This window comes from Yersinia sp. 2541 StPb PI (assembly GCF_052217145.1).
GTDB classification, from domain to species: Bacteria; Pseudomonadota; Gammaproteobacteria; order Enterobacterales; family Enterobacteriaceae; genus Yersinia; species Yersinia enterocolitica_E.
The window spans coordinates 3401503-3459173 of the sequence record NZ_JAZGQB010000001.1; the positions used below are offsets into that span (position 1 = coordinate 3401503).

The window sequence follows — 57671 nt, forward strand, 5'->3', positions numbered from 1 at the left end:
CAATAGTTATCCCGCATCCCAGAGATATATAGCGATCCTAAATCCCCCATATTCTGAGACAAACGTAACTGGTAACTATTGCGCTTACGGTCTTGTGACCAGGGCAACTGATCGTCGCGTAATTGGTAGCCATTGTTGTTAACATCGGAAAAACTGTAATAATTTCGGGTCGAGTAGCGCATAGTCGCGACATCAATTGATGTGCCGGTACTGGCAATATTTTTGGCATAGCGCAACCGATATGACTCCCCTTTTTGCCGGTCATCCACATCCTTCAGCTTAGCGTTCGACTGAGTGACATCCGCAGACAATGCGCCAAAGTTCCCTAAAGACAGCCCGCTCCCCACCACGCTTGAGAAGTAATCATCCGCGACCAGTCCACCACCATACAGCGTGAGATTATAGGGCAAGCCATAAACCAAAGTGCCGAGTCCAAAGGTTGACTCCTGAGAACCAACAGTGGTGCTGCCATTATATTTCCCACTGGTCAGTTCATACTTAAATGCACCAGGACGTAACATTACCGGCAGTGTTGAATAGGCGACAGTCTGGGTGCGAACGGAGCCATCAGCTTCAGTTATCGTTACCGTCAAATCACCTGAAGAACCACTCTGCCCCAAGTCATTTAGCGTAAACGGGCCTGGTGCAACATAGGTTTGATACACAATGTTGCCATTCTGCCTCACGGTTACCCTCGCATTACTTTGCGCAACACCAGAGATAACCGGAGCAAAGCCACGCAGATTGTTGGGCAACATCTCTTCGGTTGAGTTAAGTTTGACGCCACGGAACGGAATGCTGTCAAAAACATCCCCGCCACTGCTGCTTTCACCTGCCAATATTTCAGAATGCCAAGGCTGGATATCCCGCTGCAGGTAGCTATTGATAAACTGGGTGTCCTGCGTACTTTCACCCGCACGATTATCACCATTCGTCGTATTCCGGCTATGGGTAATCAGGCTGCGTAAACGCCATGCATCAAAGTTCAACCCCGCCCGTAAGTTGGCAAAGAGGCTTGTTTGCTCTGATGTTCCCAAGTCTGATTGGGAAGAACGTCGGCTGCGGCTGCCGTTCAAGTTATAATTCAGCAAAAATGCCGGAATACCTTGATTCCACAATGAGGGATCAACCTGACTGCTACTATTTGGCTGCATTGCGACTTGGGGGATACTGATATCCAGCCGCAACTTGGCCAATGAAAATTGCACCTGCGCATGAGGGATCAGGGCAGGTAAATCCTCCACTGGCTTATCCAGTGGTAAACTTGAGAATGTCGGCAGTGCACTAGTATTCACGCCTAACTCATTCAGTAACGCTGGCGTGAGGAGTGGCTCAACCTTATTCCGCGAGCCTTTTTGGAAAGTGATTGTTTGCTCGCCGCGCTCAATCTGATTAACAAATACCGTCACCAGATAGGCCCCTTCAGGCACCTGATCGGTAGTCTCAAACTGAGTCAAATCCACTTTTTCAGACTGCTCTTGATCAAGCATTAGTAGCCCGGCATCAAAATAATCCCGGCCCCAAGCGGGCAGAACAGACGTAAGTAATATCGCACCCGTAAATATAGGTGATATTTTTATCCCATTAACGTGTCGTTTCATGATATTTAGCTCAACCTGGTTTATCTGTTTTGCCAATACACAAAATTGGAATTAAAAACATATGATTAACCAGCAGTTAAAATAAGTTTGTCGGTAAACTGGATATCAATATCGAGATGAGCCAGTAAGTGATTTTTGTTGTTCTAATGGCGTATTCCACGCTGTCTCATCAAGCAATTGCCACTCAACTGGCCCCTTTGTACCCGCAGGCAAGTTATAGCGTTGCTGCCCTTTTGGTGGAACCATCAGGCGCATAGCCGCATTATCAAACAAATAGTTACCAACTTTTAACCGAGAAAATGTCAACCAAAACGGCGTTGGGTTTTCAGCAACCAGCGTATTACCTTCCAGATGGAAGCGTAATTGTGAGGCAGCACCTGCCACCCCACTGTCCGGCAGGCTGGACGGGCGGTAAAATAGTTTAAGATTACTGACAACAGCTAACGTTAATTGACCGCCGTTTTGCGCCATATTCGCAGGTGTAGATGGGATAGCCTTGGTAGCAATATAAAATACTGACTCCCGATCCTGTGCTAACTCCCCTCCGGTACGCCGAACACGCAAGGTCAAATCACTATTAGGCTCCAGTCGTTGCAGCGGCGGAGTGACAATAAAGGGCATCGGAGTAACGATTTTGCCCTGCGGTGCAACGCCGCCAGTTTGAGGATCCATACTCCGAATCCAAGATTGCATTAAAAAAGGCTGATCACTTTTGTTATAGACGGTTAATGCAACACCCTGACTGGCTTTTTCCGGGTAAATAACCCGCATCACATAAAAGGAAATACCTTTAAGTTCAGCCTGATTTGCGCTCACCGATAAACTGTTCAGCATCAGTAAGCTCCCAATCATTATTAATGACAGGCGAGTCCAGAAACTTTTCATTTACTCTCCAGAAATTATGGCGGTGAATATTCGCATTTCGGCGAGAGGATCCCGTAATCGGTAATCACTCGCCAGTCAGCCATTGCCAACGGTGAAATAGCTGGATAAATTTGATTACTGTGAGGGGCAATCATTGCCGGGTACTGCTCGAAACTAACGGCGCGATGATTAATATTCAATTGCCCCAGCGTTAAAAAATAGGGTGTAGGATTTTCTACACGGATACCCTCAGCGACTTGGGTAAATTGTAATTTGCAGTAAGCGTCTTCCGGGGTCATATTCAACCCATCGGGGCGATAGAACAGCTTAATCAAAAAACGAATTCCCATTGATAACTGGGCCTGCTCTGTCAGCTCGGAGGCTTGAGCAGGAATCGCCAGAACAGATAAATAAAACACCGATTCATGTTGCTGCGATAATGTTCCTTCATTCTGACGTATAATACGCAGCAAATTACGACTATTAGGCTCCAGCCGAAATAAGGGTGGTGTCACGATAAATGGTGTTGCTTGCTTATTATCTGGGCCCAGTTGAACCAGAGACTGAATTAAATAAGTTTTATCGCCATCATTCTTAACCAGAACAGTGCGCGCCCGATCAGTTTCATTAAATACGACCCGCGTTTGTCCAAGGCTTATTCCGCCATCAGCAGCAAAAACGCTATTTCCCCAGAGGCTAAGGAGTAAGCCACTGATAAGTTGCAAGTCTCGGAAACGAAGGGCTCGAATCATAATGTGCTCTTAATCGTAAAGAAAATTGAAGGTAACTCGAGCAATGAGTTTACCGGTGGTTGGATTACAGCCCCCCGAATCAATACAGGATACCCCTGCGGAAAATGCCATAGCGGCACCAGTGGCTGGCGGGACTATTCCTTGAAATTGCAGCTTGTCAGCATGGCGAACGGTATTCATGTTTTGAGTTAGCAGCACACCAACCCCTTGAGCGTCTGAGTCAGCGTCACGAAACAGCCATTTGCTGCCACTGCCATCACCATTGCCAGTGACCTGGATGACAGGTTTTTGGCTACCAGGTGCCGTCCCGCTACAATTTTGTACTTTCAGAGAGAAAGTATTGGATGCAGCCACGGCTCCCGATAACAACGAGCTTGTTTGGACGCTCCCCAAATCCAAAAACTCTTGATCTAGCTTAATTTCGCAAGTTCCAGGAACAATGGTGGCACGGAAATCCACTATTTCAGCAGCTTGTACCGGCAGAGCGACTACACAGATGAAAAAGCTCGCAGAACCCGCATTACGGCACCACTTTAGTAAAGGCATCGATACCTCCAAGATCGTTGATCACCCGCCAGCGGATCTCCCCTTGTTTAACTTTGGTCGGGAAGATATGGCTGCTGAAAGGGGCAATCATACTGGCTTCGGCGCGCGCCAAAGATAGCGCCTCTCCGGCAAAACTGATGCCAGAAAAGTTAATAAAATAGGGTGAGGCGTTATTAACCTGTAATCCCTCTTTCACTAGGGTAAATTGTAGATTCTTATGGGCATTGGCGACAGTCGGGGCTAATCCAGCAGGGCGATAAAATAACTTGATGACGTTCGCAACGCCCAGTTTTACTTCACCACCCACGCTTTGTTGCTGATCTTCTCCTGTTCCTGCAACACTACTGGGTATAGCCCGAGCATTAATATAGAAAACCGATTCACGATCACTGGGCAAAGCCACACCATTAGCAGAAATCCGAATTTGGTTGCTACTATTTGGTTCGAGGCGAAATAACGGAGGAGTGACCAAAAAAGGGGCGACTCCTTTCCCATCAATAGAAGCGCTGACTGTGGTCTGTACCAAATAAGGAGCATCTGGTTGCGTATTGCGCAAAGTCAGTGAAACACTCGACGCTCCCTGTGGGTAAATCAGCCGAGTGGCACTAATACCAAATCCGCCAGCCTGAACGGTTTGAGTGGCAGTCAAACCAACAAATATCAAAGACAGCGTGCGAAATAAAAATTTCATTACTCAAACTCCTCTTGCCTGATGGCAGGGAGTTATCATCACCTGCCATCAGAAATGGTTAGTTATAAACAAAACTAAATGTAATTGGCGCACTAATCGTTGTATTTTCGATGGCTGATATATTAGTGGTAGCTAACGCGGCACTTAAAGAAATCGATTTTTCAAAATCTCCAGGTGCTGGCGTGCTACCCGCAGTCCCAACAAGAATAGAGTCTCCACTTTGTAGGATGGTGCCTTCATGTTTGACCATGACACCAACACTAGAGCTATTATCGCTGTTAAAGATATTGTTACTGCCACCGCTCAGTGTTGAACCCGAAATACGCAAGCTCGCCTTATCATCCTCCGCCGACGGTTTTCCACAATTCATAAGTCTCACATCAAAATTTTGTGCCGTCGTATCAATAAAAGTATTAGCGGCAGTGAAAACGGCTGCTGTGTGGTTATTCAAATTCAATCGGTCAGTGACCGATACATCACAGGTGGCAGTTACGATGCTAGCCTCTATCGTTATCATAGCATTACGCCCAGATTCTGCTGCAAAGGCCGTTCCAGCCGAAGCCAACAATAACAAAGCGGCAGGTGATAAAGTTAAAAGTGTTGAACGCATGTATTTATTCCTCTAATGACACGTTGATTAAGGATTTGAGTGTGTCCTAGAGAGAGCTAAAAATTTAATGATTTAGTCTAATTAAGGTGGAGTTAAGACTCTTCAGGTTTACTTTTAATAAAAATAAATATCTAACCAATTGATTTTAAATACATTTAACTTTACTCTTAAATGTATTGTTCAACACCGACAATACAGAATATCAGTCCGAATATGTTTGAAACATGACAGCTAAATCCACCAATTGGGATTATGTGTTGAAGTCAGTTACCTGAGATAGCCCAGCTTTGCTGGCCGACATCTTTTCAGGTTCCCTAACCCCAATAGACTGCATAAAGACAATTAACAGATAATGGAGCTTGCACATGGCTGTCTCCTCCAGGGGACATAATCAGTATGCCGGAATGAGTGGTTCGCGTTGACGGGTTACTTACAGGAGGCTGACCAGCAATGATATCCTCAGTATGCTAATAGACCACTATTTCTAAAAAGCTAAACTCTAGCGATCTCTTAAAACCTTAGAGCAGTACACATAGGGCATTGTTTTAGTCGAAATATAATAACTTCCGTTACGATTTTTAGTGAAGAAAGCAGCCATGGGATGATCATCAACTAAATAAAACCTCGATAGCATCAGATCTGAAAATAAAGATTCATCCACATTATTAGTTTCAGTCACCCAGTTTCTCTTCGATGTTAATAACAAATCATCATTAATCGCTGTTACATCAAAAAAGGTTCTACGACTTATCGTGCCTACTTTCTCATTATTTTTATAAACAACGCCATCAATATAGACAATTCCATTTTTATTATTCATAGAAAATTCGACCATAAGTTTTGTCATTAGTCCCAACTCTTCTCTATGAATGGTCAGATTCGCATTACAATTAATAACATCATTTTTATCATATCTAAATTTTAGCAGTAAAAATGAAACGGAATAGACGAACACGATAGACAGTATTATTTTCAATATGAAATAAATTTTATTCACAAGAGCAACATCGTTCATCAAAGCAAAACCTTATTATTTTAAATTAATTTATTTTCACGTCTATTTAAAAATAGTGATTCTTATTCTTTTCAATCCAGAGATATAGCCCTTGATTATTAATAACATTTATCTTCCTCATAACATTTCGTTTGTGAGTGCTAATGGTTTTCTCACTTAAATTCAGCAAAAGAGAAGCAGTCTTAGTGGTAATCCCATCATAAAAAAATTTGCAAATTTTTATTTGAGTTGACGTTAATTTAATTACCCCACGATCATTATAGATAACATCATGCCCGTGACCATGCTTTAACATATTGGTGATTATACATTCAACTTTACGGCTTAATTGATTAATGCTGTCATTCCTAAAAATGACAACTTCCGAAGCCAGTTCTTTTGCCATATGTTTTTTGTCTCTAATTTTAAGAGTAACGCTGACATTCTCACAAAAGGATATAGCGATAAAGCCATCATCAGTTTCATTGTCAAGACTCGTAGTCTTAACCAATAAACAAACTTTAAGGTGGCTCTTAAATAAATGATACAACCCATACGAAAAAAAATTATTGTGGTCAGATATAGTTATCATGCAGCGCATAAAAATGTACTCTTTACTTGAATTAAAAAATTAGAGCAGCAATTAAAACATAAGCTAAAAAATAATATAAATCATAAGGTCTTAATAAAAATTAATTAATGAAATTATGCGAAGAAGCCCATATCAAAGTGTCACGTATGCACCATAACATATTGAAATAAAGAATAATTATGTGATTTTCTTGCATGGGAATTTCACTACAACTGCGGGAGGAAGATGGGCTTTAGTTGAGCGGAATTTAGCCAAGTTAAGACTTGGTTAATATTCAGAATAATGAATATAACCTTAAAAAGAAATAATAAAGATATAGGGTATGATAAAAAACTGCTTAAATATCTCTATTTAAAATAGTCAAAACCATGCCGACCTTTAAGCAGAACACCCAATAAACTAATCCTTATTACACAGAAAACTTGCCACACCATTAGACTCAATAATATAATTATTATTGTTAATTCTATAAATAGAAATTAAGAGATTACTACCTACTTGAGACATAAAACTAGGTAGCATTTGCTCAAGATCAGTTCGGCTCACTTCGTCTGAAAGACTAATCTCAACGCCAGTAAAAGTCAGAATCGTTTTATTATCAATATCAGAGATATTAAATAGTGTCTTCCTAGTCAATTGATAGGGTATGTTATTATTAGTAACAATTCCATTTATTATCATATAACCATTTTTGCTATATAGATTTATTTCAACATTGGACTTGATGTTAAAATTTTTACTATACGTATAATGCACACCATGGCAATTTAGTTTTTTATTGTTGTTATCCGCTAAAAAATAAGCATAAGCAATAGCGGAAACAATCATGATGACTGAGATGAAAATCAGCAGTATGTATTTAGTATTTGATTTCATTAAAACCACCATGATTGACGAATATTTCAGTTCTACAATTATTCTTCTTACTATAATTAACTTCAAACTCACAAGAAATAACTGATATTGTAGGGTGTCTTATTGTATAGTTTAAGTAAATATAAGGGTAATTATTACACTCTAATGATTGGCCACTTAGAAACGTATTAACTTTCTCCTGACTTTCCAAGTTATGTAATTCAGTGCTGGTGAATATACTGCACCCATCAATTTTTGATAAAAATGTGAAGTTTTTAGGATAATCGATTATACGCTTAGGAATACTTTTATGGATAAAATAAAACACAGCGCCAAAGAAAATCAACACAGATGCGAATAGTAATACTATATTATATATTTTATATTTATTTTTGGTTACTAATTTCTCATCTTGCTGCTGAGGGACAATATTCTCGATAATAATTTCATCAACTTCATCTTCAGGGTCAATATCGACTTCGCATTCTGCAACTTTAGTGACCGTAAAGATAAACCCTTTTCCTCTTACAGTCGTGATGGCTTCACCAGACAACCCGATATCTTGCAATGCTTTACGTAATAATGAAATGTTTTGATACAGAGTGTTCGGTGTGACATTCACACCATTATCACCCCAAGCAATTGAATACAAATCACTTTGCGATATTATCAAACCAACTCTATTAACAAACGCCTCTAGTAATTGTGCTGTTGGCACGTTGATCTTAATGCGAGCGCCACCCAAAGAGGATGAGAGGATACCACTTTCAGGGTAAAATGTAATATTATCATTTATAGTATAACATTTACTCATGCCAATTATTTCCAATGATACGTATCAAAAATTTATTATAGATAGTCAGCAATAATAATCAATAAAAGAGAACATTGCGATGGCAAATCTACCAAGGATTAGCAGTTCGTCACAAAGGTTAATCTGACTCGGATTGACAATATCAGATTAAGTAAGATACGACCCATTGAGAGTATTGTGCAGTACTTCTCTGCTAAGACTACTTTTTTTCACAGTAAACTGAATGAGTAGCGACAGATGAATGCAACTTGAACTTACATTTCGTTTCTAGGGTTGAAGAACGACGAGCCAGGATCCTCACCACAATTTTAAATATTATATACCATAACGACTGGAGCAATATAGCAGTTAAATGACATGTGCTATCTAAAGTAAGGACTGTTTGTAAAAATTAAAACCATCAACAATTGTACTCATCAGCAAGTCTACCGTGGCGAGCAATATATAAATGGAATGCTTTTTGTAGATATCCCATAATAGCCCTCCTCTTTTTTCGAGAACGTAATTTGCATTTTTCTATTTGGTGTGGTGTAGAACTCATGGATCATGACTTCATTAATCAAAGTATCATCAATACTATTTACCTCGCTAGCCCAATTGTTTACTGATCTTAATAAGAGTATATCATTAATCGAGTAGACGTAAAAAATAATCCTGCGACTAATCACCCCTATACTCTTATGATCCTTATAAAGCTTACCATCAATAGAAACAATACCATTAGTAGAATTGACTGAAAAATCAATGTTAACATTGGCAACCATACCAGGTACATTACTGTGAATGATGACTTCAGCATTACATTTTATTACATTTAATCCTCTCTCTTTTTCATCATTACTGCCTCTTAAAAAGAGAAACAAACAAATAGAGATCATGATAAAAATCAAAATAGAAATCTTCAAATTTTTTTTAATGCAGATGGAGAGTATATTTTTCATAAACATTCTATTTTCATCTCGTAAAGATGATCCTAAATTCCATTATAATTAAGTAGGTACAATTTGTTCGGCTTTTATAACAGCCTTATTATACCGAATCATCTCCATCATGTTATATCACCTTTAAAACTCAGCATCGGTAGAAAGAATTGGATAAATAGATCCTATTGTTAAATTACAGGCTGCAAAGTAATGGCAGCCTGTTGTTAGTATTATCTCGATAGACCTAGTCTAGGCTATCGTTTGGACGAATCCGTTGGCACTGATATTGTCGGGTGTTTGATCCAACCTGACGATGTACCATCATCTTTAGGTAAACTACCGACAAAACTACCATCCTGTTTCGAGCCTGGGTAACTTGGGCTCATATGATTTGGATTGCTTTCTGCAGGCGGCTTACCCGAAGAAACTGGCGCTTTAGACGGCGGTGTAGACTGCCGAATCTCGGATGGCTTAGGGTATGATACTGGCTCATCTCCTGTGGCAGTTTTTTTGATCCACCGAGAAGAGTTTTTATCATCTTTTGGTAAATGACCTTTGAAATCACCACCTAGTTTAGAACCTGGATAACTAGGGCTCATATGATTTGGCTTCTCCTCTCCTTTCACTGGTTTTGATGGTCGATTCTTTGGTGGTGTCGGTTTGTCAGTTTCCACCGGAGCGGGTTTCGGTGGTGTCGGTTTGTCAGTTTCCACCGGAGTGGGTTTCGGTGGGGTCGGTTTGTCAGTTTCCACCGGAGTGGGTTTCGGTGGTGTCGGTTTGTCAGTCTCCACCGGAGTGGGTTTCGGTGGTGTCGGTTTGTCAGTTTCCACCGGAGTGGGTTTCGGTGGTGTCGGTTTGTCAGTTTCCACCGGAGTAGGTTTCGGTGGTGTCGGTTTGTCAGTTTCCACCGGAGTAGGTTTCGGTGGCGTCGGTTTGTCAGTTTCCACCGGAGTAGGTTTCGGTGGTGTCGGTTTGTCAGTTTCCACCGGAGTAGGTTTCGGTGGTGTCGGTTTGTCAGTTTTCACCGGCGCGGTTTTCGGTGGTTTTGATGTATTGCCATTTTTTGCCGGTTTATTTGAACTCGATAAACCGCCAGCAGTAAATGAAATACTATTTGATGCTGTAACTTTATCAACATTTACTTGAGAAAGTGTTTCACCATCGGTATTCAGTTCACCTTGTACATTTCCTTTAATATTACCAACATCGATGGTCGCTTTTTGATCTTCCTGATATTCAACTTTTTCCACAGTGTTGTAATAGCCATTGACTGTCGGTAAGCCTGTTTTAGAAATACCACCACCACCACCACCGTAAGCACCATCTTGATCAATAGTATCTGATAGCTCGACTGCGTTAATATTGCCCGCAACATCTACAGTACCGGTTTTGGAATCAGAAACAATGTGCGCGCCAGTAAGATTGAGGTCCCCTCCTGTAGAGATATTCAGCTCACCGGTGGTATTAATACCGGTCTGGGTCCCTGTAGTCTTCGAATCATAATGTTCGCCACCTTGGCCGTAGTTCCCAGCCAATGTTGGGATAAGTCCTCCATTGGTTGAAACAGCAACCCCGACTGATCCACCCCACTCATTACTATTAGTCTGGTTATTGACTGTATCTTGCACACTCTGCACATTCAGATCGCCAGTAATATTAAGGTTGGCGGTTTCTGACTGAATATTACCGCCAGCTAAAGTCATATCTCCCCCTGTGTTAATGCTAATATCACTGCTATTAAGGTTGGAGTTAGTATATGTGTGGCTTGAGCCAGTTGAGGTTGAAGTGCTGCCATGGTAATCAACAGAAACTCCCGCGCCAGCCCCTGTAGGAGCGGCGGAGGCCCCGGCACTGACGCCTGCAGAGTGGGTATCTTTTTGCGACCAACTCTCAGTTGAGGACTCGGCGGCTAAAATATTCAAATCACCGCCAGTAGTGATCTCTACACTGTCTGCCGATAATTCGACACCTTTTAACGTGGTATCGCCATTACTAGTAATTGATACATTACCAGCATTTATATTAGTGATGTTTTCACTTTTAGTCGTCGATGAACTACTGGTCGTCGTGGTATCGAATCCAACTGAGACTGAGCCTCCAAGCAAATCATTAAACATAAGGTTAGAAGCACTACCTGCCACTTCTGCCGCCGTTAAACCGGCATCAATTTCTTGCCCGTCATTGCCCTTTTCAACCAAATTACCGACTTTATCAGCAGCATCAGCCACTGAACTATGAGCTTCACCCTTTACGCCATAAAACGAAACGGTTTCCTCACTCGTGGTTATCACTTCATCTTCATACTTTGTAGACTTGACTTCATCGGCAACAATAGTCAACGCACCTTCAGTGTTAAAATTACCACCGCCAATATCAACCGTGTTTCCCGCTTCTAATGTCATAGAATCGGTAAAGTTAAGTGAAGCATTATTATTTGTCGTCGTTTGCTGAGTATCAACCGTCGTGACGGTTTCTAACCCGGCTTGGAAATTACCCGAGGAAGATGTTGGAGCACGACCAGGCTTAGACCCGGCATTGGTGATATCCGACCCAAGATTATTATGCTCACCGGTGCTGGTACTACTACTTTCCCCATCCAGACCGCTAATATCATAACCTGCCGATTGCCCAAAACCACTCGCGCCTGCACCAAATTTTAGATCAGTGCGTTCAACCGTGGTTTCAGAATAGCTGTAATCTTGTGATGTTTGGATGTCTACATCGCCAGCAGCCTTCAATTCACCCGATTGGGCATTATATTCACCACCTTTGAGAACAATATCATTCGCGGAATTAACGGTAAACTTGCCGCCGGCGTTGACCGAACTATCAACACTCGTAGCACTTGAGCTGACAGTTTCTGTCGATTCGTGACTTAGTATCCCCGTAGATTTATGGCTGTATTCATAATTCCCCTCAACCTCATACATATTATTGAAGGTGACATCACCTTCAGTTGAAGTCAGGCTGATATCTTTTTCCGCAGCAATATCAACAGCATTAACCGTAATATCTTTGGCACTCATGTCAATGCTACCACCGGCGGTGACACCATCATTATAATAATGAAGTTCTTGATTACCGGAAACATTAGCGCCTTGGCTGGCAGTAAGCTCAATTGAACCATTATCTGCCTGCAAAGTGAGATCATTACCGGCACTAAGAGCAGCGCCACTGTTGGTTATAGAACCACCACTGGAGACCAATGATAAATCTCCACCTGAAGTGATACCACCATTCATGCCCACACTACTATTATTAATATTACCTTCTGATTGAATATTAATATTGCCACCGGCACTGATCTGGCCATTAACATTATTAAAGGAGGATGCATCAACATCCATATTACCGCCAGCGTGGACTATGGCGGAACCATCATAGCGGCCACTTTCTAATTGTTCTAACGTCGTTGTTGCGAAATAAATTTTAGGTGTGAGTACATCATGACCATCGATATTTTCCGTTACAAACCAAACAATATCTTTATCCAGTCCGGCAATCTGCTCATCAGTTAAAGCTTTACCGACGGTAAAATCTTCTACTCCATTCACAGTTGCAGCATTGGACATTAATTTCTCAACCAACTCGGTGCCATCAACACCATCGCGCACACTGAAGAATGTCCCAACAGACTCGTTTAATTGGCGGCGAATAACTTCACTAATAAAATAATTATCGCCCACAACCAAAACAGGTGTTTCTGGTATATAGCCAATTTGGTCAAAGAAATATTGCGAACCAAAGAAAAGGCTCTGATCAATCATCTCAGTTCGAGTTTCATAAAACGGATAAATAGGGTTACTGGCACCATCCCCGACCTTGGCAGTGAAATCAACATCTTTCCATTTCTGGTTAGAAACAAATAACCCCTGAATTTTAGCGAGTTCGGTATAGGTTTTTGTGGTACTTAATCCTTTCGTCAGTTCGGCAATTGTTTTCAACCCAATATTAATTTCATAAGGATTTTGAGTTACCACAACCTCCTTATCACCGATGGCAACTGTTATTTTTTCACCTTCAAGTTTCGCACCGAATAATCCATTGTTAAATGCTCCACCATTGTGAGTCAGATTACCGCCTGCGATAATCCCACCGTTATTATCCGACAAACCATAATCTTTTAAATCTTTCAAAGAAGCATTATTGGAGCCAGTTACCCTGGCCCAATCTTGTGATAGTTTTTCTTGGCTTTCAGATAACCATGCATCGCCGAACAATCTTTTCATAACACTGTTTAATTGTTCACTCTGTTTGGCCATTTCTTTTAAGCTATTAAAGCTGTTGGACTTAGAATCATATATATATGACCCCTGCCCTGAGACAGACTCCGGACTTCCATCACCGAAATAAAAGTCCAGCAATTGATATAGCGTATTAAACTGAGCATAACCAGAATCGCTACCTATCACTTTTCTATATACCTCCAGCTCAATCGGGGTACTCAGCGTCTCCGTCAAATAATAGAAAAATGACATTTCATTATATTCAGGTGCATTATTAACAGTTCCAGATATTATCATATCCTTACTTGATTGAATAATACCACCTGTATTATTTAACGTTTTAGTACTATAAATATTCTTTTGATTAATATTTAAATTACCGCCGGATGAAATTTCGGCCATTTTAGTTAATTTAAAATCACCAATCCACGTTGGAATTGAACCTGAGAGTTTTGCGTTATAATATACCAGGCTAATAAACCCTTGCTTCCATTCATGTGAACCTTCAGCATTTTGTGCAGGGCCTGTAACCCATCCAGGATTATCATACTTACTAATATTATCAATAATTTTAGCATCTAATGCCATATCGCCTTGAGAACGAATATTACCACCATCATTCTTTATATTCTCTGCAACAATATCAATTTTACCCATACTAAGAACATTAGCATTTTCTTCATTTAGAAACTTACCTTTCTCTGCATCAATAATAATATCTTGCGAGGAGAAAATCAAAGCCCCGCTACTATTAGTAATATTAATTGCCTTAAGAATGACATCCTTAAGACTCAAAATAGATTGATTACTTGAAATTTTAATGTTCTCATCTGCATTAAGTAGTATGCTTGCAGCACTTTCCAGAATACGGTCAATAATGATAGAACCCGTAGTCTTAATAGAGAACTCACCTCTAGCATTAATATCACCACTATCATCATTGTAGCGATAATCTTTAGAGAGAATTAAAGAGAGATTATTATCACTAAAAATGTCACCAGATAAATTATTCAAAGATTCAGCTAGCTTAATTAATAAATTTTTAGCCGAATAAATATAACCGACACTGTTATTTAAGTTATCAGATTGAATATCAACATTATTACCACTGATATTAGAGCCACTGTTATTTACATTTTTTGATCTAATAGAAATATCAGCATCAGAAAATAAGGTCGCTCCATTCAGGTTAGAAATAGAGTCTGACTCCACTGTAAGCCCACCAACACCAATAATGATAGCGTCACCAGCTGATGACCCTTTATCACTACTGTTTACAATAGTATTAGCCTCTACGGACAATATCCCTGATGCCTGAATTATCGCATTAATATTATCTAGTTTATTGATGTTTTTGAAGGTGGCGTCACCATCAGAATTAATAATTGCCGCAATGGAATTAATAAAACTACTGACATAACTGACGTATAAATTTCTACCCGCATTAATAACACCGATATTTCCCGTCCCATCACCTATATTGGATAAAGACCCAATATTAGCTAGAGACATATCAGCACCAGAGTATATAACGCCTTTGTTATTTAGATTATCTATATTAGATATCATTAGGCCATTATCTGATGTTATAACACCACTCTTATCATTTATAATACTATTAATAAGTTCTAGTTTTAACCATTCTCCCAATGCTGAAATATAACTTCCACCGGAATTTTCCACATTGGCAACAGAATGAATATCAATATTATTCGCGATTATCCCTGAACCAGAATATTGGGTGGTTCCAGTTCCTGTGTTAAACAGATTAGTACTATTATTTATGCTTACAGTTCCATCTGCATTAATAAATCCATCTACATTCTTTATCGTTTCTATATTACTCAAATGAATATCACCAGAGGCGAGTATAGATGAGTTCTGATTAATTAATTCTGACGAATGGCTAATTGACAACTGGTCAGCCGCGAGTATTTTTGCTTCATCAGTATTTTTAATGCTATCAATATTCGTTAATATAATCTCGTTCGCTTGAATGAGTGACGAACTACCTTTGTTATTTAACTCTTTAATGTCATCAAGCTTAAGTGAGCCTTCTGAAATTAGTTTTGCATTATTACTATTTGTAATAGTGTTAGCGTTACTAATTTCAATAGCACCACCTTGAATTAAACTGTTGTTATTATTTATATTAACTGCATGAACCCCACTGCTATTTATTTTCAGATTGGCACCTGAGAGTATACTACCCCCATTTTGATTATTAACTTCCTTACTGATATTTAGTGATAAATCTTTAGCTGCTGTGATATCACCACTATTGAAAACACTTTCTGTTGTTATATCAATAGATTCTTCTGAGTTAATTACCCCGGTATTTTCCAATAAACCGCCATCACTAACTTGGCGAATAGCAACATTTTTACCGGACAATACACCACTATTAATGGCACTTCCATTGACAATGGAAATATCTAACATTGAGGCGGCTGAGACAATTCGCCCACTATTATTAATACTATTTGACTTAATGGTATTTTTTTTATCAGCTTGCAGTAATCCTTTATTAATTAGAGATCCGAGAATAAGATTTGCGTCTTGCTCAGTATATAAAACACCTTTATTATGTAAATCATTAGCGACAATGCTCAGCGGACCACTCGCATTGACAACACCATCATTGTCAAATAGTTCGTTAATAGTGAAGCTTAACGTCCCTTTCTGGCTATTAACTCCCGCACCTTGATTTAAAAATGAATTAGCCTTAACTATAACATTGCCTGACTGACTGCTAATAGCAGCATCAGAACTTATAGTTGCGGAATCAATAGTTTCGCCGTTAATCGATACAATATAATTACCATCCACAAGGGATATAATTGCATTCTCTATTTTTTTACCTGAAGCATCAAGAGCGAAAAGTGTCCCTGTTATTTTATATTCACCCTTAACATCAATGAAAATTGATGTTACATCTATTTTGTCACTATCACCGCTCATTGCAAAAATACGTGCTGCATTTTGCAACAATGAGTCAGCAGTAATTCTAATATTGCCATTTTTTGATACTGCATCAGCACTGAGTTTAGCTTGAGATAAAGCTCTAATAATTAGGTCACCATTACTGATAACACCACCAAAGCCTGTATTTTCATTAACTGAAATATCGATATTGTTGCCAGATAAATTAACATCACCTGACTTGCTGCTAATTGCTGTCAGTGCTAAATCACCATCGGCCGATATCTCAACAGTCTGATTACCGACTAAGCTACCTTTATGTCTAACCCCAACACCGCTTTCGGTACTGATTAGCTGTATTCTTCCCCCATACATGGAACCCAATGAACTGCCATCAATAGCAACTTTAGGGGTATCTGCAGCCGATAAGTTACGAATCTGGTGCTGTCGTGTTTGTGTGTCGTAAGTATTTAGCCCCGCAACAACTTTAATATCGGCACTCCCAGAGACTTCACCATCGAGTTTTACCGTACGGCTGATCATATCAAAGTGGGTTAATCCTTCAGTAGATAGTCCCTGTCCTTCTACTGCAATCATACCCTTATTAACATTTAATTGAATATTACCATTCTCACCATATTCCACTCGACCTGTACTGAGAGTTAAGTTATTCGCATTAATGGTTGATACGCCATTCACAGATATGCCATTTTCATTTGCAATGATAAGGTCAGCTTTTTTCCCAAACACTTCCATTGTGCCATTTAAATACGATCCCTTGGCACCCGTAACTTCACTAATGATAGCGCTAGCTTCTTGTTGTAGCTGACCGTTTTTAATTATATAACCACCTATGCTACTGACACCATCCTGCATGCTGTTATTAAAAATCAAACCATCTGGGCCAACATTAAAGTCGTCAAACTTATTGTGAGAAATCCCATTACCGTTTGGATTAATAATATTTACTGTCGGTGTTCCATTGGCTGACTCTGAAATCGTTGGCGCATTTGAACTTGTATCGGGAACTAAGTTTGCATAAGACAAACTGGGCAATACTGCAACCAATGCCAAATAAATAGGGCACAACTTTTTATGTAGATTTTCTTGAGTTAGTTTCCCAATAAAAGATGATGTAGAATTATTGGTCTTACCTTTATTTTTTCTCATGCGTAAAGCTCCTGCGGTTTGCTGGATATAACTTTATTAAGATAGAATTTATTATTTATTTAGAATCGTAAATCAAACCTGTAACTTAGTGTTCTAGAATCAATATCAGAATTCCTTAATGTTGATGGTTTGGTTAGAGGATAACCCAATGTTAATGAAGTGGAGAAATGGCTACCTACAGCCTTAAGGCCAAGAGCAGCTCCAGTTAAATACTCTGCAGGGCACGAGCCCATATCATCAGTACAGTTGTTTTTAATAAAACCAAGATCATAGCCAGCAAAAGGCGACACCTGCCATATCCCCAATTTATTGATAGCAATGGGCAGCTGAACTGTATTGGAAATGTAACCACCGTTATGTCCCGATACTGAACTTTCTTTGTAACCACGAACGGTATATTCATCACCAATTGATTGTTTACCATCACTCACTAATATATCTTTTGTAAATTGAAATCCTGAATTAACTTCATATGATAAACTCACTGGACCATATTGGGCCAATGACTTAGACCAGCTAATTATGCCATTATATTTTATGTAGTTTAGATCAAACCCTTTTAAGTCAGGTTCATTTTTCCATGCTGCACCAAACCAGGGAACACCCGCAGTCGAACTCAGATCCCAAAATAAACCGCCCCCCCAAAGTGTGCCAACCCGAGTTACCCCAAGGGCAATACTGCTGTATTTTTTACTACTAACCCCTATTTTTATATCTTCTATTTTATTAGTATTATCGCGGCCTTCGACTTTTGTATAAGCACTAAACTTCCCCACTGCGTCTCGAAAAATAACTCGGCTTAATTTAGTAGAAGCTCGCTGGGAAGAACCTTCACTATGATAGCCACCAAAGTATCCACCAATAACCTTCTCATATTCAGAACGATATAAGGAAGCATCTAGCAACCAATAGCCAAGTGGTAAACTGTAATTCATAGACCAAGAACTTTGACTATCGGTTTTGGCATACAAATCATTGTAAGCATAATAGAAAGATAAAGAGTCATTAAATCCGGAAAAATTATTTACTGTCAAAGTCGAATTGTATTGATGCCAACCATCAGCCTCACGGCCTGAGTTATTCATCCCTACAGAGAGTGAGATAGGGAAATACGCTGAATTACTGAGATCTAAAGTTGAGTAGCCAAAGTCATCCGATGGAACAATTTGTAATTTATCAGTCCTCGAAACTCGAAGTAAGTTATCCAACCCTTGGTCAATATCTGACATTTTAAGCTTATTCCCTTGGGCAAAAGGAATTGCACTAAACAGTCTGGTTTTTTCAAAGAATGTGGGTGGATTCCCCTCGACACTAAATCCTGAAATCTTCCCCCATAATACCTCTAATTTAAGTACCCCCTCACGTAAACTACCTGGTTGAACAGTCACCAGCGTTGTCGCATAACCCTTGCCAACATAGAAATTGGTCAAATCCTTAACCAATTCCATTATCTCCTTTTGTCCCATCTCAGTATCTAAGAATTGCATAATAATCTTCTGCCTTTGTGGTGAATTGGCATAGATATCATCGTTTTCAATACTAATATGATGAATAAAAAACGTATATTTTGACTTCAAAAGACTATCCTCATGCTGCTCATTGAGAATATTATTCTGACGTCTTATTTCGCTCTCTCTACGTTTTTCATCTTGAATCATTGAGCGTGTACGGCTACGTTCCAGTCTATCTAATTCTCTGGATGCGTTTGATGCTTGAGTATTTAATTGTGGTGGCTGTATTTGAGCATTAACCTGTGCGCACATAAATGCGAATGGCGCGACAATGCAGCCTGTTAAATACATCCTATTAATAATAACCATTCTGACGATACCAAACATGATATTACTCTATCGTTAAATTGAAATAAACTTGGCCAGCAACATTTCCTGATGTGATGTTTTTCCTATCTGAATCCACTATGTATATTTGAGCAAAATAGTTCAGATCTTTATGTTCATCTACGTTAAATATAATTTCGGATGATTTTGTACCATCCACCTGTTGAGCAATAATCCCATTCCCAGTTAACATCCTTGTCCCTATTCCTTTCGCACCACCATTTTCAACGGGAATAGTATTTCGGATAACCCCTCTAGAGGAGCCTACAGGTTGTTGTTCAACAGTGGTAAATGCTATTTTTACAGAAGACGCCTGTGGACAATATACTGAGATTGAAAATGGAACTTGAGTTCCATGTTTATTACCTGTATTGAAATCAGAAAGAGGATAGCTGCCCAAATCAATATTTAAATTTGAATTTGCGATCATGCAGGAACGTACAACAACTGAAGTATTGGCTGTTAACACTATAGATAATAATGTTACACTATTGCTTGTCTCCTCAGCTGCAGTAAGGACAACCTTTGCAATTTCACCCTGGGGGATATCCCCCGCTGTTATTTTTCCGATTTGAATAAATTCGATTAATAAACCGTCATTATTTATGGTGCAAGGCGATTGACAATCTTGAATCGTTGGAAAATAAGCAGCGTCACGGCTAACGGGCCATTTTATTCTGATTCCTACACCACCAATTTCAGTACTGTATACATCAGGAAGAGCTGATAAAGAATTACCGCGCGTATAAGTAGACGTTAGGCGGGTTTTTACCCCCACCCCACAGGTATAATTTAATGTATTAACGGGAATAAGCCGCGATCCAAGAACAGTACCTATTGCTCCATTTTCTGCTGGGTTAAGAACCAATTGAGGCATAGCAACCGTTGCTACATTTCCCGAACAGGTTGCAGCTATTACACTCGAACTCATCCAACCTAACGACAAAGCAATAAGGGTTAACATCCTAATAATTAACATATAACATTCACCTCAATTAGGTTGGCTACTTTCATTACGACAAATAGTGTTGACGATTTTTATGTTTTCATAGTCAGAATAGAGTTCAGGTATATAGTTGATAAAACATTTCTGTATACCTTCTTTACTGTTCCAAACAATAGTAATACTCTGCGATTTCTCACTCGAGAGAATGATATTCCCACCTTGACCAACCACACCTAGTGAATCACCAGCAGCATTATAGGCGTTGGCCCCAAAGGGGATATAGTGTCCTTCTTCATTCTTAATCTTAAGAATTTGGTTATTAATATTTTTAGTATCAAACTTAACCAATACAGAAGCACCTGCTGTTGGCACTATTTTAATTCTATCCTCTTCAATCTCTATATTAGTTGGCATATCTTTTACATTAAGAGAGATATCATTATATTGAAATGGTGACAAATACGGTAAAATAGCATATCCATTTTTAGCTACCCGCGCATTTGTATAAGGATAAATACTGGCTCCAGTCGCACCTTTGGCTTCAATAATACCCAGGGTATCGCTAATAGAATGCGATAGGTTCACTCCGCCGGCATGCACGACAATACCACTACTTAAATTTACTGAAGCCATAGAGTTCGATCTACCTTGGCTATAACCAAGATTTATTAATGATGTGTTACCACTATATCCACCGTTAACGCCGAAATTGCGATCACTATTGCTTGTTCCATCGATCCAAGATCCATAGCTATATTCTTGATGTTCGCCCACAGTACCACTAATCGCTGTTTTTAATCGGGACTCGCGATCATTATGACTTATTGTCGACGTTAATCTTGGCCTATTACGATAACTTGAAGCCGTATCTAATGGAATGCTGAGTGATAAACGTAAGGTATTCTCACCATTACCATAGCGATTATTTAACCGATTAAAACCTAAGCTATAATTGACTGACCCTACCGAGTTTGCATAGCCAACTTGGTAGTTTAACGTATTCTTCTCATTAACATCTTTATGCCAGTATCGACCATAGTAGGTTGTTAAAAAGAGGCTTCCCCAACCAGGGGATAGATTTTGATTTATATTTGCTTCAAGTACTTCGCGATAATTTTCAGTCCGAATACCTTTGCCACTCTTTTGGGCCTCAACGGTATTAAGCGCATCCATTAATGTAAAATAATTACTACTTGAATAGCGATATGCCATTAAGCTAAAATTAGTTTTTGTTGGTTCAACGACCTTCGCCAGGCTTACTTTAAAACTCATATTGCAAAATGTAGAGTCACATTGCGATTCATCATCTGCTTTAACTGAAGTTGAAGAACGTGTCGCATCAAAACTTAACGCACCGATTGGTGTATTAAATGCAACCCCACCAAGCAATGCAAAATAATCAGTTGATATAGTTTTCTGTATACCACCATAGCCAGTAATATAATTATTAAATCCATATTGATAGCTCCCCTCAAATAACATAGGTGGATCACTAAGGTTTGAGCTTCTTATTTCACCTACTGTGGCCGTGTATCTTGAGTATCCTTCACGTAAAAGTTGAGGAATACTAGAATAAGGCACAACTTGTACTCTTATATTCCCGCTTGCTTCTCTGATAGTTACTTCAAGATTCCCACCATAACCGGCTGTATTTAAATCATTTATAATAAACTCGCCAGGGGGAACATTTGTTTCATGGATAACATTGCCATTTTGTCGGATGGTGACCAAGGCATTACTATCGGCGACCCCTCTGATTACTGGTGCATATCCCCGCATAGAATTTGGCAGCATGCGATCATCAGTATATAGACTGGCCCCCCGAAGTGGCGTGGTATTAAACATAGCCCCAGTAGTATTCACATCTCCAAGGATAAATTGTGACTGATTGGCCGCGAATGATCTCTGTATATAAGCAGATTGGTTATTCCACGTTACACTTTCATCACTACTACTATTTGCCATACCATTAGTATAAAATCGCCATGGTCCTAGCTTTGCTGATGTATTCAAGCTGCCATAATAAAATTGTTTGTTTTTTTTATTATCATTATATTCAGATGAGTTTTTATAATTAGATGCATTAAAACTATAAGCTAAGGTTAATGCTGGTACACCCTCATCCCATAACTCTGGTCTAATATATCCATTAGGCGTACTCTCCACATAGACCTGTGGTATCGTCAGATATAGCTTCTGATCGCTATCGTCAAAAGTTATTGTTGCATCTGGGATAATATCGTTAATTAAGATGCAACCATTGCCTTGCCAGTCCTGAGGGAGCATGCTCAGTCTTACACCAAAAGCCAGTATATCTTTCGGAGTGAAACAAGGTTGAACACCTTGTTCTTTATCTGTTTCAATAAAGTTAACATTTAAACTTTCAATATTTTTTGAGTTTAAATTCATTTCTACATAATACTTTCCAGCTTTTACTGTATCTTCACCATCAAAATCCTCTAAATTAATCCCATGATCATAAAACTTCATAAAGCCAGACTTAAATTTAACCTGTCCCTGTGGAATAGAATTATATTTCCCCACAGCAAATGACTGTAGTGGGAAAAAACATAGGGTAATACCAAAAATGAAAAATTTCATTATAATCATAGCGCCTGTATTGTTATTTTATATTTAACTTATTATTCTAATATTATTTCCTTTTCTACAAATGCACCTAAATCAGTAATATAGCTATAAAATAATTTAATAGGCTGATTACTAAGGTCTGTAACCTTAAAATCAAATTCATAGTTCGAATAAGGAAGGATCATCCCTCCCGTTAAATCAATTTTCTTGCTGCCATCAGTTACTACAAATTTACCGATTGATATGTGATACGGTGACTTATTCTCACCTTTGATATTAATCGCCTTACCTGTCCTTTTTGCCACCCAACTAACACTTTCAGCCGCAACTCTTGGATCTGAAGATAAGCCGATTGGGCGATATAAGAACTTTAAGCGTGTACGAAATGCAAGATTTAGCTTATTTTTTGCATTATCATTTTCCACCTCTGGTGGTATATCAAGCACATTTACCCAGAGCAATGTCTCTCTATCACGGGGAAATTTTACTTTTGCTTCTTCTGTTTTAAAAACTCTAAACGACTTTCCTTTCCCTGCATTTATTCGCGAAACTGGAGGGCTAATAACAAAAGGCAAATCTTCTTTTTCCACATCACCAGAATCTATGGAATCCCTATCGGATTCTAACCACACTTGGACTAATGAGGGGAGCCCCCCAATATTATTGACTCTAATAACTTGTTCTTTACTTTTTTCATCAAAAATTATTCGCGTTGCCATAATTTGAATAGAGGCATAGGCCGAATATCCTCCACACGCAAAAAAACCTATTAGAAGTATTTTTAATAACTTCATTTCCTACATCCTAAAACCATTGAAAAAAATAATCATCGGGGACTGGCTCTTAAAGAGCAAGCCCCCAAAAATTAGTTATAAACTATAGAATAAATAAGACTTGATTCTACATTACCCGCAGTCACCACTCCGGTGGCTACATATTCTGCCCAATAATCAAATCGAGCACTGTTACCTGAAATAGTTTCTTCTTGATGTTTATCATTTGCTACCGCTAAATTTAAAGGAGTAGTATCTTTATTTAGAATACTAATTTGCACATTAGCTGCAGCGTCTACAGCAGAATTCTTCAAATTGCCAGTGCTATCGTCAATCGTGCCTCTGGCTCTTTCAAAATTCACATTTGCTTTTGCGCCATCAGTACATTCTGCTCCTGTTAGTGCTATATAAAATTTAGTTGCTTGCGCACGTTGACCAACACTTGATAATGCAGAAGTACTGACAGTTTTAAGCGGAACGGTAAAATCATTAGTCCCGGCACTCCCTGCTTCTGTTCCACCAGTAATTTTACAAGTAACAGCAGAGACTGCTCCCGTAAAAGTAATGGTGCCATCTTCAGCCGCAGCTTGAGGTGAAGTAGAGAGTACTGAAAATGCGAAACACACAATGGTGGCAATTTTTGTTCTTAAATTACCACCATCCTTAATAATATCTTTATTCCTTTTGCACATAACTAAACTTCCACTCTTCGTTTTTTAAGAGGTGGGATTATTACTTCATGTCTGCAAAAAATAAAATAAAACAGTTTTAATTAATTCTTAACTAGCACAATATATATAGTTAAGATAGATAACTTAAATTTTTCAGTTGCCTATCCTACTTAACGCCCATCCGAAATTCAAATGCAACATATTGATTAATATTAAAAATATCATTTTTACCATCCTCTTGATAACCTAAAGCCATGTATGAGTACAATACTCACACCTTGGCTCCCTTAATTAATTTATATCTATTTAAAATGTGGGGATATACTGAAAAATTAGATGAATACATTAGAAGAGGTATTGATCGCTCAAAAAACAATCTGGTTATACAGCATTATTATCTGACGTACGGTAATGCAGTATTATCTATTTAGTGAGTCAAAATCATAAAACAACTCTGTCTTACATACATTTTTACTGTTGTTTATGATTTCATTTTTACACGATGTTAGTGAAATAGTGGAGTGAAGTTCACTCAGAGATATATAAATATAGGGGTAAACTTGGCAAGATGATAGAGTGCCTTCTAAAAAAACATCTATATCGGGGATGATTGAATTCATATCATTACTATTATCATAATATATGAAACATTTTTCATTTATATGACTAAAGGAAAATCCATCAGACTTTCTTGCAACAAAATAACCAGGTTGTGATTTTATAAAAAAGTACAGTAAAATTAGTATAAAACAAACCCCCATCATTATTGAATATACAGTAATCATCTTTTTTTTTGTTTTGTTATCGCTACACTCTAAACTGATGTTTTTCACAATCTCGTTATCAGTCATATTCTCTATAACTGTTGCCATAGTAAAAATAAAACCTTTCCCTCTAACAGTTGTTACAGACTCACCGATAACACCAACATCTTTGAGTGCTTTTCGTAATAAAGAGATATTTTGATACAACGTGTTAGGAGTGACACTCGAACCTTTTTCACCCCAGGCAATATTATAAAGTTCACTTTGTGAAATTGTTATTCCCACACGGGAGACAAAAGCCTCTAATAATTGTGCCGTAGGGGCATTAAGTTTAACTGTATTACCTGTTAATAGTGAAGATACTATACCGCTGCCAGGATAGAATATGACATTCCCATTGATAATATAGCTTTTATCCATTCTTATCTCCATTTCCCTTGTCTACTTACTAAATTACTTCACCAAATATTTTAATTTATTTTTATGTGGCGTTAATCTGGTCAGCATAACATATCTTATAAAGGTGAATGAACTCTGACCTCTTCTTATATTGCATGGTTAATCGAGTACGATTCTAGATTAAGAATTATCTGGCAATAATATTTGCTCCTATTGAAAATTATCTTTCTATTATATCAATGGTATTCGTTCCTCCCAGTGAGCAAGCGGCAACTGGCCACCCAGTAGCGGCCAGTGAGCTACTTTCTAGAATATCGGCATAGGAATATCTCACGTTTATTACGATATCAATTTTTTGTTCCCGACTCTTCAAACAACAGTTTTAGGAATTCTTTCTTCATAGTAGAGCAACTGAATACTTGCTTGATTACTGGGTCGTAAGCATAAATCGTGCATCCAGCGAGATAACCACTGATGCCAAATAGTTTAGTTCCCTTTATCCATCAGCATTTGGTCTCCGCCTTTACGAACGTTAAGACAATTGGTGTGGGCTCTGAATGATATGTGAACAGATAGCAAGGTCATCAGGTCCGCTGTGAGCGGACAATCTATGACTACTATCAGCTGATCTGAAGGGCATTCCACTCATCGCGGGTGATTTCCCACAGGTCAGAGTCCAGCAGGCCGCTGACATACTCTTTCTTATCCGTCCTAATGAGTCGCATGCCGCTACTGGCTGAAATACGCTGGGAACGGCTATTGGCAGCTGCCTTCGGAGCACGTAACACTACCGTGGATGCAAAACCATGGGATTCAACCTGAAGCCTGGGCACCTTTTGCTGAAGGAAAAAACGGGCTATTCCAGCATCCCGTATTAACTGCGATTGGTGAGAAGTACGGCAAAAACGTGGGTCAGGTTATCCTGCGCTCGATCGTCCAACGCGGCATCGTTTCGCTGGCAAAATCAGTGCGAAAAGAGCGTATGGAAGAGAATATCAACATTCTCGATTTTGAACTCAGTTCTGAAGACATGCTACAGATAGCAGCTCTTGATACCGCAACCAGCGCGTTCTTCTCGCATCGCGACCCGGCAATGGTGGAATGGCTGACTGGCCGTAAACTTGATGTCTAAGCCGCTATAGAAGAGGAGCTTATTGATGCAAAAACGTTATCTCGGAACATTCAGGCTTGAAGTGTCTGCTCTGAGGTTGGGAGTGACAACCAGTTTTAGCGTTTCTCTGGCTCAAACCACGCAGCTAATTGCAGAATATCATTTTCTTGCAAAGTCCCTGCGTTGTAGCGTAGCTCTAGCCATGATTGGAGCCAACTGTATTTCGCTTCTGCCAAATCCCGCCGCGAGTTATACAGTTGCTGCTCAGCCAATAAGACATCCAGATTGATTCGTTCACCGCCCAATACGCTGCGCCGGGTAGCCAGCAGTACCTTTTGCGCTGAATCTACCGTCATTTGCCACGCACGTATTTTGGCGGCACCACTACTCGTGAGATTGAACTGGCGTTTGAGTTCCGCCAATACCTGTCTGGTTTCTTGATCGAGCTCCGCCTGCGACTGTTGATAATGTGCCGTTGCCTGCCGAGTCGCACTGGAAACACTCCCCCCCGCATAAATAGGCACATTCAACTGTAGACCAATGTTTTGCGTATCATATTTCTGGTTATAATTATATTCCGCTTCAGAGCGAGAATTACGGGAGGAGGCCACCAGTTGCAAGGTCGGCAGATGACCGCTACGACTGTTTTCTATTTCATAATGTTTGGCATCCAGATTCTCCCGCTGGCCGGCAAGACGGGCATTATAGCGAATAGCCAGACAGCGCCACTGCGCCAGTGTGCGGTCATCGCTGATATTCTGTGGCAGAGTGTCCAACGTTAATGGCCGTAACTCTGCCAAATTAACCGATCGACCCATCATATTTTCCAGTTCGGTTAACTGGCTATCCAACGCATCTTGTTGCTCAATAAGTTGTACCTGAGTCAACGTCAGGCGTGCAGCCGTTTCATCAATATCTGTTTGTGTGCCCTCCCCGGCAACCAATAACCGACGATTCAGTTGGATCTGTTCCTCATAAGCACGTAATTGGGCATTTAATAAGGCCGTTTTTTCCTGAGCTAATAAGGCGCTGCTATAAGCCCGATACAGCCGGACGATCAATTCCTGACTTTTATCCCGATAACGTTGATCTGCGAATAACTTACGCGCAATGCCTTGGCGATAGCGAGCATAGGCGCCGTAATCAATTAATGGTTGCCGCAAAGACAGCATGGAGACATAGCTATCGTAATCCCGTTTTACCTTACTGTTACTGCGGTTATCAGCCTGACTCACTGTGGAGTAATTGGTGTTTGCCCCATAGCTGTATTGCAAGGAGGGTAATAAACCAGATAAACCTAAAGAAACCTCCTCTTGCCCTGCATCCCGCTCATAACCCGCAGCCCGAAATTGTGGATCATTATGTACTGCCAATTCCCATGCATCGAGTAATCCCAGTGCGTTTCCCTGCTCAGGTAACACTAACAGGATGAAAAAAATGATTCGTAAAGTTAATGGCATCCAATGCTCCCTACTCTTCCGTTAATGCTATGTGCAGGCGATCCATCAATGGCTTAAATAGATAATTAATCATTGAGCGTTCACCGGTACGGACAAATCCTTGAACCGGCATACCAGGCTTGATTTCTAAGTGATCCAACGTCTGCCGCGCCGCCTCACTGATTTCTACCCGTAAACTGTAATAAGGCTCTTGCGTTCGTTCATCTAATATCCGGTCAGCAGACAACAATTTTACCGTCCCTTCTACTTTCGGCGTAGTGCTCTGATTAAACGCTGTGAACTGCAATTCCACCGCTAAGCCAGAGTGGATTTTATCCACCATTTCTACCGGTACTCGCGCATCCACAAAGAGCGGTTGGTCATCAGGCAAAATTTCCATCAAGGACTGGCCTGCAGCGATAACACCACCTTCGGTAAAGACTTTCATCTCCACCACGGTACCGGCTACCGGCGACCGCATTTGTATATTTGCCAGATCGAAATTCGCTTTTTCCAACTGGCTGAACACTTCAGTTATGGTGGACTGCACTTCCGCCATCTGGGTGTTGACCTCTTTCCGATATTCTTGTTGACGCAGTTGGATACGGAAATTTTGTTCCTGTATTTCCCGCTCGCCCCGCTTGATTTCGCCGACAATCTGCGCTATTTCGCCGTTAAGTTGCGCATAAAGCTGCTTACTTTCTAGCATTTTATTGCGCGGGACATAGTTCTCATCCGCTAACGATGTCAATCCATCCAACTGTTGGGACAATGCTTGCTTTTGGCTATTCTTACTACCAAGAACTTGCTTCTGCGCCCCCATTGCGGCCTGTAAACCGGCAATATTGGCGCGTAATCCATCACTTTCCAACTGTAATGCCTGCTGGCGGCTATCAAGTAGTAGTTGTTGTAAGGCCAGCATTTCATCCATACCAGTCTGCCGCTGCACCTGTTGTAAACGAGGCGTCTCCACCAACTGTTTATCCCCCTTTTGCTCGGCCAATAAACGAGCTTCGTTCGCCAGCAACTGATAGTACTGCGATGTTAGTCCATCACTGGCGGAGCGTGCCCTGACAGCATTTAAAGTCAGTAGCACTTCACCGGCAACGACCCTGTCGCCATCATGAACCATAATGTGGTCAACAATACCGCCTTCGGGGTGCTGAATGGCTTTTCGGTTGCCAGAAACCACCACAGTACCCGTAATCGGAACCCCTTTATCCAACGGGGCCAGTAGAGCCCAAAGGATAAAACCGCCAAAACCGGCCAATACCAACCCCCATCCCCAAGACAATGCCCGATTCTCACTGCGTTGTATTTCCTGCAAAAATACCTGTTCCGTTTTTTTATTGTGTTCGGACATATGACTTGCTTCTCTTCTTATTGCCACTCAACCCGGTATGCCTGTTGTTTGCGCAGCGCGCTTTAGTTCAGGCTGATTGGACGCATTTAGCTGCTGTAGCTCGGCCATCACTTCACCTGCCGGACCAAATCGCTGCTGTTGCCCCTGATTCAGGATCAATAACTTATGTGCACGAGCGGTCAACGCAGGACGATGAGTGATCAACACCAAGGTACAACCGCGTTTTTGTAGCGCATCCAGTGCCGTCAACAGGGCACGATCCCCGGCGGTATCCAAACTGGCATTCGGCTCATCCAGCACCAAAAAACAAGGATCACCATATACTGCTCTTGCCAGCGCTATCCGTTGGCGTTGACCGCCCGACAGACCCGCACCACTCTCACCAAGCTCCGTGTCATAACCTTGAGGCAGTGAGAGGATCAGCTCATGAACCCCGGCCAACTTTGCAGCGGCAACCACTTTCCCACTGTCAGTGGTACCGAATCGGGCAATGTTCTCCGCCAGAGTACCGCTGAATAATTGAATATCTTGTGGAAGGTAGCCGATATATGCACCCGATACTTCTTTATCTAACTGATTCATATCGGCTGAATCCAGCCGCACAGCCCCTTGACTCGGCGCTTGTACTGCAACTAACAAGCGTGCCAAAGTGGATTTTCCCGAGCCAGAAGCACCCAGAATCCCCAGCGTTTCCCCCGCATTAAGAGAAAAATGAATATTATGCAAACGCGGAGGTTGATTGGTATTGGGACGGAAAGTGATGTGTTCAACACTCAGCTCACCTGTCGGTGCTGGCAAGGACATGCTGTCTTCACGATGGGGATGATTGTGTAACAGTAAATGCAAGCGGTTCCAGGCTTGACGTGCTGCAACCCATTGCTTCCAGACCCCAATTAACTGGTCGATAGGACTAAGCACTCGCCCGACCAAAATAGATCCGGCGATCATCATACCCGCGGTAATCTCACCGTTTACCGCCAGTAATGCCCCCAAACCTAGCATCAAAGATTGTAAAACAATGCGCGAGCTTTTCGATAAAGCAGTCACAGCCGCAGAGCGTTCACTCGCCAGATTCTGCTGACGGATAAAACCATAGTGCTGCGCTAACCAGCGCTTACGCATATTGCCTAACATTCCCATCGCTTCAATCACTTCCGCATTGCGTAAATGCGTATTGGCCTGATGGGTTGCTTGCATTGACAGCTTATTGGCTTGCGCCAATGGGTGGTGGGTAATACGTTGGTTTAACCAGGTGAGGATGATCAGAAAAATAGCACCACCCAACGCCAGCAGACCCAGCCACGGATGTAACAGGAAAACCACAGCGAGAAATAACGGAAACCAAGGAGCATCGAAGAAGGCAAACAGAGCATTACCGGTGACAAACTGGCGTAATTGAGTTAAATCCGTTAACGCCTGTCCTGCTTTGGCATCACCATCACGCAAGTTACGCTCAAAAGCCGCATTGAAAACCTGTTGATTGAGACGCAAATCCAGTCGGGTACCAAGACGGATAACCACCAGACTACGCACCCACTCTAGCGCTCCCATAAAAAAACATAAACCAACCATGAGTAATGTTAGCATCAGCAATGTCATCTCATTACCCGAAGCCAAAACCCGGTCATACACCTGCAACATATACAAGGAAGGTGCCAACATCAGTATATTAATAATGGCACTGAATACACCCACACCGTAGAAACTCTGACGACATGCACCTAGCGCTTCTCGTAATCGGTCATAATTAGGAATTGAATGAGAAACCATATCTTTCCTTTAATGGTTTTCTGACAAGCGAAATATTATGTTTATGGCTTTACCTCTCAAGGAAAAAAATAAAGTCATTAGATGAAGTAGATTGGTGTTAATTCGGTATACGGCGCAATGTGACCACTCCGGTATTATCCGGCAAAGTCATTTCATAACCTTCTTGTGCTCGTTCAAAAAATGCCAATGCATTACCAGTCCCATCAGTTAAAGTGATGCCGTCCGGCGTTGGACGCCAGCCCTGCGGAGCACTACCCAGTAACTGTTTAAGGCAGGAGGATTCTCCGCTGGCATGCCAGGTCAAGTTGGGTTTAATTGCCGTGGATTTCAGCTCAATGCCGCAGAATTTCACAACAGAGCTATTTAACTGTAATTGCCATTGACCACTTAAATCACTGGCATTCGGTAGCACCAGACTGCTCGCCATCATCGCTCCTGAACTCATTAAAGTTGATATCGCCAATATGGCACTAAACAGTGACCGATAAGGTTGACGTAATGACCTCTTCACCATAAATACTCCATTATAAACAGTGCTCGGCTTATCACCCGGACGCTGGTTTACTCTTATCAGCACAGCCCTATAAGATAAACGCTATCTTTAGATCAGACTGTTCCATAATTCATAATATAAAGAGGCATTCAGCAATAATTAACCCACTCTACATGCAACTATAAAACTCATTATTCTTGATTTATATGCTATTTTCATCTCTAACACGGTTGAGAGTTTTTTAATTACTACTTCTGTAATACGTGATAAAAACGTCTGATTAAATCAACCAGACGTTGGATAGCAATCACATCAAACAATAAAATCAGTTGCCTGAGTTGGCTGCCCCACAATTTTCACAAGAAAATCAGGTAATAATTGCCCGCCATCAACATTTAATGCCAAATCGCTGATATTAGTCTGCGGATCATAAGTTAATAATGCTTCACTGGCAGAACCGCTAAAATGATCGACAAAGTGAATACCACCGCTGCCAGTATTAAAAACGGATAAATCGATTTTATCTATACCGCCCTCAAAATCCATGATCCAGTCTGGCGCACTTGGTGAAGAATCCGTGGTCCGGCCGAAAACGAAAATATCGCTACCGCTGCCCCCCCAAAGTTTATCTGCGCCGCCGCCGCCGAACAGAACATCATTACCTGCGCCACCACGTAGTTCGTTATCTGCTCCATTACCCACCAGAACATCATTACCAGAACCACCAATGGCATTCTCAATCGTCACGTTGGCGGCGATTGAAACGTTAGCTTTTAATCCCCCGACATCAGAAAAAGCAGCTTCTTCCAGATTGATACGTTGATCAACGCTATAGCCTGAGAAATCAAAGGTATCAATGCCGCCCGCATCCCAAACAGAGAATACTTTCTGATCACTGCTATCTGTCAGGGTAAAAGAGTCGCGCTGAGTGTTGGAGTTGAAACCATAGATATTATCTTCCGTGCGGGTATCCATATTCGCACCGTAAAGACGCTGAATTGCAAAAATATCATCTACCAGTGGCGTTGACGCGTAGTGCCCCTGATGGTCAGCCCCGGATTGCCAAGCATCCCAATAACTCATGATACTGAACTGACGAGTATCTTCACCATAAACCGCATCCTTGGCAAAAGTATTACCCTGTCCGGCGTTATAATTCGCAGGGTGACTCAGACCAAGTGCATGTCCCAATTCGTGCGCCAGAGTCAAGCGACCATACTCCATTTTCTCTGGCTCTCGGATATTATCCATATTGTAATTATACCAAGTGCTGGTATCAGCAATTCTTTCGTTAGGACCAGAAGTGTAACTGGAACTGGTATATGCCTGCCCTCCCGCCAACTGCCCATCAGCCGTTAATGAATAGTTGCCCAATGTAATATTGGCTTTTTCGGTTGGCCCCACCTCGGTGAAGTGGATATTAGCGACATCAGACCAGGATTGCAGTGAAAATTTAGTTTGTGCCACTTGCTCAGGATTGAATTTAATAAACCCGTGAACATCATCCGATTTTTGAGACTGCAAATCGAGGAATGAATAAGTTAGATCAACATCGTGCCCTAAGGTCGTTTTTCCATTCCAATTTAGTTCGCTACGGTTTAACTGCAGAGCCGACTTACCTAAATCAAAACTAACCTTTCCACTTGACGTAGTAAAACCATCACCTCGAACTGAGTCACGAAATAAATCAATAACAGCACTATAGCCACTTTGGTTAATAGTGTTATCGATCTGATCATTAGCTATTTTATTGATTGATTTCAACGTCAAGTTCCTTGTAATTAATTAAATTTACCACCACGTCGACAGCCCACATTAATTAATGGATAAATATTTTCCCATGTAAGAAAGTGAATCCATGTCATATCCTTTGTAGTGGCATCACATAAAGCTATACTATGACATAATATAATTTGCCGACTAATTAATAGGTAAAAAATAATTATCAAATCATCACGATGCATTCTAATTATATGCTTTGAATTATTAAAATCAAGGAATGGCAATTAAAATCAACAAAACCAAAATATCTAATTACTTGCATAAAGCACAGACGATATCACTATATAACCTCATCATTCTTGGTTTAACTTACTAATAACGTCTAATAAAATTCATTAGACGTTATTTTTGTTTCATAAATATAGGTTATCAAACAATAAAATCTGTTTCTTGTGCTGGCTGCCCAATTATTTTCACTAAAAAATCGGAGAATAAATGGTCGCCTGTCACATTATTTAATGCTAGCTCACTAACATTGCTTCCAGCATCATAAGTCAGCATAGCTTCGCCTGCTTTACCGCTGAAACTATTAACAAAATGGAAGCCGCCATTGTTGGCAAAATTGAAAGCTGAAAGATCAATCTTGTCAATGCCACGTTCAAAATCCATTATCCAATCAGCAGCTTGTGGGGTGGAGTCACTAACTTTGCCAAATACAAAAATATCTTTACCTGTCCCTCCCCACAACACATCAGCACCGCCATCGCCGAACAAGATATCATTACCATCACCTCCCATTAAGGTATTACGAGCGTCGTTACCCACGATGATATCGTTACCTGAGCCACCAATCGCATTTTCGATAGTCACACCGGCCGCAATGGAAACGTTGCCTTTCAGACCACCGACATCAGTGAAGGATTTCTCATGCAAGTTAATACGTTGATCATTGCTATAACCGGAAAAATCAAAGGTATCGTTACCATCGGCATCCCAGACCGAAAAAATTAATGCCTTACTGCTGTCCGCTGCAGTGTAATAATCACGATTGGTATTGGAATGAAAACCGTATATGGTATCACCGGTGCGGGTCGTCATATTCGCTCCGTATAAATGCTGAATAGCCGCAATATCATCCAACATCGGTGCAGCAGCATAATGCCCTTTGTTATCGCCTCCGGTGTTTTTTTCGTTCCAATAACTCATAATACTGAACTGACGGGTATCTTCCGCATAAGTCACATCTTTATAAGTCGGTGTTCCCTCCCCTGCATTATAATTACCGGGATGGCTAAGGCCTAGAGCATGTCCTATTTCATGGGTTAGTGTTTGCCGTCCATATTCCATGGTATCCGGGTGGCGTATATTATCGACGTTATAATTGTACCAGGTAGAACCAGATGAACTTCCACTGCCGGGCAAAAGTGCATAGGCCTGTGAATCAGCCAGTGACCCGTCGTGAGAAAGTGTAAAATTGCCAAATGTAACATTAGCTTTTTGGTTGGGAGTGATTTCTGTGAATGTAATATTGGCAGCATCTGACCATGACTGTAATGATAATTTAGCAGTGGCAATTTGTGCGGGGTTAAATTTAACAAAACCCTTATCGCCCCCCGGAATTCGAGTAACACTATCTAAAAATGAATAAGTCAGCTTTACCGGCTGATCAAAAATATATTTACCATTCCACGTTTGATCAGTGCGAGTAATTTGTAATCCAGCATCTTCATTGGAGTAAGAAGGCTTACCGTTAATCACTAAGTCTTCACCACGCGCATGATACTGAAAAAACTCGCTTACTGCATTATAACCACTCCGTGATATCGCGGCATCAAGCTGATCGACAACTTTATTACTACTTGCTTTCATAGATAAATTTCCACGTAATTGGACTTAATCATCATTGAACGGAACACAGCCGATAAATTAATTTAATATTAAATTAAAAACACGGGCATCCACCTTCGTAATATTTCAGAAGAATTAACCAACAAATGAACATGCATGATGAATAATTCGCTAAGTAGTCATGCAAAATTAATTATAGCTGGTAAATATAAAATGCAAGGGAGATCGAGTTTATTTTTATTTATTCAAATTTAATTTTTAATATTGAATTAAAACAAAGGATTATAATTCATATAAAGTTGAATTGTTTTAATAAAAATAGATGCTTTTATTAATTATTCAAATAAATACGAATTGATGGTTATACGACTGTGTTGCATTAATAGTGGTAAGTCAGTAAATAGTGAGTACTTATCTTCATCACAGACTTTATCTATCAAAGTCCCAATCAATTTAGTACAAATTTAGCCCGATGAGAGCGAATGGGATATAGCAGGCTCTGTCGCATTAAGACGTTGTTAGGTAACATGCTGTTTTTTTGTGATGTTACCAGCCCATGTCTCTGATCCGAGACGCCTTCTATCGCCTGCATTATCCCGTCGATATTATTGCTCAGTGTATCCGCTGGTATTGAGCTGTTACAGATAATCCGCAAAGGACAACTTCATCATCCTACTGATGACCAATTGTCACCGGCAGAACAATTTTATCTGTTGGCGGCCTGAAAAATAGGCAGTGCTATTTTGCCGACCTCGCTCTGTTAATGCAACAAACCTACAAATATGGAGTAGTTTAATTTTCACGGCAAACTTAAACCAGAGCTAAACGAATGGGGGATTTACATATTTCGTATGAATAATCAGGGTAGTAATATTTTTAGTGAGATAATTCCAATTAAAATCAACGGCATTTCTTACCTGATAAGGAGTATCATCGCGACAGAAAAATCACGTTAATGATGCAATCCAAACTCGAAAAATTAAAAATATAACATCCAAGATTACAATAACAAAAAAATAGAAAGAATTACCAATCACATGTTCTGTTACTTTGTTCAAAAAATAAAATTCAAATATAATTTAGCATGTTAATTAATCACTCCATGAATTATCATCTTTAGTTAATAGATAATTCACTCATATGGAGAATGATAATGAAAATCTTGTTTATCGATGGGGCACAAAAATCATTGCATTATAACAATAAGAAAATTATGTTAACAGAAAAGGAATTTTTAATGCTAGAATTACTAATAAGTAAGAGAAAAAACAATAAGATACCTATAGATGAAATTATAACTCATGTCTGGAGCGGAAGAGAGAATACTATAGTTAAAGGCAATGTCTCACAGTTAGCCTATCGGCTAAGAAGTAAATTATCCGCCATAGGGGATGCTATCCAGATATCTATTTCTATGAATAGTGGTGGACATTGTAAAGTTCATCGAGATACGATAACCATTATCACAACAAATAATGGAATTCTCTGCTTATTGCTCAAATCTCTACTGAATGTTAACAAAAACGACGCCATTTAATCTTGGTTAGTTAGCCGGTAAGCAATCTTAAGACACTGACAATAACGACAGCTAAATTATAATTAAAGATGATCACAAGTAACAAATAGGATAAACATAAATAATTGCAAATGACTTGGATAGTATAGAGACTGCAAGATATTATTTGAAATCCAACAAGTACGAAAAATTAACATAAATCGACTATGATAAAAGAAGTATATTCATCCATTCGCTATGGACCAAGAATAAAGCTAAAATATATTTTTATATATAGACATGAGTCTGACTATTATTTGGACCATGTGCTGAAGTAAAATCAACTACTCCAGTTACAGGTTAAGATAATTATTTATACTAATTTTTATGGTGAAATATAATGAGCAGACATTCGAAATCAGCCATTGAATATGGCTAATAAATGGAGATACATCATGTCACTAAAGCCCCCAGCAGAAACACAAGTTATTACGTGGGTAATCATCGGTGTCTTATCTGCCTGGGGAGGGGTGGTGAGATATCTAATAGATAAACAAGGAACCCGCTGCAAATGGAGTTGGATGGCTGTAATTAGCCAAGTAATAATATCGAGTTTCACCGGTTTATTAGGTGGATTATTGAGCTTTGAAAGCGGTGCTAGCTATTACATGACATTCATATTTTCTGGATTGTTTGGTGCAATGGGCAGCACAGCTCTGAGCTATATATGGCGTCGTTTCTTCAATCCTTCAGGGAGGTAAAATGAGTAACTTTATTCTTAGCCACATCAGTAAGAGTAATTTACGGGGCGTTCATCCCCATCTTATTAACATTGTGTATTTGGCACTTGAGATTGCAGATATAGATTTTTGTGTCATTGAAGGCGTCCGTGATATTTCACGTCAACGCCAAATGGTACTAACCGGTAAAAGCCAAACGTTAAATAGTCGTCATTTAACTGGACATGCTGTAGATCTTGCCCCATGGATAAATCAATCTATTCCATGGGATAACTGGAGTGCATTTAAAGTAGTTGCAAACGCAATGAAAATTTCCGCAGAAAAATTAAATATTCTCATAGTATGGGGGGGCGATTGGAAGACGTTAAAGGATGGCCCACATTTTGAACTCTCACGAAAGAGCTACCCATGATATTACCTATTTCAAAAATGTATAGTATCGGACTATTTCTAGCCATACTACTTGTTTGTGTATTATGGATACGCTATCAGCAACGAGCTTATAACCAAATTCAGCAAGATAATAAACAATTTAAAATGCAAAATGGCTTATTAAATAACCGGCTTTTACAACTAAAAAGTCAGGCTGAAAATTTAGCTTTTGTCATAACTAGACAAGCTCAAAATCAAACTGAATTGGAGACAAAAAATGATTTATTCCGTCAAAAGACTCGTACCGCTTTGGCGAAAAACTCTTTAGCTAATCAGCCTGTCCCAGTTGATGTTATTCGATTACAGCGCGAACTTATCGAACCAAAATAGCTATCCTTTCGAGCTTATTCCTCGCTCTATTTTTGAAAGAAGCGACGCACCACCATTCGATGTTGAGCGCTGGGGCAATTATCCAGATTATTTTTCCCGTCTATATCTAGCGTTGGAAAAGTGTAATCTGGATAAAGCCACTACCGCAGAGCTAATTTTTTCTGACATGAAACACCTAAAGTCCCCTACGAAAAGTCAAGAGTCATATCTTGCCCCTCTATGATGGCGAGATTCATATGTATTATGGTAATGAAAAATGAACTCTTGCTAGAGTTGTGGCCGTAATAATCATGAGCCAACAATGTTCCAATTTTCAATCAACATTATATTTCTCATTGCATTCTTTCAGAAAAAATCCAGTAATATAATCTCAGAGTTGAATCCCATTGGTTATTTATGGGGGTTTTATCTGTGCCAATCAGAGTAAAAAAACACATTGAATTATAGCAAGGTGTTCTATCAACTAATCAAATCTACATTGTCAGTAACTGGTTAACTTGCGACTAATTGTAATAAAAATTAAATTACCGCATTATGCCGAATCTATAAGTCAAAGTAATATAGCAGTAAGGTAAAATACATAATAAATAATTAAAATAAAAACATATAAATACTAATAACATTACTTTTAACCTAATATTGATTTTTTAATGAGTGACATGTTGAGTATTCTTCTGGCACCAACACTATGGTTGGCATAAAAAGAGGATGTAAAATATGAACAAGGTAACTATCACTATCAATACCGATACAAATGAAGTAGACGTTAAAAACTTAACTGAGGCTGATACCGAGAATTTAACTTTGACCGCAGCACAAGCCAGAGCTAGGGTGCCAACTGAGGTTGCTCCTAACTCAAGTACCGAGGTCCTTTATCGCAGCACACCGATTATTCCTGAAAGTCGTCGAAATGTAATGATCACTAATGATGGTGCTGCAAATATAATTACAGCTCAATATTATTGGTCGCACAGCTTTACGAGTCAATGGTTCTTGTATACCTCTATTGACGTAAATGTCGGTGATTCTAAGTTATTAGTTTCACCATCTAATTCATTATATTACAGTAAGGTTGTTCTAATTAACAATACAAACCGTAAGGCATATGTCACCGCTGAGGAAAAATAAACACCGCCTTAATATAAGGTAATTTATTTTTATAAAAAGGAAAATAAAACATTAACTGGTCTCACCTTCGCAATAGTTAAGGCCAAACATTTACTATTAAATTTTGACTTCTGCTTATGCAGAAGTGAGGCCATTAATTGTCTTTAATAAAGTAATGTCTTAAAAAGTGCGACATGATTTTTTATTTTAAACTTTAACTATAGGTATATTAAATGAATAACATTACAGAATATAGCAATACAGCGGCACTTGTTCCTTACAATGTATATGCTACTTCAGCCTTTGAATTTGACTGGGACTCCTCAGCAATTCTTAAGCAAGCAGTGCTTAAAGGGATATCATTCATTCCTTATGTCGGTGATTACTTATCCTCTATTATTGATTTCTTTTGGAAAGACCAAGAGAGGGATATCTGGCAGGAAATTTTGGGTCGGGTACAACAACTTATTGAAGAGAATGTACTTAAGGCTATTAAAGGTATTCTATTGGGTGATATTGCCGAACTTAAGGGGAAGATTGCCTCCGTAGTTGCAGCTTTGCAGGATCATCCTGGTACACCTGAAGCCAAAAGTCTATTTATGAGCGTATCGGTACATTTGGACAGTGTACAACGCAAGTTTACTACTTTTGATCACAAAACTAACTATCATATTTTGCCGATGTATTCAGCAACCGCGTTAATGCAAATAATGTACTGGACTATGGGCATTGAGCGTAAAGACGATATTGGACTGAACAGTAATGAAGTTGGGCAACTTCAACGAAATATTGATCTATTGGTTAAACATGTCGAAGGCTATATCCAAGGGATTTACGATACAGAATTAGAGATCCAATACAACGACTCTGCGCCTAATACTGTGGCTAACAATGTTATGTATGTACATGGCTACTGTCGGGTGCATGGCTTGGAGTACACCGAGATCATTCAAAATATCCAGAAAAATGGAAGCAATACGAAGGGACTGTATTTAAAAACACTGAGTTATTCAACCTTCTTTGGCTGGCCAACCAGTCAGGCACGAATTCTTGCATTAAAAGACGAAATTAATATGCCGGAGCCATTTAAGCCAAAATTAATAAATGGCCGTATAAACCAAATCAAGTCAGTTAAAGGTTTTATTCAACGTATCGGAGGCGCTTTACGGGTAGGTGGATTAGAAGTGACCTTTGAAAATGGTAATAAGTATCAACAAGGAACTGTTACCGGCGAATCTAGTTCAATTGACCTCAATGGGGGTGTCATTGAGACAATAGAAACCTGGGGTAATGGTGCTATTGACGAAGCCAAATTTACCCTAAGCGACGGACGTATCTTAACTGTTGGTCAGCGCTATTCAACAAACTACAGAAAGTTTGCGCTCGAGGGGAAATATATTTCTGGTATTTTTATTGCCAGCGATCGAAGTGAACTATCCGGTCAAGCTGCAAATATTTGTGTTTCTTATCACCAAAAACAGTGAAATAAATAATTTAATCTATATAAAGCTGCATTTTTGCAGCTTTATCTTAAGTTAATTACAAAAGGAAAGTAAAAATGAATAAAATACCTCTGGCTTTATTTTTATATATTTTTTGCATTTCAGCTTATGCAGTGAAAGAAACGAGTTCAATTTCAGAAACAAGTATTCCACCTGAAAGGAGTATGCAACATACTGCGAAGAATAGTGAAACCTACACCTATATAAAGTGTGTCTATAGGAAAAATAAAGATAAAAATTTTGATGCAACTTCATCTTGGGAATGGGGACGGGCGGGTAACGCAGCCAACAATTATGCTACAGTTAATGGTCATTGGTATTCTAACGCCATTCTAGCTAATATGTTTTATACAAAATCTAGCCACCAAGAAATAAAAAATGTTTGCATTAATACACTAAATAAAAAAGACATTAACTATAGTGACTTAATACCTTACGCATCTGATTACACTCTATCCTATTATTACTCATTCTGGAATGAAGGAAGTAATATTCCCTTAGTAGAAGTTGGCAAAGCGAAACTGGATAGAATGGTTGTTTTCGGTGATAGTTTATCTGATACGATTAATGTTTATAACGGTTCTTATGGAACAGTGCCAAATAGTAATACATGGTTTTTAGGGCATTTTTCAAACGGACTTGTTTGGCATGAATACCTGAGTAAAAAGCATATCAAGGTGCCTGGCTACACATGGGCAACGGGCAATGCAGAGAGTGGCAGTAATCTGATATTCTCAGGGTTTAGTCAGCAATTAGACTCATTTGAGTCTTATATGAAAAAATCTAATGGATATGATATTGGTCAAACTCTTTTTCTTGCTATGTTTGGCGGCAATGATTTTATCACGGGAAACAAATCACCTGATGATATTGTTAATAACTATAAAACCTCTTTAGTTCGATTGAAAAGTCTGGGAGCTAAGCAGGTTGCGATATTTACTCTCCCTGATTTCTCAACTATCCCTGCGGTTAAGAACTGGAGTCAGTCCGACAGAGATAAGTTAAAAAACAAATCCATTGAGTTTAATACGAAACTAAGCTCGTTAATTAATTCTTTAAAATTAACCTATCCTGATGTCAAATGGATTATGCCAGATTTAAATGCAGCTTTTGATAAAATAATCAAAAATCCCGCAAGCTTTAATTATGTAAACGCTAAAGATACTTGTCTGAATCTGAGAGATTCCAGTCTTGATTATATTGCAGGTGCATCACCTAAAGAGGAATGTAAAAATAGTAATGGAGCATTTATCTTCTGGGATAACATGCATACAACGACAAAAATGCATGAAGATATCAGTGATATTCTGGGTGATGAAATTAAATTTTTACTGTAAATGATCGTTAGTAATATAAGTAACCATTATATAGAAATGGCGTATGTTCACTGTGGAGTGACATACGCCTCTTTATATTATTATAAAGGAGGAGTTGTATATAAATTATGATTATACACATGGCTATTCAAACCCTTGACGAATAGCTTTGCGAAAGAAGCGCAATGCAACCGCAGAGTCCCGTTTAGCGGCCAGCAAAAGGTCGATGGTTTGACCTACAGTATCGACCAAGCGGTACAGATATCGCCACAGGCCTTTGATTTTGATGTAAGTTTCATCCATTCGCCACCGCCGACCTACTGTGCGTTTGTGTCGGCGAAAAACCTTATCTAACAGCGGCACCCAACGATGCAGCGTGGAATGGTCAACGACAATACCACGCTCTGCCATCATCTCTTCCAGGTTGCGTAAACTCTGTGAATAAGCCAGATACCAGCGGACACACTGAGCAATAATATCGACGGGATAATGCAGGCAACAAAAGGCGTTTCGGGTCAGAGACATGGGCAGGTAACATCACAAAAAACAGCATGCTACCTAACAACGCCTTAATGCGACAGAGCCATTTCATGTGGGGGTATCTCATCCCATTGAACCTCGGCTTCCCCCTATTTATACCCCCAACTATCTATAAAATTCAGTCGATGCGGATAAGCGTAGGGATACGAGGAAGTTCCAGAGATGCTATAAGGGATTAGTAGGCTTAGATAGACGGCAGAAGAAGTATAGATGGTACGCCCTACAGGATTCGAACCTGTGACCTACGGCTTAGAAGAACGTCGTAGTATATATAACTCATTGTAAATACTGGCCTAATCTGCATTCACAAGCGTCATTATGGCTAACAGTGACATACCAGTGACACTTCTTCGGCACTATAGATGCGTCACTAATATGTCACCCCACCTCAATGGGCATCCCTGCCCTCGCCAGGTCACTCCCTCACCTGTATCAACTCATATCCGTCAGCTTTGATTGATGAGACAACATCACCATCCATTTTGTGATCCCCAATTAGAAGAATCCATTTTTCGTTTTTGGTTAGATCTTTAACTGAAAATGGCTGAGACTCAGGAATTCCATAGATACCATTTCCTGATGCTCGCATGTCAATATGGAACAAAGTTCTATACAGACCGCCCATATGGCTATCAGTACCAACTATTGATAGGTCCTCTTTCTCTTTTTTATCAAGATATGAATTTACAAACAAAGCCGATCTGTCATACACATCAGATTCTACGTGACTAATTATTTCTTTATTTGTTTCATAAATCACAACACATGCAATAAGAGGAAGTATTAAGAATGCATATAATCTTGAAGCTTTCCTTACAGAAAAAGGCCACACAAATACATTAAATAACAGAATGTATAGGATAAATTTAAACATAACCCCAGAGTTAACTATGCCAAATAACTCTGGTGCAGTTGAGTTATGAAACTCATAAGGATTAAATCCCTTCCTTAAACTGTAAATAATTGCAATTGATAACAAGATGGAAAATACAAGCCTTAGCTTAGAAAAGCCAGAGGAATAACTATTAATTGATGATTTAAATGCTATAAGCATTAGCAATGGAAGTGCGAATGCATAATATCTAACATGTAAATGATTTGCCGGTTCTATCTTTGATATTGATGCAGTAAACAATGCCGTTACAACAACAAGAGAAAACACGACAAAAATAGAAAAAATATATAGCTCTTTATTTTTATTATCTTCGGTGTAATATTTATTTTTACTTACTAAGTTAATTAAGAAATAAAGTATATTTAAAACAGGGATCGAGTAAAGCACAGCAATTGGAAGAAGGTTACCTTTCAGGCTGTTAATGGTAAATTTAGCCATTTCGATGTAATGAGATAGCCCGCCTACTACAGCAGAATCAGCATAAGGCGAATAAAATGTTCCAAATAATGATACACCATTGATTCCCGATATTAGATACCCAATCAAAAACTTAACGAACAGCGCTATTGCTGGGATAGATAAAATTATAAACCCTTTTTTTATCACCCCATAATTTTTAATAGCATTACCGCAAAAAAAATAACACACTACAACCGCAGGTATAACAAATAGCGCATGAGGCTTTATTAATGATAATATTCCCCATGCAAAAGCAGTTATAAACAAACCTTTTTTGTCGAAACTATTTATCGATAATAATGTAATATACACTGACAACCAGAATCCAAGAAAGTACATAGACTCCGGCATAAAATACGCCGTATATGTATTGAATTGACCAAACATTACTATCAGCATAAACAGCAATGATAATCCTTTCCCTATATAAATTTTCCCTGATAGGTAAATAAATGGACTTGCTGCAATAAAGAACAAAACATTTAATATTCTTGCGCAACCTAGGAAGCCATCACCACACACACTAGTGAAGCTATAGACAAGGAAAAACAAATGATTAGGTAATGCAGATAGTCCAAAAGGAAGGTTTCTTGATGCATGGCTGTATGAATACTCATCAGCAAATACTATAGGGTATAATCCACTATTCCTTATCAACAAAAAGAAAGACAGCGCGAATAACATTGCCACTGTAATATTTACTTTATTTCTATTTATCCAATTACTTATGCTCACCAATTTCACCGGAATTATTGATTTAAGAGAACAAAAGTGTACCAGTTGTGAGGCACGTGGAGAAGTAAACACATAAGAAAATCACTAAAAGGCGTCCTTGCCATTTTGCATCAAAGATTATTGACTACAACTTTGCTCGCGCCAGAGGTTAGATCATTCACAGTACCTGTGCTGGCGATTCCTGAACTAAGGTTATTGGTTACAACGAAGTAGTTAGCCCCAGCGCTTATGCGGATCAGGTAAGGGAACAGTCGTGCGGAATCTCTATCCGCAATATTCCCATCTATCACCATTCTCGAACAACCACTGCTAATCTCTATAGCAGGGTTAGAGGCGCTATTGAAGTTATATATGTTATTTTTATTGATTTGAATCCCTGATATTGAACTACCTGAAAACGAAATTACTCGACCTGACCCCGCCCCTAAAGTGTTCCCATCAACCCGAATGTTTCGCATGCTGCAAGTGCCAGATGTAATGAACTCTACTTGTGACATCGAAGTGCTAATGTTCCCACCATACATGTAATTATTAACAACCTGAATATCACTGATCAGTGATGTACCGGTCCCCCCAGATGTAAAGCTCATGATGGTACTAGAATCGCCATCCCACTGGCAGTTAGTGAAGAACAAGTCCTGTAGCCAGCCACCATTAAGGGCATAGCCATGCACCTGTTGATATGCTGGATATATGACGCACTCAGTAAATCTAACCCCTGCAATCTGGTTCGCGGCGGTAGCTGGGTTGTAGGCAGCAACAACGTAGAAGCTAATACAATGAGAATCGGTAATTAAGTGATTATTTACAAGCTGGCAGTTTTCAAAACTTAAATCGCCACAGAATCCACCATTAGCCTGAATTCGAATGCAGTTACTGGCCGTTGTCATTCCATCATTCCAAATACCCAACCTTGAAAATTTAATTTGTCGTATATTTGTTAAATGCAGACTTTGAGTGAAGTTTGAAATAAATACATCGGACACCACAGATTCTTTTAGTCCGATTAGCTTACCAGTAGCTGTGCCTATGGCTAGACCAGAGGTAGGGCCAGATCCCTTTGTTTGTGGTTCCAGTCCAAAGTCATGCAAGTAAATATCTACAATTGCTTGCGTGGAATCGGTGCTACCGACCAGGGAGATCGCGCTGGTCCCGGTAAATGTTGCTCCCGCTACTATCCTTGTTCCAGAGAAGATTATCCCCTGCCCAGCAAGCTCAATGCCGATATTTGCAGATGCAGGGATTGTCCATGTGCTGGAGATTAAAAACTTACCAGATCCAAGCTCTATTTTTGGTCTTACCCCCTTGACACTTGCGCTTGCAGCAACACACGCGCTGGCGGCGTTTAATGCAGGTGAGCAGTCAAATGTGTTGTCACCAAGTGCACCCCACCACTCAGGCATTACATAACGAAGTCCGACGACAACCCCAGCCCCATAAAATATTTTCCAGCGTGGGGCGTGAAGTTCGTTAGTTAATGTAGCTGTAAACCCTAAGTTTACGGTTATTTTACCACCTCTAACAGCTATGGAACTGGCAATGCTGCAATTAGAGTTTATAATTAGGTTGCCATCAAGAAGAATATAACCGTCTAAAGAGACGGATGGAGATATTAAATAATCCCCAGCAGGCACTATAACACTACGACCTGACACACATGCCTTTGTAAATGCATCTGTATCATTAGCCACACCATCACCAACAGCCCCAAAATCCTTAACACTAACCACTGTATCTAGTTTGTTTTGTACAAATGTAGAAACGCTATCTACATTAGGGTATTTGTAATAAAGCCTTTGCGTTAATTCACCATTTGCTATCTGCCCCTCAAGTAATTGTCGATATTGGTCTGGGTCGTATTTCAGAACATTAGGAAAATAGAATTGCTGAACATTAAGTGCATCATATACAGCCATTGAGTGGCCCTGCACCGTCACAAACTTGCCAATTATTCCGTTATAAACAGGGAACCCACCTGCATTAATAAGAATTGGCTGTGCCATTGGCACTAAACTACCATCTTCATTTTCCAGATATACTTGAATTTGGTTAGATGGAATAGTTGGATCGGTATCAATTTCACCAATATAAATTCAACCGCCGAACACTGCGCCGAATTTTCTTGGCATAGTAAATAACTGTGATGGCATTGATACGACAACATAAGCTATGATGTCAGGCATTAGGTTTACTCCAGACGTGTGTAATCCCCGCAGTGTTTAATCTGTGCGGCTTGGATTTAAGGCAATAAAAAACCCGCCGAAGCGGGTCGAGTGATGAGGTTATTTGTTTTTAGTCTTTCGCGCCTTGCGCTGTTGCAGTTAATGCCCGATTTACCACCTCTAATTGCTTTTCAAATGCGGAGCTATTTTTGGGCGTGTTAGCCAGTTTTAGCATCGCGTTCCTGATGGGCTTACTCTCATACATACGACCAAGCAACCCATAACTTACCGTTGCCGCAGCAGCTCCGGGGTTGGATGCTGCCGCACCAGCCACAACCCATGGTAATACTTGCTGACCGGTAGGGGTGACTACTGATGCCTTTCCAGCCTGTTTTGTTGATTCAAGATAGTTCTTTAGTCCACGAACATACCCGGCATCAGCTCCACGAAATGCAATTCCCGTCTGGTTAGATAGCATATTAAGTTGGCGTAGGAACTGATCTGGCGATCCTCCTGATTTTTCCACTGCCTTCCCAATTATGCCGTTTCTCATTTGCGCCCGGCCAGTACTGCCGACAGAGTTATATAGAGTTTGTATTTCTGACTTCTTGTTACTGTAAAGGATGTTATTTACCACTTCTGGCGTTAAATCACCTTTCATCAAAACGTTTTTTAGCCTTGTGTTTTTCAGAGTATTGGCCTCTGCTGCATACACTTGGTCAGCTTGCTTTAATCTGGCAGCATCACGCGGAGTTAGAGATGCTGATACCCCATCATAAATATCATCACCCATAGCTTTGTAGATACGATTGACTGCTGCTTCAGAGCGAGTTGGCATTGTAGTTCGCTCACCTTTAACATCTTGTCTAAACTGCGTTCGCAGATTCCTTAGTTGTTCAAAGCCTGTGCCTCCTGATGGTGTTCCGCGAAGCAACTCATTCTTGTACTTTTGCAGCTGATCTATGGTTGCAGAATCCTTTACTTCACCCAGCGAGTTAAGCCTTGATACTTCGTTATCAATTGCCTGAACAGTTCTCGATGGTTGAATGCCTGCCGCCTCAGCCTGGTCACCTGCTTGTGGAGCAACTACTTCATTAAAATATTGCTCCTGCGCTGCTACCTGCTGGTCAGGTGGCAGCGCCTGGTACTGTGGCGACGCCATGACTTCTTTCCATGCTTTAGCCATTAGTCACCCCATAATGAAGAGAAGCCAGTTTGCTGTTTCTGTGCCGGTTGTGATGTCTGTTTCTGTCCTCCGCTCGGCGACTTACCAACATCTACGTTATATTGCTGGTTGTAATTGTCGGTATACTCACGAATGTTACGAACTGATTCCTGAGCTGACTCTGGACTTGAATAATCAAGCTGCGGCATCCCCTGAAAATACATCTTCGCCTCCGCGACGGTGTTAATTCCTGATGCGCCCATATCACGTGCCGCTGCAATACCCTGGTTCTGCATGCGGCCCTGAATGCGTTGAGTTGCGTTATAAAGTTGCCGTTGATCTTTACCGCTCAGTCGACTGCGGACATCAGCACCTAACTCGGAGGATTGAGCCATGACCAAGAGAGAACTCAAGTGGTGGCATAACCACTGGCTGAATTGCGCTAAGTCTTGCCGCAAGGCAGGGAGTAGGCGCTCAGCAGCTAATTACCTCACCTGCGCAGCCGCCAAGCGTCGCATTTACCAAATGGATGTATCGGTATCAATTGAGCTTCAGGAGGCGGCATGACGCAGGACGAGCGATTTTACGCAGCACTCGAATCAGTTGCATGGATGCGACTGATAGCTGATCCGCGATTCACGGATGAAATGGCACAGATAAGGGCAGATGCATGGAGGGTGGATAAGCTAGGTGAAATAGCTGAACACACTTTTGATGAAACATGCTTGCGTTGGCTGACAGAAAAAGAGCATAAGCGATCGCTGGATGATGACCGAACGAAGATTGAGTTTTTCCTCGGTCATTTTTCTGGGATGCCAATATCCAGCATTACCGAAGATAAGATAATGAAAGCGGTGTCCAGAATGCCAAACAGGAAGCACAGGCAAATCTGGGAGTCGAAAAGGGATGCAGCATTAAGGAAGAAAAAACCAATACCAGGCTATGTGGAAAAACAGGTTTCACCGGCAACAAGAAGCCAGCATCTTTCATTTATACGCAGCCTGTTACGGGCAGCAGCAGACGAATGGAAGTGGTTAGCCAAAGCGCCAGTGATCAAGACCAGAAAACCACAGAGTAAGCGGATACGCTGGCTGACAAAAGATGAGGCTGTAACCTTAATCAATTGTATGCCCGAGAACTTCCGCCCTGTAGTGGTATTTGCTCTGGCTACCGGACTTCGAAGGTCGAACATTCTGGATCTGGAATGGTCGCAAATCGATATGCAAAGAAAGGTTGCATGGATTCACCCAGAGAACGCTAAAGCGGGCAAGGCAATTGGCGTAGCTCTGAACGATATGTCATGCAAGGTATTACGTGAACAGATAGGCCGACACTCAAGATATGTGTTTGTCCACACTTCGGCATGGCACCGGGCAGATGGAACAAAAACCGATGAGGTCAGGAAAATGCGCGTTGATGATAATACAGCATGGAGAACTGGATTAAAGCGCTCAGGAATCACTGATTTCCGTTTCCACGATTTGCGGCACACTTGGGCAAGCTGGTTAGTTCAAGCCGGGGTACCACTATCAGCACTTCAGGAAATGGGCGGATGGGAAAGCATCGAAATGGTCCGTCGATATGCTCACTTGTCGCCAAACCATCTAACTGAGCATGCGCGTAAAATTGACGAGGTAATGGGGATTAATGTCACTAATCTGGCACTTTTAAAAAAGGTTGCTGATAATTAGGGGGTAAATAGAGGGTAAATAGAGGGTAACTCATTGATTTTAATGGTACGCCCTACAGGATTCGAACCTGTGACCTACGGCTTAGAAGGCCGTTGCTCTATCCAACTGAGCTAAGGGCGCATTTGATATTTACCGCAGCACAGAACACTGCCGGTAGTCAGTTGCGGGTTGGATTATACGGGCAGTCTCTTTCGAGTCAATGGGTTTTCGCCTTACGGTTTATCATCTGGCTATTTAATCGTTAATTAATCGTTATTATATGCCTGACAGCACGACCCGCTTCTGACAAAATAGGCACATTCCCGCTTTTTTTAATTGATGGATCCCTCCACTGATGTCAGCAAAAATTATTGATGGTAAAACGATTGCTCAGCAGGTAAGAAATGAAGTTGCTGCGTTGGTACAGAAACGTTTGGCTGCCGGTAAGCGTGCTCCCGGCCTTGCTGTAGTATTAGTTGGTGTCAACCCAGCCTCACAAATTTATGTCGCCAGTAAGCGTAAGGCGTGCGAAGAGGTCGGTTTTGTTTCGCGTTCTTATGATCTGCCAGTGACCACCACTGAAGCAGAGTTGCTGGCATTGATTGATTCACTGAATGACGATGGTGAAATTGATGGGATTCTGGTGCAACTGCCACTGCCTGCAGGCATTGATAATGTCAAAGTGCTGGAACGTATCCACCCAGATAAAGACGTAGATGGCTTCCACCCGTATAACGTGGGCCGCCTGTGTCAACGCGCACCGAAATTGCGCCCTTGCACCCCACGCGGCATCGTTACTTTGCTGGAGCGTTATAATATCTCGACATACGGCCTCAATGCAGTTGTGGTCGGTGCATCCAATATTGTAGGCCGCCCGATGAGCCTTGAACTGCTGCTAGCAGGTTGCACTACCACCGTCACGCATCGTTTTACCAAAAATCTGCGCCAACATGTGGAAAATGCTGACTTGCTGGTGGTTGCCGTGGGTAAACCCGGTTTTATTCCCGGTGAATGGATTAAACCTGGTGCTATCGTGATTGATGTAGGCATTAACCGTCTGGAAAGTGGTAAAGTAGTCGGCGATGTAGAATTTGATGTCGCCGTTGAGCGTGCGGGTTGGATTACACCGGTTCCCGGTGGCGTCGGGCCGATGACCGTTGCAACACTGATACAAAATACCTTGCAAGCCTGCGAGGAATATCACGACATCAACGAAAATTGATTGTAAGGACAGGAATGGACATTTTTCATTTGGAAAAACACCCACACGTTGAGCTGTGTGACTTATTAAAGTTACAGGGCTGGAACGACAGCGGTGCCTCAGCGAAAGCCGCCATCGCAGATGGACAGGTGAAAGTCGACGGGAATGTAGAAACACGTAAGCGCTGCAAAATCCTGGCTGACCAGATTGTTGAGTTTCAAGGCATGAAAGTGCAGGTTAAAGCCTAATCACCTCAGCAAAGGCGAGTTCTAGCTGGTTATTGCGAAAGACTGCCATGGCGAGATAAGGGCAAAAAAATGCGGTTACTGGTCAGCACCAGAACCGCAATTTTTTTAGATGCAGATAGCTAAATTGCACCTATCCACCCAATACCATGCTATTTACGGCGCCATATCGTCCCTTGTGGGCCATCTTCCAGCACAATACCCAGCTCATTCAACTGATCACGGGCCGAATCGGCCAGCGCCCAATCTTTACTGCTACGGGCATCGTTACGTTGCTTAATTAACGCTTCTATTTTTGCTACTTCGTCGTCATTAGTCTGCGCGCCACTTTGTAAAAACAGCTCTGGATCCTGCTCTAATAATCCCAGCACATGGGCCAGTTTACGCAATTCTGCCGCTAAGCCATTCGCCGCCATAATATCTTCAGTTTTTAGGCGGTTTACTTCACGGGCAATATCAAACAGTACCGAATAGGCTTCTGGAGTATTGAAATCATCATCCATTGCGGCACGGAAACGCGCTTCAAACTCTGCACCACCCGCAGGCATCGCACTCGCATCAGTACCACGCAGAGCGGTATACAGGCGTTCTAGTGAGGCACGTGCCTGTTTCAGGTTCTCTTCGCTGTAGTTAAGCTGACTGCGATAGTGGCCAGACATCAGGAAGTAACGTACGGTTTCAGCATCGTAATAGGCCAGCACATCACGAATAGTAAAGAAGTTATTCAGTGATTTAGACATTTTTTCTTTGTCAATCATCACCATACCGGAGTGCATCCAGTAGTTCACATAGGGACCATCATGGGCACAGGTAGATTGCGCAATTTCATTTTCGTGGTGCGGGAACATCAAATCAGAACCACCGCCGTGAATATCAAAATGTGCGCCCAACTGTTTGCCATTCATCGCCGAGCACTCGATATGCCAGCCAGGGCGGCCCGGGCCCCAAGGTGATGCCCAACTTGGTTCACCCGGTTTAGACATTTTCCACAAGACAAAATCCATCGGATTGCGTTTAACATCAGCCACTTCAACCCGGGCACCGGCCTGCAATTGATCCAAATCCTGACGGGACAGCAAACCGTAATCAGGGTCACTGTCCACAGCAAACATCACATCGCCATTTGACGCGACATAAGCGTGATCACGGGCAATCAAACGCTCAGTCAGCGCAATAATTTCAGGAATATGGTGAGTCGCACGCGGCTCTAAATCAGGGCGTTCAAGATTCAGTGCATCGAAATCTTTATGCATTTCTGCCAGCATACGTGTCGTCAGTTGCTCACAGCTTTCATTGTTTTCCAATGCGCGCTTGATAATTTTATCGTCAACATCGGTAACATTACGCACATACGTCAGAGAGTAACCTAAATAACGCAAATAACGCGCCACGACGTCGAAAGCGACAAAAGTACGCCCATGCCCAATGTGACACAGGTCATAAATGGTGATCCCGCATACGTACATACCAATTTTACCGGCATGAATAGGCTTGAATTCCTCTTTTTGGCGACTCAGTGTATTAAAAATCTTTAGCATCGGGACATTCCGTGGTTTTTGTTTTTGCGCTAAGCAGGGTTTATACCCAAAGTCATTGGCGTTGCAGCTAGAGCGCAAACAACTTCAAGGACAAAGGAGATAAAAGGATATCATCAGATTATGCGGTAAATCAGCCACTGATTCAGCACTTTTTCGCACATCTTGCTCGCGTTTCGAGTGCTGACTCAATCTCAGAGTTATGATATAAGAGCCGTCTAAAGAGTTACGACTCATTTGTGAATACACTATTACACTAGCAGGAACATTATTATGGTCACGTTTCATACTAATCACGGCGATATCGTCGTCAATACCTTCGCGGATAAAGCGCCGGTTACCGTTGAAAACTTCCTGAACTACTGCCGTAAAGGCTTCTATGATAACACTATCTTCCACCGTGTTATCGACGGTTTCATGATTCAAGGCGGTGGTTTTGAGCCAGGCATGAACCAGAAAACCACTGATGCAACTATCAAAAACGAAGCTAACAACGGCCTGAAAAACACCCGTGGCACCCTGGCAATGGCGCGTACCAACGATCCGCACTCTGCTACTGCACAATTTTTCATTAACGTTGCTGACAACGACTTCCTGAACTTCCGTTCAGAGCGCCCGGATGGTTGGGGTTACTGCGTATTTGCTGAAGTTACTGAAGGTCTGGACGTTGTTGATAAAATCAAAAACGTTGCTACTGGCCGTAGCGGCATGCATCAAGATGTGCCAAAAGAAGATGTGATCATCAAAAGCGTCACTATCAGCGAATAATGACAGCTTAATGAGCACGCTTTTTATTGCAGATTTGCATCTTAGCGTTCAGGAACCGGCAATCACTGCCGGTTTCCTGCATTTTATACAGCGTGAAGCCATTCATGCTGATGCGTTATATATCCTGGGTGATCTGTTCGAGTCCTGGATTGGCGATGATGACCCCGAACCACTGTACCGGCAAGTTGCCGCTGCGCTGAAATCACTCCAACAACGGGGTGTGCCTTGCTACTTTATCCACGGTAATCGTGATTTCTTGCTCGGTAAACGCTTTGCTCAAGAAAGCGGCATGATCCTGCTGCCGGAAGAGAAAGTCGTCGAACTGTATGGCCGCAAAATTGTTATTTTACATGGTGATACCCTGTGTACCGATGATGCCGACTATCAGCATTTTCGTCGTAGAGTACATAATCCACTGATTCAAAAACTGTTCCTGTGGCTACCTCTGCGTTTTCGTTTACGCATTGCAGCTTATATGCGTAACCAAAGTCAGCAGAACAATAGCGGTAAATCTGAGCTGATCATGGATGTAAATCCACAAGCGGTGATTGATAGCTTCCAACGTAATGGCGTCAGTTGGATGATCCACGGGCATACGCATCGCCCAGCGGTTCACACCGTAGCACTCCCCGCCACAACCGCCCATCGTGTGGTTCTTGGTGCCTGGCATGTTGAGGGTTCGATGGTCAACGTCACGGCAGACAGTGTTGAGTTGATTAAATTCCCATTTTGACCTTCAGGTTTATCTGGCGAGTGGGTATAAAAAACCGATAAATCCCACTAAAAGCCGCGACGCAACCGTTTTCCTCGCCTTTGGCTCATGATATGCTCTACGCCCTCTTCGCCAGTCACGATTTAAGTAAAATCATTCTGGCCGACGCTTGTGCAATCACAGGAGCTTTACACTCATGGGAGCTAACCTCGATTCGGCTTATACAGCCGGGGTTAAAATCGCTATCGTAATGGGGTCCAAGAGTGACTGGGCCACCATGCAGTTCGCCGCTGACGTGCTCACCACGCTCAATGTTCCATTTCATGTGGAAGTTGTCTCCGCACACCGCACCCCCGATAAGCTGTTCAGTTTTGCCGAGTCAGCCCAAGCCAATGGCTTACAGGTGATAGTTGCCGGTGCCGGTGGTGCTGCACATCTGCCGGGTATGATTGCGGCAAAGACGCTGGTACCTGTTTTAGGTGTTCCGGTACAAAGTGCTGCGCTGAGTGGTATCGACAGCCTGTATTCGATTGTGCAAATGCCGCGTGGTATCCCAGTGGGGACCTTGGCTATCGGTAAAGCTGGTGCCGCCAATGCCGCCTTACTGGCCGCGCAAATATTGGCATTGCACGATGCCGAATTAGCCGATCGTCTGGCTGATTGGCGCAAAAGCCAAACTGACGAAGTGCTGGATAATCCAGATCCTCGGGTACCAGACTTACAGGTGAAGGCATGAAACCAGTTTGCGTATTAGGTAATGGCCAGCTAGGGCGCATGCTGCGTCAGGCTGGCGAACCACTGGGTATTGCCGTGTATCCGGTGGGCTTGGATGCGGAACCTGAAGCCGTGCCTTATCAGCACAGTGTGATTACCGCTGAGATTGAGCGCTGGCCAGAAACGGCGTTAACCCGTGAGCTCGCTACACACACGGCTTTTGTTAACCGCGATATCTTCCCGCGTCTGGCCGATCGCCTGACACAAAAGCAATTGCTCGATAGCCTGAATCTGCCAACCGCCCCGTGGCAGTTATTAGCAAGTAGTAGCGAATGGCCACAGGTCTTTGCAACATTAGGTGAGCTAGCCATTGTCAAACGTCGGGTCGGAGGCTATGACGGACGTGGTCAGTGGCGGTTGCGGGCCGGTGATCAAGATACCTTGCCAACTGATGCTTACGGTGAATGCATCGTTGAGCAAGGGATTAACTTCAGCGGTGAAGTTTCGCTGGTCGGCGCACGCAGCAGCCAAGGCAAATCGGTGTTTTACCCGTTAACCCACAATCTGCATGAAGATGGCATCCTGCGTATGAGCGTGGCTTTGCCACAGCCCGATAGCAGATTACAGCAACAAGCTGAAAAAATGCTGTCAGCCATTATGGATGAGCTGAATTATGTTGGCGTAATGGCCATGGAGTGCTTTATCGTTGGCAACAATCTGTTGATCAATGAGCTGGCACCACGGGTGCATAATAGCGGTCACTGGACGCAAAATGGTGCGTCAATAAGCCAGTTTGAACTGCACCTGCGCGCCATTTTGGACCTGCCCTTACCGACGCCAGTGGTCAACACCCCGTCAGCGATGGTCAACCTGATTGGCACGCCAGTGAACATCGAATGGCTATCTCTGCCGTTGGTGCATCTGCACTGGTATGAAAAAGAAGTGCGCGCAGGCCGTAAAGTAGGCCATCTGAATTTGAACCATCCCGATGGCGCACAATTATGTGCTGCTCTGGCCGCACTCGCGCCGTTGTTACCAGCGGAATACCAGAACGCGCTGTTCTGGGCGCAGGATAAGCTGTAACGCATCTGGCCTACCCTACAAATCATTGGCGTTGCAGCCACACTGCAACGCCAGGTTACCCAAGTGGGCTAACTGTCATAATTGCGGAACAGCGCCCTTCCCTGTAACAAACGCGCACCTAACCAACCGCCACACAGTGACAACAATAGCGCGCCAGCCAACGGCAATAGCCACCACATAACCCAATTAGGCTGCCACGGGAAATCAAACACTAAGCGCTGTAATGCCCACAGTGCCGCCTCTGCTCCGATGGCAGCAGCCAGCCCGGCAACCAACCCCAGTAAGGCAAACTCCCACCACAAGGTACCTCGCAGTAAGCGTTTACTTGCGCCTAGTGTCCGGTAAACCACCAGCTCCTGACGTCGCTGACGCATCCCTACTTGAACCTGTGCTAACAGCAACAAAGTGCCACAGATGATCACCAGTATTACCATCACTTCCAGTGCACGGCTCACCTGCTGCAACACCTGCCCGACCTGTTTAAGCATCGCGCCAATATCCAACAAACTGAGTGTTGGGAACTGCCGATTCAGTTGTGTCAGCACCTCCCCGTCTCCTTGATAGCGGAAACTGGTCAGCCAGGTTTGTGGCTGTTTATCCAATGCACCTGGCGGGAAGATAAAGTAGAAATTTGGCCGCAGGCTTTCCCAATCCACCTGACGAATACTGCTAACTTTGGCTTCGAATGACTGTGTATCACCGCTAAATGTCAGCTTATCGCCGATTTTAATCCCCAGTCTGTCAGCAATGCCTTGTTCCATCGACACTTCATCGGCTTTAGGTGGCCATTGACCGGCGGTCAAAATATTGTGCGCCGGTAAATCTTGCTGCCAGGTCAGATTCAATTCACGGTTAACCGCCTCGCCACCGGGTTCATCTTCGCGCACCCGCTCGGTGGCCAGTTGCTGGTTAATTTCAGACAGCCGTACCCGCACGATTGGATAGAACGTTGATGGCGTTATCTGATGTTGCGTCAGAAACTCAGTTACCTGTGGCACCTGTTGCGGTGTCATATTCAGCAAGAAGTAATTCGGGCTGTCCGGCGGCAATTGTTGCTGCCAACGATCCAATAGGTCCCCACGCAGTACCAATAACAATGCTAACAGCATAAAGGATAATGAAAATGCCGCCAGTTGCGTTAATGTCATCCACGGTTGACGTAGCAAACGGTTGATTGCCAGACGCAATGATAGACGGGTAACAGTCAGGCGGCGCAACAGTACCAGACTGCCCCAGCCAATCACGCCCAGTAATAACGCCAATACCACCATGCCAGCCATAATGGCCCACAATAACGCGTTCCCCCCCATCAGCAATGCCAATAAGCCAATCACGATAACCAGCATTGCAGGAATAAAGTAACGCAGCGGCCAAACATTCGCGGAAACATCACGGCGCAAAACCCGTAGCGGCTGGGTCGCGAGCAGTTGCCGATAGGGGCGAACACCCACCAGCAGCGAAATCAATACCAGCGAACCCATTGACCATACCCATGGCCATAAACCGGCTGCTGGCAATGCGGCCGGTAATACCGGTGACAATAAACGAACTAAAACCTTCTCGAATAAGAGGCCAATCA

At 41.5% G+C, this 57671-nt stretch carries 41 protein-coding genes, 1 tRNA gene and 8 pseudogenes (2 of these 50 only partly in view); 17 read left to right on the top strand and 33 right to left on the bottom strand.

Annotated features, from left to right (window positions below; genetic code table 11):
* The 19 genes and pseudogenes from V1953_RS15385 to V1953_RS15475 form a co-directional block, all read right to left on the bottom strand.
* Positions 1-1601: the 5' portion of a fimbria/pilus outer membrane usher protein gene (locus tag V1953_RS15385; RefSeq protein WP_442851097.1), read on the bottom strand. Its footprint begins 985 nt before the window's first position; only the first 1601 of its 2586 coding nucleotides appear in the window; it begins with the start codon at positions 1599-1601; the stop codon falls past the left edge of the window.
* A gap of 105 nt (positions 1602-1706) precedes the next feature.
* Positions 1707-2486: a fimbrial biogenesis chaperone gene (locus V1953_RS15390; RefSeq protein WP_420073796.1), complete on the bottom strand. Its 780-nt coding sequence runs from the start codon at positions 2484-2486 to the stop codon at positions 1707-1709.
* A 14-nt stretch (positions 2487-2500) separates the two neighbouring features.
* Entirely contained in the window at positions 2501-3217 is a 717-nt protein-coding gene (locus tag V1953_RS15395; RefSeq protein WP_083159765.1) for a fimbrial biogenesis chaperone, read from the bottom strand.
* A 9-nt stretch (positions 3218-3226) separates the two neighbouring features.
* Positions 3227-3763: a fimbrial protein gene (locus V1953_RS15400; RefSeq protein WP_420073797.1), complete on the bottom strand. Its 537-nt coding sequence runs from the start codon at positions 3761-3763 to the stop codon at positions 3227-3229.
* Positions 3738-4454 carry a fimbrial biogenesis chaperone gene (locus V1953_RS15405; RefSeq protein WP_083159769.1) on the bottom strand — a complete coding sequence of 239 codons (717 nt, stop codon included), beginning with the start codon at positions 4452-4454 and terminating at the stop codon, positions 3738-3740. Before V1953_RS15405 ends, V1953_RS15400 begins: the two co-directional genes overlap by 26 nt.
* Positions 4455-4512: 58 nt before the next feature.
* Entirely contained in the window at positions 4513-5064 is a 552-nt protein-coding gene (locus tag V1953_RS15410; RefSeq protein WP_083159771.1) for a fimbrial protein, read from the bottom strand.
* Positions 5065-5563: 499 nt separating this feature from the next.
* Positions 5564-6079 carry a hypothetical protein gene (locus V1953_RS15415; RefSeq protein ID WP_083159773.1) on the bottom strand — a complete coding sequence of 172 codons (516 nt, stop codon included), beginning with the start codon at positions 6077-6079 and terminating at the stop codon, positions 5564-5566.
* Between the two features lie 46 nt (positions 6080-6125).
* On the bottom strand, positions 6126-6569 hold the full coding sequence (locus V1953_RS15420) for a helix-turn-helix transcriptional regulator (protein WP_442851098.1): 444 nt from the start codon (positions 6567-6569) through the stop codon (positions 6126-6128).
* Between the two features lie 480 nt (positions 6570-7049).
* The gene (locus V1953_RS15425) at positions 7050-7526 is read right to left on the bottom strand and encodes a hypothetical protein (RefSeq protein WP_227746554.1); all 477 of its coding nucleotides are present in this window, start codon (positions 7524-7526) and stop codon (positions 7050-7052) included.
* The gene (locus V1953_RS15430) at positions 7510-8319 is read right to left on the bottom strand and encodes a winged helix-turn-helix domain-containing protein (protein ID WP_083159777.1); all 810 of its coding nucleotides are present in this window, start codon (positions 8317-8319) and stop codon (positions 7510-7512) included. Before V1953_RS15430 ends, V1953_RS15425 begins: the two co-directional genes overlap by 17 nt.
* A gap of 425 nt (positions 8320-8744) precedes the next feature.
* Entirely contained in the window at positions 8745-9260 is a 516-nt protein-coding gene (locus V1953_RS15435) for a hypothetical protein (protein WP_127891208.1), read from the bottom strand.
* A 236-nt stretch (positions 9261-9496) separates the two neighbouring features.
* Complete coding sequence (locus V1953_RS15440; protein WP_442851099.1) at positions 9497-17560, bottom strand: two-partner secretion domain-containing protein; 8064 nt, start codon at positions 17558-17560, stop codon at positions 9497-9499.
* Between the two features lie 59 nt (positions 17561-17619).
* Positions 17620-19398 carry a ShlB/FhaC/HecB family hemolysin secretion/activation protein gene (locus tag V1953_RS15445; RefSeq protein WP_102970452.1) on the bottom strand — a complete coding sequence of 593 codons (1779 nt, stop codon included), beginning with the start codon at positions 19396-19398 and terminating at the stop codon, positions 17620-17622.
* Positions 19399-19402: 4 nt separating this feature from the next.
* Positions 19403-20377, bottom strand: a complete 975-nt coding sequence (locus V1953_RS15450) for a fimbrial protein (protein ID WP_420073907.1) — start codon at positions 20375-20377, stop codon at positions 19403-19405.
* A gap of 12 nt (positions 20378-20389) precedes the next feature.
* Entirely contained in the window at positions 20390-22945 is a 2556-nt protein-coding gene (locus tag V1953_RS15455; protein WP_442848023.1) for a fimbria/pilus outer membrane usher protein, read from the bottom strand.
* Between the two features lie 41 nt (positions 22946-22986).
* Entirely contained in the window at positions 22987-23727 is a 741-nt protein-coding gene (locus V1953_RS15460) for a fimbrial biogenesis chaperone (protein ID WP_083159786.1), read from the bottom strand.
* A gap of 71 nt (positions 23728-23798) precedes the next feature.
* On the bottom strand, positions 23799-24398 hold the full coding sequence (locus tag V1953_RS15465; protein WP_372568828.1) for a fimbrial protein: 600 nt from the start codon (positions 24396-24398) through the stop codon (positions 23799-23801).
* A gap of 398 nt (positions 24399-24796) precedes the next feature.
* On the bottom strand, positions 24797-25561 hold the full coding sequence (locus tag V1953_RS15470) for a winged helix-turn-helix domain-containing protein (RefSeq protein ID WP_442851100.1): 765 nt from the start codon (positions 25559-25561) through the stop codon (positions 24797-24799).
* A gap of 599 nt (positions 25562-26160) precedes the next feature.
* Positions 26161-26328: pseudogene (locus V1953_RS15475) on the bottom strand (GNAT family N-acetyltransferase); the annotation flags it as partial.
* On the opposite strand from V1953_RS15475, the pseudogene V1953_RS15480 reads away from it, so the two are divergent.
* Positions 26328-26672, top strand: a pseudogene (locus tag V1953_RS15480) (aldo/keto reductase); the annotation flags it as partial. The pseudogenes V1953_RS15475 and V1953_RS15480 sit on opposite strands and share 1 nt — an antisense overlap.
* A 95-nt stretch (positions 26673-26767) precedes the next feature.
* Here V1953_RS15480 and V1953_RS15485 read toward each other — a convergent pair.
* The 6 genes from V1953_RS15485 to V1953_RS15510 all read right to left on the bottom strand — a co-directional run bounded on the left by V1953_RS15485 (position 26768) and on the right by V1953_RS15510 (position 35307).
* Positions 26768-28111: a TolC family outer membrane protein gene (locus tag V1953_RS15485; protein ID WP_442851101.1), complete on the bottom strand. Its 1344-nt coding sequence runs from the start codon at positions 28109-28111 to the stop codon at positions 26768-26770.
* Between the two features lie 10 nt (positions 28112-28121).
* Positions 28122-29453: an HlyD family type I secretion periplasmic adaptor subunit gene (locus V1953_RS15490; protein ID WP_442851102.1), complete on the bottom strand. Its 1332-nt coding sequence runs from the start codon at positions 29451-29453 to the stop codon at positions 28122-28124.
* 27 nt (positions 29454-29480) lie between these two features.
* Entirely contained in the window at positions 29481-31223 is a 1743-nt protein-coding gene (locus V1953_RS15495) for a type I secretion system permease/ATPase (RefSeq protein ID WP_442851103.1), read from the bottom strand.
* Positions 31224-31320: 97 nt separating this feature from the next.
* Positions 31321-31737 (bottom strand): protease inhibitor Inh/omp19 family protein, encoded by a 417-nt coding sequence (locus tag V1953_RS15500; RefSeq protein ID WP_420073701.1) that lies wholly within the window; start codon positions 31735-31737, stop codon positions 31321-31323.
* A 291-nt stretch (positions 31738-32028) separates the two neighbouring features.
* Positions 32029-33480, bottom strand: a complete 1452-nt coding sequence (locus V1953_RS15505; protein WP_420073700.1) for a serralysin family metalloprotease — start codon at positions 33478-33480, stop codon at positions 32029-32031.
* Between the two features lie 387 nt (positions 33481-33867).
* Complete coding sequence (locus V1953_RS15510; protein WP_372568821.1) at positions 33868-35307, bottom strand: serralysin family metalloprotease; 1440 nt, start codon at positions 35305-35307, stop codon at positions 33868-33870.
* A gap of 535 nt (positions 35308-35842) precedes the next feature.
* Between V1953_RS15510 and V1953_RS15515 the strand changes: the two are divergent.
* The 9 genes and pseudogenes from V1953_RS15515 to V1953_RS15555 all read left to right on the top strand — a co-directional run.
* A pseudogene (locus V1953_RS15515) lies at positions 35843-35917 on the top strand (IS6 family transposase); the annotation flags it as partial.
* Positions 35910-36011, top strand: a pseudogene (locus V1953_RS15520) (IS6 family transposase); the annotation flags it as partial. The pseudogenes V1953_RS15515 and V1953_RS15520, both read left to right, overlap by 8 nt.
* A 428-nt stretch (positions 36012-36439) precedes the next feature.
* Positions 36440-36823 carry a winged helix-turn-helix domain-containing protein gene (locus V1953_RS15525; protein WP_193784707.1) on the top strand — a complete coding sequence of 128 codons (384 nt, stop codon included), beginning with the start codon at positions 36440-36442 and terminating at the stop codon, positions 36821-36823.
* Positions 36824-37236: 413 nt separating this feature from the next.
* Positions 37237-37542, top strand: a complete 306-nt coding sequence (locus V1953_RS15530; RefSeq protein WP_083159806.1) for a phage holin family protein — start codon at positions 37237-37239, stop codon at positions 37540-37542.
* Position 37543: 1 nt separating this feature from the next.
* Positions 37544-37933, top strand: a complete 390-nt coding sequence (locus V1953_RS15535; RefSeq protein ID WP_083159808.1) for a M15 family metallopeptidase — start codon at positions 37544-37546, stop codon at positions 37931-37933.
* Complete coding sequence (locus tag V1953_RS15540) at positions 37930-38283, top strand: DUF2570 domain-containing protein (protein ID WP_083159811.1); 354 nt, start codon at positions 37930-37932, stop codon at positions 38281-38283. The genes V1953_RS15535 and V1953_RS15540 overlap by 4 nt, the downstream gene beginning before the upstream one ends.
* 717 nt (positions 38284-39000) lie before the next feature.
* A complete protein-coding gene (locus V1953_RS15545; protein ID WP_372568819.1) occupies positions 39001-39411 on the top strand; it encodes a hypothetical protein in 411 nt (136 codons plus the stop codon).
* A 212-nt stretch (positions 39412-39623) separates the two neighbouring features.
* Positions 39624-40874: an insecticidal delta-endotoxin Cry8Ea1 family protein gene (locus V1953_RS15550; RefSeq protein WP_442821148.1), complete on the top strand. Its 1251-nt coding sequence runs from the start codon at positions 39624-39626 to the stop codon at positions 40872-40874.
* A 74-nt stretch (positions 40875-40948) separates the two neighbouring features.
* Positions 40949-42229 carry an SGNH/GDSL hydrolase family protein gene (locus V1953_RS15555; RefSeq protein ID WP_442851104.1) on the top strand — a complete coding sequence of 427 codons (1281 nt, stop codon included), beginning with the start codon at positions 40949-40951 and terminating at the stop codon, positions 42227-42229.
* A 138-nt stretch (positions 42230-42367) separates the two neighbouring features.
* Here the strand turns inward: V1953_RS15555 and V1953_RS15560 are convergent.
* From V1953_RS15560 to V1953_RS15580, 5 genes and pseudogenes are all read right to left on the bottom strand, one after another.
* A pseudogene (locus V1953_RS15560) lies at positions 42368-42733 on the bottom strand (IS6 family transposase); the annotation flags it as partial.
* 430 nt (positions 42734-43163) lie between these two features.
* Positions 43164-44837: an ArnT family glycosyltransferase gene (locus V1953_RS15565; RefSeq protein ID WP_442851105.1), complete on the bottom strand. Its 1674-nt coding sequence runs from the start codon at positions 44835-44837 to the stop codon at positions 43164-43166.
* Positions 44838-44947: 110 nt separating this feature from the next.
* Positions 44948-47020: pseudogene (locus V1953_RS15570) on the bottom strand (phage tailspike protein).
* Between the two features lie 109 nt (positions 47021-47129).
* Complete coding sequence (locus tag V1953_RS15575) at positions 47130-48185, bottom strand: DNA transfer domain protein (RefSeq protein ID WP_442851106.1); 1056 nt, start codon at positions 48183-48185, stop codon at positions 47130-47132.
* Positions 48185-48541, bottom strand: a pseudogene (locus tag V1953_RS15580) (DNA transfer protein); the annotation flags it as partial. The pseudogene V1953_RS15580 and the gene V1953_RS15575, both read right to left, overlap by 1 nt.
* A gap of 276 nt (positions 48542-48817) precedes the next feature.
* On the opposite strand from V1953_RS15580, the pseudogene V1953_RS15585 reads away from it, so the two are divergent.
* Positions 48818-49855: pseudogene (locus tag V1953_RS15585) on the top strand (tyrosine-type recombinase/integrase); the annotation flags it as partial.
* Positions 49856-49898: 43 nt separating this feature from the next.
* On the opposite strand, the gene V1953_RS15590 reads toward V1953_RS15585, so the two are convergent.
* A tRNA-Arg gene (locus tag V1953_RS15590) sits at positions 49899-49975 on the bottom strand.
* 214 nt (positions 49976-50189) lie between these two features.
* Between V1953_RS15590 and folD the strand changes: the two genes are divergently transcribed.
* Complete coding sequence (gene folD, locus V1953_RS15595; RefSeq protein ID WP_083159903.1) at positions 50190-51056, top strand: bifunctional methylenetetrahydrofolate dehydrogenase/methenyltetrahydrofolate cyclohydrolase FolD; 867 nt, start codon at positions 50190-50192, stop codon at positions 51054-51056.
* A 14-nt stretch (positions 51057-51070) separates the two neighbouring features.
* Complete coding sequence (gene ybcJ / locus V1953_RS15600; RefSeq protein ID WP_004390634.1) at positions 51071-51283, top strand: ribosome-associated protein YbcJ; 213 nt, start codon at positions 51071-51073, stop codon at positions 51281-51283.
* A 149-nt stretch (positions 51284-51432) separates the two neighbouring features.
* On the opposite strand, the gene cysS is transcribed toward ybcJ, so the two are convergent.
* Positions 51433-52818, bottom strand: coding sequence for a cysteine--tRNA ligase (gene cysS, locus V1953_RS15605; RefSeq protein ID WP_083159905.1), 1386 nt, complete (start codon positions 52816-52818; stop codon positions 51433-51435).
* A 270-nt stretch (positions 52819-53088) separates the two neighbouring features.
* Between cysS and ppiB the strand changes: the two genes are divergently transcribed.
* The 4 genes from ppiB to purK all read left to right on the top strand — a co-directional run bounded on the left by ppiB (position 53089) and on the right by purK (position 56092).
* Complete coding sequence (ppiB, locus tag V1953_RS15610) at positions 53089-53583, top strand: peptidylprolyl isomerase B (protein ID WP_005182430.1); 495 nt, start codon at positions 53089-53091, stop codon at positions 53581-53583.
* Positions 53584-53593: 10 nt separating this feature from the next.
* Positions 53594-54316 carry a UDP-2,3-diacylglucosamine diphosphatase gene (locus tag V1953_RS15615; protein WP_087815962.1) on the top strand — a complete coding sequence of 241 codons (723 nt, stop codon included), beginning with the start codon at positions 53594-53596 and terminating at the stop codon, positions 54314-54316.
* 175 nt (positions 54317-54491) lie between these two features.
* Entirely contained in the window at positions 54492-55031 is a 540-nt protein-coding gene (gene purE / locus V1953_RS15620; RefSeq protein WP_050085966.1) for a 5-(carboxyamino)imidazole ribonucleotide mutase, read from the top strand.
* Entirely contained in the window at positions 55028-56092 is a 1065-nt protein-coding gene (purK, locus tag V1953_RS15625; protein ID WP_442851107.1) for a 5-(carboxyamino)imidazole ribonucleotide synthase, read from the top strand. Before purE ends, purK begins: the two co-directional genes overlap by 4 nt.
* 68 nt (positions 56093-56160) lie before the next feature.
* Here the strand turns inward: purK and ybbP are convergent, their stop codons facing one another.
* Positions 56161-57671 carry the 3' portion of a putative ABC transporter permease subunit YbbP gene (gene ybbP, locus V1953_RS15630; RefSeq protein ID WP_442851108.1) on the bottom strand. It continues 922 nt past the right edge of the window, so 1511 of the gene's 2433 nt are visible here — the last part of the coding sequence; its start codon lies off the right edge, out of view; the stop codon is at positions 56161-56163.

Bases quoted from the DNA above. Each gene is read 5' to 3' on its own strand.
- V1953_RS15390 (WP_420073796.1), bottom strand. From the start codon at position 2,486: ATGAAAAGTTTCTGGACTCGCCTGTCATTAATAATGATTGGGAGCTTA.
- V1953_RS15395 (WP_083159765.1), bottom strand. From the start codon at position 3,217: ATGATTCGAGCCCTTCGTTTCCGAGACTTGCAACTTATCAGTGGCTTA.
- V1953_RS15400 (WP_420073797.1), bottom strand. From the start codon at position 3,763: ATGCCTTTACTAAAGTGGTGCCGTAATGCGGGTTCTGCGAGCTTTTTC.
- V1953_RS15405 (WP_083159769.1), bottom strand. From the start codon at position 4,454: ATGAAATTTTTATTTCGCACGCTGTCTTTGATATTTGTTGGTTTGACT.
- V1953_RS15410 (WP_083159771.1), bottom strand. From the start codon at position 5,064: ATGCGTTCAACACTTTTAACTTTATCACCTGCCGCTTTGTTATTGTTG.
- V1953_RS15415 (WP_083159773.1), bottom strand. From the start codon at position 6,079: ATGAACGATGTTGCTCTTGTGAATAAAATTTATTTCATATTGAAAATA.
- V1953_RS15425 (WP_227746554.1), bottom strand. From the start codon at position 7,526: ATGAAATCAAATACTAAATACATACTGCTGATTTTCATCTCAGTCATC.
- V1953_RS15430 (WP_083159777.1), bottom strand. From the start codon at position 8,319: ATGAGTAAATGTTATACTATAAATGATAATATTACATTTTACCCTGAA.
- V1953_RS15435 (WP_127891208.1), bottom strand. From the start codon at position 9,260: ATGAAAAATATACTCTCCATCTGCATTAAAAAAAATTTGAAGATTTCT.
- V1953_RS15440 (WP_442851099.1), bottom strand. From the start codon at position 17,560: ATGAGAAAAAATAAAGGTAAGACCAATAATTCTACATCATCTTTTATT.
- V1953_RS15445 (WP_102970452.1), bottom strand. From the start codon at position 19,398: ATGTTTGGTATCGTCAGAATGGTTATTATTAATAGGATGTATTTAACA.
- V1953_RS15450 (WP_420073907.1), bottom strand. From the start codon at position 20,377: ATGTTAATTATTAGGATGTTAACCCTTATTGCTTTGTCGTTAGGTTGG.
- V1953_RS15455 (WP_442848023.1), bottom strand. From the start codon at position 22,945: ATGAAATTTTTCATTTTTGGTATTACCCTATGTTTTTTCCCACTACAG.
- V1953_RS15460 (WP_083159786.1), bottom strand. From the start codon at position 23,727: ATGAAGTTATTAAAAATACTTCTAATAGGTTTTTTTGCGTGTGGAGGA.
- V1953_RS15465 (WP_372568828.1), bottom strand. From the start codon at position 24,398: ATGTGCAAAAGGAATAAAGATATTATTAAGGATGGTGGTAATTTAAGA.
- V1953_RS15470 (WP_442851100.1), bottom strand. From the start codon at position 25,561: ATGGATAAAAGCTATATTATCAATGGGAATGTCATATTCTATCCTGGC.
- V1953_RS15485 (WP_442851101.1), bottom strand. From the start codon at position 28,111: ATGCCATTAACTTTACGAATCATTTTTTTCATCCTGTTAGTGTTACCT.
- V1953_RS15490 (WP_442851102.1), bottom strand. From the start codon at position 29,453: ATGTCCGAACACAATAAAAAAACGGAACAGGTATTTTTGCAGGAAATA.
- V1953_RS15495 (WP_442851103.1), bottom strand. From the start codon at position 31,223: ATGGTTTCTCATTCAATTCCTAATTATGACCGATTACGAGAAGCGCTA.
- V1953_RS15500 (WP_420073701.1), bottom strand. From the start codon at position 31,737: ATGGTGAAGAGGTCATTACGTCAACCTTATCGGTCACTGTTTAGTGCC.
- V1953_RS15510 (WP_372568821.1), bottom strand. From the start codon at position 35,307: ATGAAAGCAAGTAGTAATAAAGTTGTCGATCAGCTTGATGCCGCGATA.
- V1953_RS15525 (WP_193784707.1), top strand. From the start codon at position 36,440: ATGAAAATCTTGTTTATCGATGGGGCACAAAAATCATTGCATTATAAC.
- V1953_RS15530 (WP_083159806.1), top strand. From the start codon at position 37,237: ATGTCACTAAAGCCCCCAGCAGAAACACAAGTTATTACGTGGGTAATC.
- V1953_RS15535 (WP_083159808.1), top strand. From the start codon at position 37,544: ATGAGTAACTTTATTCTTAGCCACATCAGTAAGAGTAATTTACGGGGC.
- V1953_RS15540 (WP_083159811.1), top strand. From the start codon at position 37,930: ATGATATTACCTATTTCAAAAATGTATAGTATCGGACTATTTCTAGCC.
- V1953_RS15545 (WP_372568819.1), top strand. From the start codon at position 39,001: ATGAACAAGGTAACTATCACTATCAATACCGATACAAATGAAGTAGAC.
- V1953_RS15550 (WP_442821148.1), top strand. From the start codon at position 39,624: ATGAATAACATTACAGAATATAGCAATACAGCGGCACTTGTTCCTTAC.
- V1953_RS15555 (WP_442851104.1), top strand. From the start codon at position 40,949: ATGAATAAAATACCTCTGGCTTTATTTTTATATATTTTTTGCATTTCA.
- V1953_RS15575 (WP_442851106.1), bottom strand. From the start codon at position 48,185: ATGGCTAAAGCATGGAAAGAAGTCATGGCGTCGCCACAGTACCAGGCG.
- folD (WP_083159903.1), top strand. From the start codon at position 50,190: ATGTCAGCAAAAATTATTGATGGTAAAACGATTGCTCAGCAGGTAAGA.
- ybcJ (WP_004390634.1), top strand. From the start codon at position 51,071: ATGGACATTTTTCATTTGGAAAAACACCCACACGTTGAGCTGTGTGAC.
- cysS (WP_083159905.1), bottom strand. From the start codon at position 52,818: ATGCTAAAGATTTTTAATACACTGAGTCGCCAAAAAGAGGAATTCAAG.
- ppiB (WP_005182430.1), top strand. From the start codon at position 53,089: ATGGTCACGTTTCATACTAATCACGGCGATATCGTCGTCAATACCTTC.
- V1953_RS15615 (WP_087815962.1), top strand. From the start codon at position 53,594: ATGAGCACGCTTTTTATTGCAGATTTGCATCTTAGCGTTCAGGAACCG.
- purE (WP_050085966.1), top strand. From the start codon at position 54,492: ATGGGAGCTAACCTCGATTCGGCTTATACAGCCGGGGTTAAAATCGCT.
- purK (WP_442851107.1), top strand. From the start codon at position 55,028: ATGAAACCAGTTTGCGTATTAGGTAATGGCCAGCTAGGGCGCATGCTG.